This is a genomic window from Streptomyces sp. HSG2, assembly GCF_016598575.1.
Taxonomy (GTDB): domain Bacteria; phylum Actinomycetota; class Actinomycetes; order Streptomycetales; family Streptomycetaceae; genus Streptomyces.
Window position 1 is genome coordinate 4,897,112 of record NZ_CP066801.1, and the last position, 56,009, is coordinate 4,953,120.

General features: G+C 73.0%; 51 protein-coding genes (2 of these 51 running past the window's edge). 27 read left to right on the forward strand and 24 right to left on the reverse strand.

Annotated elements, in window-relative coordinates:
• Nucleotides 1-1,121, reverse strand: partial view of a pyruvate, phosphate dikinase gene (gene ppdK, locus JEK78_RS21355; RefSeq protein ID WP_200261792.1) — the 5' end (the start) only. It extends 1,633 nt beyond the left edge of the window; 1,121 of the gene's 2,754 nt are visible here — the first part of the coding sequence; it begins with the start codon at nt 1,119-1,121; its stop codon lies off the left edge, out of view.
• A 191-nt stretch (nt 1,122-1,312) separates the two neighbouring features.
• Here ppdK and JEK78_RS21360 point away from each other — a divergent pair, with 191 nt between their 5' ends.
• The 3 genes from JEK78_RS21360 (at nt 1,313) to JEK78_RS21370 (ending at nt 4,127) form a co-directional block, all read left to right on the forward strand.
• Nucleotides 1,313-2,119: a VOC family protein gene (locus tag JEK78_RS21360; protein ID WP_200261793.1), complete on the forward strand. Its 807-nt coding sequence runs from the start codon at nt 1,313-1,315 to the stop codon at nt 2,117-2,119.
• Nucleotides 2,120-2,510: 391 nt separating this feature from the next.
• Entirely contained in the window at nt 2,511-3,284 is a 774-nt protein-coding gene (locus tag JEK78_RS21365; protein ID WP_200261794.1) for a hypothetical protein, read from the forward strand.
• 291 nt (nt 3,285-3,575) lie between these two features.
• Nucleotides 3,576-4,127 (forward strand): sigma-70 family RNA polymerase sigma factor, encoded by a 552-nt coding sequence (locus JEK78_RS21370; RefSeq protein WP_242483439.1) that lies wholly within the window; start codon nt 3,576-3,578, stop codon nt 4,125-4,127.
• A gap of 89 nt (nt 4,128-4,216) precedes the next feature.
• Here JEK78_RS21370 and JEK78_RS21375 read toward each other — a convergent pair whose 3' ends face one another.
• From JEK78_RS21375 to JEK78_RS21405, 7 genes are all read right to left on the reverse strand, one after another.
• On the reverse strand, nt 4,217-4,921 hold the full coding sequence (locus JEK78_RS21375) for an alpha/beta family hydrolase (RefSeq protein WP_200261796.1): 705 nt from the start codon (nt 4,919-4,921) through the stop codon (nt 4,217-4,219).
• 118 nt (nt 4,922-5,039) lie between these two features.
• Nucleotides 5,040-5,993 carry a sporulation protein gene (locus JEK78_RS21380; protein ID WP_200261797.1) on the reverse strand — a complete coding sequence of 318 codons (954 nt, stop codon included), beginning with the start codon at nt 5,991-5,993 and terminating at the stop codon, nt 5,040-5,042.
• A gap of 202 nt (nt 5,994-6,195) precedes the next feature.
• Nucleotides 6,196-7,194: a methylmalonyl Co-A mutase-associated GTPase MeaB gene (gene meaB, locus JEK78_RS21385; protein WP_200261798.1), complete on the reverse strand. Its 999-nt coding sequence runs from the start codon at nt 7,192-7,194 to the stop codon at nt 6,196-6,198.
• Nucleotides 7,195-7,207: 13 nt separating this feature from the next.
• Nucleotides 7,208-9,385: a methylmalonyl-CoA mutase gene (scpA, locus tag JEK78_RS21390; protein WP_200261799.1), complete on the reverse strand. Its 2,178-nt coding sequence runs from the start codon at nt 9,383-9,385 to the stop codon at nt 7,208-7,210.
• Nucleotides 9,385-11,193: a methylmalonyl-CoA mutase family protein gene (locus tag JEK78_RS21395; protein WP_200261800.1), complete on the reverse strand. Its 1,809-nt coding sequence runs from the start codon at nt 11,191-11,193 to the stop codon at nt 9,385-9,387. Before JEK78_RS21395 ends, scpA begins: the two co-directional genes overlap by 1 nt.
• Before the next feature lie 158 nt (nt 11,194-11,351).
• Complete coding sequence (locus tag JEK78_RS21400) at nt 11,352-12,737, reverse strand: carbohydrate-binding protein (protein ID WP_200261801.1); 1,386 nt, start codon at nt 12,735-12,737, stop codon at nt 11,352-11,354.
• Nucleotides 12,738-12,899: 162 nt separating this feature from the next.
• Nucleotides 12,900-14,564, reverse strand: coding sequence for an alkaline phosphatase D family protein (locus JEK78_RS21405; protein WP_200261802.1), 1,665 nt, complete (start codon nt 14,562-14,564; stop codon nt 12,900-12,902).
• A 205-nt stretch (nt 14,565-14,769) separates the two neighbouring features.
• Between JEK78_RS21405 and JEK78_RS21410 the strand changes: the two genes are divergently transcribed.
• The 5 genes from JEK78_RS21410 to JEK78_RS21430 all read left to right on the forward strand — a co-directional run bounded on the left by JEK78_RS21410 (nt 14,770) and on the right by JEK78_RS21430 (nt 19,985).
• Nucleotides 14,770-15,747, forward strand: coding sequence for a threonine/serine dehydratase (locus JEK78_RS21410; protein ID WP_200261803.1), 978 nt, complete (start codon nt 14,770-14,772; stop codon nt 15,745-15,747).
• A 135-nt stretch (nt 15,748-15,882) separates the two neighbouring features.
• On the forward strand, nt 15,883-17,184 hold the full coding sequence (locus tag JEK78_RS21415) for an alpha/beta fold hydrolase (RefSeq protein WP_200261804.1): 1,302 nt from the start codon (nt 15,883-15,885) through the stop codon (nt 17,182-17,184).
• Nucleotides 17,185-17,429: 245 nt separating this feature from the next.
• A complete protein-coding gene (locus JEK78_RS21420) occupies nt 17,430-18,140 on the forward strand; it encodes a PIG-L deacetylase family protein (RefSeq protein WP_200264290.1) in 711 nt (236 codons plus the stop codon).
• A gap of 95 nt (nt 18,141-18,235) precedes the next feature.
• Nucleotides 18,236-19,165 (forward strand): pentapeptide repeat-containing protein, encoded by a 930-nt coding sequence (locus tag JEK78_RS21425; RefSeq protein ID WP_242483164.1) that lies wholly within the window; start codon nt 18,236-18,238, stop codon nt 19,163-19,165.
• Nucleotides 19,166-19,256: 91 nt separating this feature from the next.
• Nucleotides 19,257-19,985: a DUF2470 domain-containing protein gene (locus tag JEK78_RS21430; RefSeq protein ID WP_200261805.1), complete on the forward strand. Its 729-nt coding sequence runs from the start codon at nt 19,257-19,259 to the stop codon at nt 19,983-19,985.
• A 63-nt stretch (nt 19,986-20,048) separates the two neighbouring features.
• Here JEK78_RS21430 and JEK78_RS21435 read toward each other — a convergent pair whose 3' ends face one another.
• The 3 genes from JEK78_RS21435 to JEK78_RS21445 form a co-directional block, all read right to left on the reverse strand.
• Entirely contained in the window at nt 20,049-21,002 is a 954-nt protein-coding gene (locus JEK78_RS21435) for a hypothetical protein (protein WP_200261806.1), read from the reverse strand.
• An 89-nt stretch (nt 21,003-21,091) separates the two neighbouring features.
• Entirely contained in the window at nt 21,092-22,324 is a 1,233-nt protein-coding gene (locus tag JEK78_RS21440) for an aromatic acid exporter family protein (RefSeq protein ID WP_200261807.1), read from the reverse strand.
• A gap of 187 nt (nt 22,325-22,511) precedes the next feature.
• Entirely contained in the window at nt 22,512-23,549 is a 1,038-nt protein-coding gene (locus JEK78_RS21445; protein WP_200261808.1) for a PHP domain-containing protein, read from the reverse strand.
• Nucleotides 23,550-23,637: 88 nt separating this feature from the next.
• On the opposite strand from JEK78_RS21445, the gene JEK78_RS21450 reads away from it, so the two are divergent.
• A complete protein-coding gene (locus JEK78_RS21450) occupies nt 23,638-23,877 on the forward strand; it encodes a hypothetical protein (RefSeq protein ID WP_200261809.1) in 240 nt (79 codons plus the stop codon).
• Between the two features lie 78 nt (nt 23,878-23,955).
• Here the strand turns inward: JEK78_RS21450 and JEK78_RS21455 are convergent, their stop codons facing one another.
• The 3 genes from JEK78_RS21455 to JEK78_RS21465 all read right to left on the reverse strand — a co-directional run bounded on the left by JEK78_RS21455 (nt 23,956) and on the right by JEK78_RS21465 (nt 28,104).
• Nucleotides 23,956-24,897 (reverse strand): NADP-dependent oxidoreductase, encoded by a 942-nt coding sequence (locus JEK78_RS21455; RefSeq protein WP_200261810.1) that lies wholly within the window; start codon nt 24,895-24,897, stop codon nt 23,956-23,958.
• Nucleotides 24,898-25,260: 363 nt separating this feature from the next.
• Nucleotides 25,261-25,563 carry a DUF4235 domain-containing protein gene (locus JEK78_RS21460; protein WP_200261811.1) on the reverse strand — a complete coding sequence of 101 codons (303 nt, stop codon included), beginning with the start codon at nt 25,561-25,563 and terminating at the stop codon, nt 25,261-25,263.
• A gap of 183 nt (nt 25,564-25,746) precedes the next feature.
• Nucleotides 25,747-28,104 carry a SpoIIE family protein phosphatase gene (locus tag JEK78_RS21465; protein WP_200261812.1) on the reverse strand — a complete coding sequence of 786 codons (2,358 nt, stop codon included), beginning with the start codon at nt 28,102-28,104 and terminating at the stop codon, nt 25,747-25,749.
• A 426-nt stretch (nt 28,105-28,530) separates the two neighbouring features.
• On the opposite strand from JEK78_RS21465, the gene JEK78_RS21470 reads away from it, so the two are divergent.
• The 3 genes from JEK78_RS21470 to JEK78_RS21480 all read left to right on the forward strand — a co-directional run bounded on the left by JEK78_RS21470 (nt 28,531) and on the right by JEK78_RS21480 (nt 32,709).
• Nucleotides 28,531-30,105 (forward strand): RICIN domain-containing protein, encoded by a 1,575-nt coding sequence (locus tag JEK78_RS21470; RefSeq protein WP_200261813.1) that lies wholly within the window; start codon nt 28,531-28,533, stop codon nt 30,103-30,105.
• A 431-nt stretch (nt 30,106-30,536) separates the two neighbouring features.
• The gene (locus tag JEK78_RS21475) at nt 30,537-30,989 is read left to right on the forward strand and encodes a subtilase-type protease inhibitor (protein WP_200261814.1); all 453 of its coding nucleotides are present in this window, start codon (nt 30,537-30,539) and stop codon (nt 30,987-30,989) included.
• Nucleotides 30,990-31,398: 409 nt separating this feature from the next.
• On the forward strand, nt 31,399-32,709 hold the full coding sequence (locus JEK78_RS21480) for a S1 family peptidase (RefSeq protein WP_200261815.1): 1,311 nt from the start codon (nt 31,399-31,401) through the stop codon (nt 32,707-32,709).
• Nucleotides 32,710-33,357: 648 nt separating this feature from the next.
• Here the strand turns inward: JEK78_RS21480 and JEK78_RS21485 are convergent.
• The gene (locus tag JEK78_RS21485) at nt 33,358-33,723 is read right to left on the reverse strand and encodes a nuclear transport factor 2 family protein (RefSeq protein WP_200261816.1); all 366 of its coding nucleotides are present in this window, start codon (nt 33,721-33,723) and stop codon (nt 33,358-33,360) included.
• A gap of 194 nt (nt 33,724-33,917) precedes the next feature.
• Here JEK78_RS21485 and JEK78_RS21490 point away from each other — a divergent pair, with 194 nt between their 5' ends.
• From JEK78_RS21490 to JEK78_RS21505, 4 genes are all read left to right on the forward strand, one after another.
• The gene (locus JEK78_RS21490; RefSeq protein WP_200261817.1) at nt 33,918-34,202 is read left to right on the forward strand and encodes a hypothetical protein; all 285 of its coding nucleotides are present in this window, start codon (nt 33,918-33,920) and stop codon (nt 34,200-34,202) included.
• A 180-nt stretch (nt 34,203-34,382) separates the two neighbouring features.
• Complete coding sequence (locus JEK78_RS21495) at nt 34,383-35,471, forward strand: S-(hydroxymethyl)mycothiol dehydrogenase (protein WP_200261818.1); 1,089 nt, start codon at nt 34,383-34,385, stop codon at nt 35,469-35,471.
• Nucleotides 35,468-36,100: an MBL fold metallo-hydrolase gene (locus tag JEK78_RS21500; protein ID WP_200261819.1), complete on the forward strand. Its 633-nt coding sequence runs from the start codon at nt 35,468-35,470 to the stop codon at nt 36,098-36,100. Before JEK78_RS21495 ends, JEK78_RS21500 begins: the two co-directional genes overlap by 4 nt.
• Nucleotides 36,101-36,451: 351 nt before the next feature.
• Nucleotides 36,452-36,637, forward strand: a complete 186-nt coding sequence (locus JEK78_RS21505; RefSeq protein WP_200261820.1) for a hypothetical protein — start codon at nt 36,452-36,454, stop codon at nt 36,635-36,637.
• A gap of 30 nt (nt 36,638-36,667) precedes the next feature.
• Here JEK78_RS21505 and JEK78_RS21510 read toward each other — a convergent pair whose 3' ends face one another.
• Nucleotides 36,668-38,032 carry a S1 family peptidase gene (locus tag JEK78_RS21510; protein ID WP_200261821.1) on the reverse strand — a complete coding sequence of 455 codons (1,365 nt, stop codon included), beginning with the start codon at nt 38,030-38,032 and terminating at the stop codon, nt 36,668-36,670.
• Between the two features lie 198 nt (nt 38,033-38,230).
• On the opposite strand from JEK78_RS21510, the gene JEK78_RS21515 reads away from it, so the two are divergent.
• On the forward strand, nt 38,231-38,617 hold the full coding sequence (locus JEK78_RS21515; protein WP_200261822.1) for a PPOX class F420-dependent oxidoreductase: 387 nt from the start codon (nt 38,231-38,233) through the stop codon (nt 38,615-38,617).
• 79 nt (nt 38,618-38,696) lie between these two features.
• Here JEK78_RS21515 and JEK78_RS21520 read toward each other — a convergent pair whose 3' ends face one another.
• Both JEK78_RS21520 and JEK78_RS21525 read right to left on the reverse strand, forming a co-directional pair.
• Nucleotides 38,697-39,110, reverse strand: a complete 414-nt coding sequence (locus tag JEK78_RS21520) for a zinc ribbon domain-containing protein (protein WP_200264292.1) — start codon at nt 39,108-39,110, stop codon at nt 38,697-38,699.
• A 156-nt stretch (nt 39,111-39,266) separates the two neighbouring features.
• Complete coding sequence (locus JEK78_RS21525; RefSeq protein ID WP_200264293.1) at nt 39,267-39,932, reverse strand: TetR family transcriptional regulator; 666 nt, start codon at nt 39,930-39,932, stop codon at nt 39,267-39,269.
• Between the two features lie 252 nt (nt 39,933-40,184).
• Here JEK78_RS21525 and JEK78_RS21530 point away from each other — a divergent pair, with 252 nt between their 5' ends.
• The 3 genes from JEK78_RS21530 (at nt 40,185) to JEK78_RS21540 (ending at nt 44,872) form a co-directional block, all read left to right on the forward strand.
• On the forward strand, nt 40,185-40,925 hold the full coding sequence (locus tag JEK78_RS21530; RefSeq protein ID WP_200261823.1) for a beta-phosphoglucomutase family hydrolase: 741 nt from the start codon (nt 40,185-40,187) through the stop codon (nt 40,923-40,925).
• The gene (locus JEK78_RS21535; RefSeq protein ID WP_200261824.1) at nt 40,922-43,276 is read left to right on the forward strand and encodes a glycoside hydrolase family 65 protein; all 2,355 of its coding nucleotides are present in this window, start codon (nt 40,922-40,924) and stop codon (nt 43,274-43,276) included. The genes JEK78_RS21530 and JEK78_RS21535 overlap by 4 nt, the downstream gene beginning before the upstream one ends.
• Nucleotides 43,277-43,396: 120 nt before the next feature.
• Nucleotides 43,397-44,872, forward strand: coding sequence for a hypothetical protein (locus tag JEK78_RS21540; RefSeq protein ID WP_200261825.1), 1,476 nt, complete (start codon nt 43,397-43,399; stop codon nt 44,870-44,872).
• Between the two features lie 32 nt (nt 44,873-44,904).
• On the opposite strand, the gene JEK78_RS21545 is transcribed toward JEK78_RS21540, so the two are convergent.
• The gene (locus JEK78_RS21545) at nt 44,905-45,126 is read right to left on the reverse strand and encodes a hypothetical protein (protein ID WP_200261826.1); all 222 of its coding nucleotides are present in this window, start codon (nt 45,124-45,126) and stop codon (nt 44,905-44,907) included.
• Between the two features lie 351 nt (nt 45,127-45,477).
• Between JEK78_RS21545 and JEK78_RS21550 the strand changes: the two genes are divergently transcribed.
• On the forward strand, nt 45,478-47,763 hold the full coding sequence (locus tag JEK78_RS21550; RefSeq protein ID WP_200261827.1) for an MMPL family transporter: 2,286 nt from the start codon (nt 45,478-45,480) through the stop codon (nt 47,761-47,763).
• A 109-nt stretch (nt 47,764-47,872) separates the two neighbouring features.
• On the opposite strand, the gene JEK78_RS21555 is transcribed toward JEK78_RS21550, so the two are convergent.
• Nucleotides 47,873-48,796 (reverse strand): Gfo/Idh/MocA family oxidoreductase, encoded by a 924-nt coding sequence (locus tag JEK78_RS21555; protein WP_200261828.1) that lies wholly within the window; start codon nt 48,794-48,796, stop codon nt 47,873-47,875.
• A gap of 251 nt (nt 48,797-49,047) precedes the next feature.
• On the opposite strand from JEK78_RS21555, the gene JEK78_RS21560 reads away from it, so the two are divergent.
• Both JEK78_RS21560 and JEK78_RS21565 read left to right on the forward strand, forming a co-directional pair.
• Nucleotides 49,048-49,308 (forward strand): DUF5133 domain-containing protein, encoded by a 261-nt coding sequence (locus tag JEK78_RS21560; protein ID WP_200261829.1) that lies wholly within the window; start codon nt 49,048-49,050, stop codon nt 49,306-49,308.
• A gap of 218 nt (nt 49,309-49,526) precedes the next feature.
• A complete protein-coding gene (locus JEK78_RS21565; protein ID WP_200261830.1) occupies nt 49,527-49,727 on the forward strand; it encodes a hypothetical protein in 201 nt (66 codons plus the stop codon).
• 10 nt (nt 49,728-49,737) lie between these two features.
• Here the strand turns inward: JEK78_RS21565 and tgmB are convergent, their stop codons facing one another.
• From tgmB to JEK78_RS21580, 3 genes are all read right to left on the reverse strand, one after another.
• Complete coding sequence (tgmB, locus tag JEK78_RS21570; RefSeq protein ID WP_200261831.1) at nt 49,738-50,715, reverse strand: ATP-grasp ribosomal peptide maturase; 978 nt, start codon at nt 50,713-50,715, stop codon at nt 49,738-49,740.
• A gap of 16 nt (nt 50,716-50,731) precedes the next feature.
• Complete coding sequence (gene tgmA, locus JEK78_RS21575) at nt 50,732-50,923, reverse strand: putative ATP-grasp-modified RiPP (protein ID WP_200261832.1); 192 nt, start codon at nt 50,921-50,923, stop codon at nt 50,732-50,734.
• Between the two features lie 302 nt (nt 50,924-51,225).
• A complete protein-coding gene (locus tag JEK78_RS21580) occupies nt 51,226-52,296 on the reverse strand; it encodes a hypothetical protein (protein WP_200261833.1) in 1,071 nt (356 codons plus the stop codon).
• A 311-nt stretch (nt 52,297-52,607) separates the two neighbouring features.
• On the opposite strand from JEK78_RS21580, the gene JEK78_RS21585 reads away from it, so the two are divergent.
• Genes JEK78_RS21585 through JEK78_RS21600 form a run of 4 tightly spaced genes read left to right on the forward strand, consistent with a single transcriptional unit; the run spans nt 52,608 to nt 54,744 of the window.
• Nucleotides 52,608-52,997: a hypothetical protein gene (locus tag JEK78_RS21585; protein WP_200261834.1), complete on the forward strand. Its 390-nt coding sequence runs from the start codon at nt 52,608-52,610 to the stop codon at nt 52,995-52,997.
• A complete protein-coding gene (locus JEK78_RS21590) occupies nt 52,994-53,776 on the forward strand; it encodes a hypothetical protein (protein WP_200261835.1) in 783 nt (260 codons plus the stop codon). The genes JEK78_RS21585 and JEK78_RS21590 overlap by 4 nt, the downstream gene beginning before the upstream one ends.
• 38 nt (nt 53,777-53,814) lie before the next feature.
• On the forward strand, nt 53,815-54,339 hold the full coding sequence (locus JEK78_RS21595; protein ID WP_200261836.1) for a roadblock/LC7 domain-containing protein: 525 nt from the start codon (nt 53,815-53,817) through the stop codon (nt 54,337-54,339).
• Nucleotides 54,340-54,369: 30 nt separating this feature from the next.
• Nucleotides 54,370-54,744 carry a hypothetical protein gene (locus tag JEK78_RS21600; RefSeq protein WP_200261837.1) on the forward strand — a complete coding sequence of 125 codons (375 nt, stop codon included), beginning with the start codon at nt 54,370-54,372 and terminating at the stop codon, nt 54,742-54,744.
• A gap of 47 nt (nt 54,745-54,791) precedes the next feature.
• Here JEK78_RS21600 and JEK78_RS21605 read toward each other — a convergent pair whose 3' ends face one another.
• A protein-coding gene (locus JEK78_RS21605) for an FAD-dependent oxidoreductase (RefSeq protein ID WP_200261838.1) crosses the window boundary here: on the reverse strand, nt 54,792-56,009 show its 3' portion. The gene runs 147 nt beyond the window's last position; the window shows 1,218 of its 1,365 coding nt (coding positions 148-1,365); the start codon falls outside the window, past its right edge — the gene reads right to left on this strand; it ends in the stop codon at nt 54,792-54,794.

Sequence of the window (56,009 nt, forward strand, 5' to 3'; positions counted from 1 at the left end):
AGCCGAGCCAGCCCGGCGCCGCCGACGCGTCCCAGGACCTCGTCCTCGCCGACGACCCCCTCGTCGGCGAGGGACGTCGCGATGACGAAGGCCGCCTCGGCGGTGCGCTTGCCCACCCGGGTCTGCAGAATCCACAGCGTGCCGCGCTCGATGGTGAACTCGACGTCGCACAGGTCCCGGTAGTGCCGCTCCAGTGTCCGCAGATGTTCCCGCAGCCGTGCGTGGGAGGCCGGGTCCAGGCGTTCCAACTCGGCCAGCGGGACCGTGTTGCGGACTCCGGAGACGACGTCCTCCCCCTGCGAGTCGGGGAGGTAGTCGCCGTAGGCGCCCGCACGTCCGGTGGCCGGATCCCGGGTGAACGCCACGCCGCTCCCGGAGTCCCCTCCCAGGTTGCCGAAGACCATGCGCTGCACGGTGACGGCGGTGCCGAGGTCGTCCGGGATGTGTTCCCGCCGACGGTAGAGACGCGCCCGTTCGCCGTTCCACGACCCGAAGACGGCCAGGATCGACCGGCGTAGCTGCTCGGCGGGGGACTGGGGGAAGTCCTGCCCGGTCTCGTGCCGGACCAGTTCCTGGTACGCCGCGACGAGCCGGGCGAGGTCGACGGCGTCGAGACGCGTGTCGTCGGGGACGCCTCGCATGCTCATTAGCCGTCCGCGGACCCGCTCGAACGACGCCGGGTCCACACCCATGACCGTGCTGCCGAACATCTCCAGGAGGCGACGGTAGGAGTCCCAGGCGAAGCGCTCGTTGCCGGAGGCCTTCGCCAGGCCGAGGACCGCGTCGTCGTTCAGACCGACGTCCAGGACGGTCTCCATCATGCCGGGCATGGAGAACCGTGCCCCGGAGCGCACCGAGACCAGGAGCGGATCCTCACGCTGTCCCAGCCGCCGCCCCGCGCTCTCCTCCAGTGCCGCCAGGTGTGCGGAGACCTCCGCCGCCATCCCCTCGGGTTCGGTCCCGGAGGCGAGACAGGCGCGGCAGGCGTCGGTGGTCACGGTGAAGCCCGGCGGGACCGGCAGACCCAGCCGCGTCATCTCGGCCAGGTTCGCGCCCTTGCCCCCGAGCAGGTCCGCCCGTTCGCGGCCACCCTCGGCGAAGTCGTACACGTAGCGGACCACTGCGACACTCCTGGGTCGGGGGCGGTTCCGCCTCCCAGCATCCGCCCGCGCGGGCGGACGCGCGAGGCCCCGGTCACGGCCGGCGCCGACCCGCCGCGGAGGCGGGGCGTGCCCCGGACGGCTCGGCCGACGGGCGGGGCCGTAGGCGTTCCGGCAGGCTGGGCCGCACAGCCACCCGAGAAGGGACAGCCGTGATCACCACCGACTTCACCCCCGGCGCCGTCTGCTGGATCGACCTCGGCACCCCCGACGTACCGGCAGCCGCGTCGTTCTACCGTGCCGTGTTCGGGTGGGAGTTCGAGTCGATGGGGGAGGAGGATCGGCCGGAGGGCGGCATGTTCCGCAAGGACGGCAGACTCGTCGGCGGGCTCGGCACGCACTCCGAGGAGGGAGAGCGCCCGACCTGGATGCTCTACTACTCCGTCCGTGACGCCGACGCGACCACGCGCGACGTCGAACGCGCGGGGGGCACGGTGCGGGTCGCCCCCAGGGACCTGGGCGAGTGGGGCAGGATGGCACAGTACACCGACCCCTCGGGCGGCCGGTTCGCCGTGTGGCAGCCGGGCACCGGCGCCGGATTCGAGCTGGTCGACAAGCCGGGTTCGCTGGGCTGGACGGAGCTCTACACCCCGGACGTCGAGGCGTCGAAGGACTTCTATCGGGCCGTCTTCGACTGGCAGTACGGCGACATGCCGTTGCCCGGCGGACAGGGAAACTACATCCTCGTCACCCCCGCCGGCCTGTCGCGCGAACGCACGCAGGGCGGATTCATTCTGTTGCCGCCCCAGTACCTGACGCTGTCGGGCGGCCGACCCTACTGGCACCCGGTCTTCTCCCACGAGGACTGCGACGCCGCGGTCGCCGCGGTCGTCGCGAACGGAGGGACCGTGCAGATGGGCCCCCAGGAGGCGGGGGGCGTGGGACGGATGGCCGTGTGCCTCGACCCCTGGGGGGCCGACTTCGTCCTCCTCACGCCGGCCGGCCCCGCCTCGGGCTGAGTCCCGGGGCCGCCGGCCCGGCCTCGGCGGCCCCGTCGATCGGGGTGCCGGGGCCCCGGTACGGGTCCGCGACGCCGCCGGGCGGGCCACGGCCCGGGCATCGTCGTTGCCGTGCCGAGGGGCGTCGGTGCCCTTCGGGTGGTCCGTCTCGGTCGGGTCCCGGGCGAGACGGACCGAAAGTGGTCGGATCGCGACTCCCCGGGTTTCCCCGACGTGAATGTGGGCTGTATCACGTGTGGTGGGTTGAGTCGCCCCTCGGCACGACACCCGTACCCACCCGTGACCCGTGACCCGTGACCCGTGACCCGTGACCCGTGACCCGTGACCCGTGACCCGTGACCCGTGACCCGTGACCCGTCGGCCCCCGACACGATGCGAGGATGAGGCGGCCATGACTGCTGGGTGGTGTTCTCGCACGGTACGTGCCGCGGTGTTCGCGGCGGTCTGCGTGCTGCTCGCCGCCACCGGGCACGTCCTGATGTCGGGCACCTCCGTCCCGTGGTGGGCGATGGCCGGGGGCGCCGCGGCCACGGCCGGGGGTGCCTGGTGGCTCGCCCGACGTGAGCGGGGCACGCTCGCGGTCGGCTCCGCCGCACTGGGAGCGCAGGGGGCCCTGCACGCCCATTTCTCCCTCGCCCAAGTGGCGAGCGGTGCCGGAGAGGGCGGGGAGGGTTCGTTGTTCCGCCGGTGGCTGGAGCACGTCCTGTGCCTGCCGGCACCGGGTGCCCCGTCCGGGGGGGCCTCCACGGCAGAGGCGGCGGGCATGTCGGGCCACGACGCCGTCGCCTCCCATGCCGCCCACGCCGCGCACGCCGCGCACGCGATGGCCGCCGCGACGGACCACCTGCCAGGCACGGTCGCGACGGCGCATCTCGACCACGGGATGGGCGGCATGTCGCCGACCGGCATGCTCGCCGCTCACCTGCTCGCCGCGCTGCTGAGCGGCCTGTGGCTGGCTCGCGGCGAACGCGCCGCCTTCCGCATCCTGCGCGCGCTGGCCGGCTGGCTCTTCGCACCGCTGCGCCCCCTGCTGCGGTCGCCGGCGCCCCCTCTTCGTCCGCGTCCCCGCCCTGGCCGGAGCCGCCCCGCAGGCGCGCTGTGCCGGCTGCTCCTCGCACACGCGATCACTTCTCGGGGACCGCCCCGGGGGCCGGCTGTCGCCTGACGACAGACGGTTCCCCGAGCGCGTCGGCCGAAGAACGCCGAGCCCTCGGGCACCCGGTCGTGCCTCCACGTGCCCGGCCGGCACCCCACACCGGCACCCCCGTGCCCCGCGATGTCGCCCTGGGGCGTGCGTGCACGCACGCCCCGGCCCGGCGGGCGCCGGTCCCGTACACCCGAGAAGGACACACAGGTGATCACTGCTGTACCGCTGCCCGAACGCGCGCAGCCGAGGGAGCGTCGAGCGACCGAGCGACCCCGTTCCACGGAGCGTGGGCGTGCGAGAGAGGAATCGATCACGGCGCTCGCCCTGGCGGCCCGGGGGGGCGACGCCGAGGCGGTCGAGGCGTTCGTACGCGCCCTGCACCGGGACGTCCGCCACTACGTGACGTTCCTGGGGGCCGACCCCCAGAGCGCCGACGACCTGGCCCAGGACACCTTTCTGCGTGCCCTGGGCAGCCTGCATCGCTTCGAGGGGCGCTCCTCGGCCCGCACGTGGTTGCTGGCCATCGCGCGCCGCGCGGTGATCGACAGCATCCGACACGGTTCCTGCCGCCCTCGGCTGTCGGACGTCGAGGACTGGGAGGCCGCGGCGGAGCGTCGGCAGCCTCGCGGTCTGCCCGGGTTCGACGACGGTGTCGCGCTCGCCGAACTCCTCGACACCCTGCCCGCCGACCGCCGGGAGGCGTTCGTCCTCACCCAGTTGGTGGGTCTTCCCTATGCCGAGGCCGCGGCGGTCAGCGACTGCCCGGTCGGCACGGTCCGCTCACGTGTCGCGCGTGCCCGTGCCTCGCTCGCCCAGTGGCTGACCGAGGCGGACGGCGGGCCGGAGGCGAAGGCCGCCTGATCCGCGTGTGCGGCGGACCGCGCCATGGTCCGCCGCACACCCGCTCCGGGGAACGGCCGACCCGGGCGCGCGCACAGGTGCCGAAGGCCTCAATCCGGGCTCTCCTCCTCCGCGCGGCCCAGATCCGCGTGGCGTGGTGTCCTGCGGTCGGTGTGGCGACGGAACCACGCGACGGCCGCCTCCGCGACCCGCTCCAGCGCTCCCGGCTCGGTGAACAGGTGGCCGGCACCGGGGACGACCTCGATCCGATGCGGCGCGGACAACCGCTCCGCCGCCTGCCGGTTCAGCTCCAGAACGGCCTCGTCCCGCCCACCGACGACCAGCAGCACGGGCGCCCTTACCCCGGCGAGCGCGTCGCCCGCCAGGTCGGGCCGACCTCCCCTGGCGACCACCGCCGAGACCCGTGCCGCCCGGTCGGCGGCGGTGATCAGCGCCGCCGCGGCGCCCGTACTGGCCCCGAACAGGCCGAAGGGCAGTCGGGAGCAGTCCGGTCGGCGCGCCACCCAGTCCACCGCGTCGGTCAGCCGGGCGGCGAGGAATCCGATGTCGAACGAATGCCGCCCGGTGACCTGGTCCTCGCGGCTCTCGCCCGGCGTGAGCAGGTCCAGCAGAAGCGTCGCGAAGCCCGCGCACTGCAGTTCCGCGGCGACGGCGCGGTTGCGTGGGCTGAGCCGGGAGCTGCCGCTCCCGTGCGCGAACAGGACCGCGCCGCGTGCCTCGCCGGGGACGACGAGGTCCGCGGAGAGCCTGGCCTCCCCGATCGGGGAGGCCACGGGTACCGTGACGGAGACCATGCGCCTCATCTCCAGGTGAGCGTCGACCGCGCCGCCCGAGTACCCGGCGCCGGGGGCCACACGCCCCCCCCCCGGACCTCGGACCCCGGGGGGGCGGGGGGGCGGGGGGAAGGGGTCGTCAGTCCTCGCCCTCGTCCTCGCCTTCGAAGAAGTCCCCGATCTCGTCGACGACCTCCGCCGCGACCATGCCGCCGACGACACCCGCCGCGATTCCGGCGGCACCCGCGGCGACCATGGCTCCCGTGCCCGGACCGGAGTGGTGCGGCCCGTGGTGGGAGTCGTGGTGGGCCAGGCCGTGGGCGGAACCGCGTTCGGCGAGCAGCCGAACCCAGCCGTCGACCTCGGCGGTCCAGTCCCTGACGTCGTCCAGTCCGACGGTGAAGCTGGTCAGCGCGTCCCCGCCGGAGGAGAACAACCCGCCGCGACGGTCTCCTTCCAGCACCACCTCCATGGTGCCCTCCGGGGAGGCCAGGAAGGTCACTTCGAGCTGTTGGAGTCGGTCGGCGTACTGCGGGGCCGGAGTCAGCTCGATCTCCTGGTAGAACGGAAGTCGCTGGCCCGTCCCACCGATGTGCCCGTACTCGAGGTCCGCGGAGCGGAAGGCGAACCCGAGCTGTCCGAGTGCCTCCAACACCGCCTCCTGGGCGGGCAGCGCCGCCACGGCCAGCGGGTCGAGGTCGCCCTTGTCCCTGGCGCCGGCCACCGCGAGTTCCGTCCGCACGCCGAGCGCGATGCCCAGGGGCTGCCCGTACAACTCCGTGAGGGGGGTCTCCCAGGGCAGGGGCAGCGTGAACGGCACGGCGCGTTCCTCGCCCGCGGCGAGGCGGAAACCGCCGTCGACGTCGACACGTTCGAAGACGACGACGCCTTCGCTCTCCCCGTCCTCGTGCTCGGCCTCGACCCGGGCGACCAGCTCCAGAGTGATCCGCTCGATTTCGAAGTCGGCTTCTCCGCCCCGCAGATGAACCTGGCCGGAAAGAGCCTCGCCGGGGCGTACGGCGCCGGGGTCGAGGACCGTGTCCACCGTGGGCCCGCCCACCCCGAGCGCACCGAGCAGCCGTTTGAACACCATTGCTTTGTTCCCTCCGCGTGTACCGTGACTGAGTCCGCTGTGACCTGCGCAGACCATCTCCGCGGCCACGTAGGAAGGATAGGGTCACGGGGCGGTGAGCCGATCGGCGAACCGCACACTGGCCGGAATCGACACGCCGTTTCGCGCCCCCCGCTCGGCGGTGTCCACGTGCTCCGGCCGCGGGAGGTCTTCCGAGGGGGCGTCAGGGCCCCTGTCGGGTGGTCCCGTCGGAGAAGGCGTCCAGGATGCGTCGCGCGGCCGAGGTGGCCGTCATCTCCCCGTCGCGTACCCGGCGTTCCAGTTCCGGGGCGACGGCGCGTACGGCGGGGTCGGAGTGGAGCCGGTCCAGCAGCTCGTCCCGGACCATCGACCAGGTCCAGCCGACCTGCTGTCGTCGACGACGCTCGGCGAGCCGTCCGGTGGACTCCAAGAGCGACCGGTGGCGCTCCAGTCGCTCCCACACGGCGTCCAGGCCCGTGGACTCGCGAGCACTGCAACTGAGCACGGGCGGTGTCCAGAAGCTGTCCTGACCGTGCATCAGGCGAAGGGCACCGGCCAGTTCCCGGGCGGCGACGCGGGCGTCCCGCTCGTGGGGGCCGTCCGCCTTGTTGACCGCGATGACGTCGGCGAGTTCCAGGACCCCCTTCTTGATCCCCTGCAATTGGTCACCGGTTCGGGCGAGGCTGAGCAGCAGGAAGGAGTCGACCATGTCGGCCACCGCCGTCTCGGACTGGCCCACTCCGACCGTCTCCACCAGGATCACGTCGTATCCGGCGGCCTCCATGACGACGATCGACTCGCGCGTGGCCTTCGCGACCCCGCCGAGGGTGCCCGCGGACGGGGAGGGGCGGACGAAGGCCGCCGGGTCGACCGCCAGGCGTTCCATGCGGGTCTTGTCGCCGAGGATCGAGCCGCCCGTCCGGCCGGAGGAAGGGTCGACGGCCAGAACGGCGACGCGGTGCCCTCGGCCGGTGAGCAGGGTGCCGAAGGCGTCGATGAAGGTCGACTTCCCCACCCCGGGAACGCCGCTGACCCCGATCCGGCGGGCTCGGCCGCTGTGCGGGAGCAGCGCGGTGACCACCCGCTGGGCCAGTTCCCGATGCGCGGGGCGGGTGGACTCCACCAGGGTGATGGTCCGGGCGATGACGGCCCGGCGACCGTCGAGTACGCCCCTGACGTAGGTGTCCGCGTCGATCGTCATCCCGGCCCGGGCCTCACAGGTCGTCGTGGCCGAGGCCGGATGCCAGCCGTTTCACCAGGTCGTACGCGGCGTCCGGGATCACGGTGCCGGGTGGGAAGACGGCCGTCGCGCCCATGGCCCGAAGTGTCGGCACGTCCTGCGGCGGGATCACCCCTCCGACGACGATCATGATGTCCTCCCGTCCTTCCTCGGCGAGTCGCTCGCGCAGCGCCGGTACCAGGGTGAGGTGACCGGCGGCCAGCGAGGAGACCCCGACGATGTGCACGTCGGCCTCGACCGCCTGGCGGGCGACCTCGGCGGGCGTCTGGAAGAGCGGGCCGACGTCGACGTCGAAACCGAGGTCGGCGAAGGCCGTGGCGATGACCTTCTGGCCCCGGTCGTGGCCGTCCTGGCCCATCTTCGCCACCAGGATGCGCGGGCGACGGCCCTCGGCCTCGGCGAAGGAGTCCACCAGGGACCGAGTGCGGTCGACGGAAGGGGATCGGCCTGCCTCATCGCGGTACACACCCGAGATCGTACGAATCTGACCGGCGTGCCGCCCGTACACCTTCTCCAGCGCCTCCGAGATCTCGCCGACGGTCGCCCGGGCCCGGGCCGCGCGCACCGCCAGTTCCAACAGGTTGCCGTCCCCGCCGGCCGCCCGGGTCAGGTCGTCAAGGGCGGCCCGGCAGGACGCCTCGTCCCGCTCCGCGCGCAGCCGCCGCAGTTTCTCGATCTGCCGCGCGCGAACGGAGGAGTTGTCGACCTTCAGGACCTCGATCTGCTCGTCCGACGCCACCCGGTACTTGTTCACCCCGATCACCGGTTGCCGTCCGGAGTCGATCCGGGCCTGTGTACGCGCCGCCGCCTCCTCCACGCGCAGCTTGGGAATGCCCGCGTCGATGGCCTGGGCCATGCCGCCGGCCCGCTCCACCTCGTCGATGTGCTGCCAGGCCCGGCGGGCGAGGTCGTGGGTGAGCCGTTCGACGTAGGCGCTGCCTCCCCACGGGTCGATCACCCGAGTGGTCCCCGACTCCTGCTGGATCAGGAGCTGGGTGTTGCGGGCGACGCGCGCCGAGAAGTCGGTGGGCAACGCTAGGGCCTCGTCGAGCGCGTTGGTGTGCAGCGACTGGGTGTGGCCCTGAGTGGCCGCCATGGCCTCCACGCAGGTGCGGGTGACGTTGTTGAACACGTCCTGCGCGGTCAGCGACCAACCGGAGGTCTGCGAATGGGTGCGTAGGGAGAGCGACTTGGGGTTTCGGGGGTCGAAGTCCCGGACGAGCTTGGCCCAGAGCAGGCGGGCCGCGCGCAGTTTGGCGACCTCCATGAAGAAGTTCATGCCGATGGCCCAGAAGAACGACAGTCGCGGGGCGAACGCGTCCACCTCCAGACCCGCCTCCCGCCCGGCGCGGATGTACTCCACCCCGTCCGCGAGGGTGTACGCCAACTCCAGGTCGGCGGTGGCCCCGGCCTCCTGTATGTGGTAGCCGGAGATGGAGATGGAGTTGTAGCGCGGCATCCGCCGGGAGGTGTAGGAGAAGATGTCGGAGATGATCCGCATCGACGGCTTCGGCGGGTAGATGTAGGTGTTGCGGACCATGAACTCCTTGAGGATGTCGTTCTGGATGGTCCCCGCCAACTTCTCCGGTGGTACGCCCTGTTCCTCGGCGGCCACGATGTACAGCGCGAGCACGGGCAGGACCGCGCCGTTCATGGTCATCGACACGGTCATCCGGTCCAGGGGGATGCCGTCGAACAGCTGCCGCATGTCGTGGAGGGAGTCGATGGCGACCCCCGCCATGCCCACGTCCCCGGTCACCCGGGGGTGGTCGCTGTCGTAGCCGCGGTGCGTCGGCAGGTCGAAGGCGACAGACAGGCCCTTCTGGCCCGCGGCGAGGTTCCGCCGGTAGAACGCGTTGGACTCCTCCGCCGTGGAGAAGCCCGCGTACTGCCGGATGGTCCACGGTTGGTTGACGTACATCGTCGGGTAGGGGCCCCGCAGGAACGGGGCGATGCCCGGGTAGGTGTCGAGGAAGTCGAGACCCTCCAGATCCCGCCCCGTGTAGAGCGCCTTGACCGGGATGCCTTCGGGGGTCTCCCAGGTCGGTTCCTCGCCGTCGGCGGTCTTCCCGAGGGCGGCTCGCCGGTCCTCGGGATCGGCCTCGGTCGTCGGTGTTCCGAGCTCGACCTCGGAGAAGTCGGGGATGGACATCAGGACACTCCCATGCGATCGAGCGCGGCGGAGAGCACCGCGATGGCGTCGCAGCCCGCGAAGACGTACGTGTCGACCCCCGCGTACCGCGCGGGGGGGCCCGCCAGGTGGACGTGCCCGGCGCCCGCCTCCCGGAGCCGACTCGCGGCCGACTCGGCCTCCTCCGCGTACAGGGCGTCACTTGAGCAGAGACAGGCCTCGGTCGCGCCGCTCTCCTCGAAGGCGCCTTCGGTGACCGGCTCGATCCCGCCCGCCTGGAACAGGTTCGAGGCGAAGGCGACGCGGGCGGTGTGCGCGGCGGCGGGGCCCAGCGGGGCCAGGAAGACCCGCGGTCGGCTGCCGGTCGCGGCCAGGTGCGCGTCGGAACGGGCCCGCAACGCCTCGAACGCCTCGTCGCGGCGCACCCGGGGCAGCCCACCGGAGGGCGCGGGCGGCGAAGGTGGGCGGACCACCGGCTTCTCGTCGAGATACGGGAACTCGCTGACCCCGGTGACCGGTTCCCGGCGGCGCGCCAGCCTGTCGCTCCGGGCGGCCCAGGTGGCGGCCAGTCGCTCCCGGACGAATCCGGAGCCGAGCGCCGTCTCCTGACCGCCGGCCCGCTCGATCTCCTGGAAGAACGCCCAGGCGGCCCGGGCCAGCTCGTCGGTGAGCCGTTCGACGTACCAGGAGCCTCCCGCCGGATCGATCACCCGCGCCAGATGCGCTTCCTCGACCAGGACGACGGAGGTGTTCCGGGCGATCCGACGGGCGAACGCGTCCGGCAGGCCCAACGCGTGGTCGAAGGGCAGCACGGTGACCGAGTCCGCGCCACCGACTCCCGCGCCGAGCGTCGCCACGGTGGTGCGCAGCATGTTCACCCACGGGTCGCGACGCGTCATCATCACCGGTGACGTCACCACGTGTTGGAGCTGGGCGGCCGGTGTGTCCGCCCCGGAGGCCTCGGTGACGCGGGACCACAGCCGGCGGGCGGCGCGGAGCTTGGCCACCGTCAGGAACTGGTCGGCCGTGGCGGCGTAGCGGAACTCCAACTGGGAGGCGGCCCGTTCCACCGTCAGCCCGGCCTCGGTGAGCGACCTCAGGTAGGCGACCCCGGTCGCCAGGGAACACCCCAGCTCCTGGGCCGCCGAACCGCCCGCCTCGTGGTAGGGCAGCGCGTCCACCGTGAAGGACCGCATCCCGGGGTACCGGTCGTCGCACAACAGGGCCAGCTCGGTCAGCGGCGACGTCGGGCAGTTCTCCCCGGTGCGGGCCCGATGCCCCAGGGGGTCGGCGCCCAGGTTCCCACGTGCCGCCGCGGCGGGGACGCCGCGCTCCGCGTAGAGTCGCAGCAGCTCCCGCGCCGCCGGTGCGCTCTCCGCGCCGGCGTCCAGGGCGATCGGCGCCAGATCCAGCAGGACGCCTTCCAAGGAGCCGCCCAGCGCGTCCACCGGGACGCCGCCGTCGCCGGCGACCAGCCACACCGAGGTCACGCCGTGTTCCAGGTCGGTGACGACCGCTTCCGGGTCGGCGACGGCGTGCCGCTGGCGAACGTCCCACCCGCCCCGCGTGTTGCCCTGGGGCCTGGCACCTCGCACAAAGGGGGCGGAGCCGGGCAGACCCGGATCGGGCGCGGTGTCGCGCGACGTATAGAGAGGTCGGGCGCGCAGCCCGTCCTCCAGCGTGGTGGAGAGGGCGTCCTCCGCCTCGGAGTCGGAGACTTCCGTGCCCGACCTGCGCAGGACTCCGGCCACCAGGTGTCGCCACTGCTCATGGGTCGCGTCGGGGAAGTCGGCCGCCAGGGAGAACCCGTCGTCGGGCAGGACCGTCATGCCCGGATGTTAGGACAGATCGACGGGGAAGTAGCAGAGGCCGCCGCTGTGACCTTGTTCTCTCCCTCGGTGTGACGCGCGCCCCCCGTTCCCCGCCCGCGGGACGAGGGACCGGGAACGGGGGCCGGTGTCGGGGCCGGAATCCGGTCAGCGGCCGGTCAAAGCCGCTGCCACAGGGCCGGGGTGTCCTCCGGGGACCAGTCCGACTGGGCCTGGTGATCCTGCAGACACGTGTACCGGACGCCCGCCCGGGTGACGGTGGCGCCGGTCTCGTAGACCAGGCCGGCCGTCCACGCGTCGGCGACGGCGACCGGGAAGAGTGGCGCCGGGAAGAGTGGCGCGGCCTGGGAGGAGGTCGTCCTCAGGGTGAGCCCGTACCGGGAGAGCAGCGGGTTGATCGGCTGGAAGTAGGTCCGGCCGCCGACGCGGCAGTTGCCGGATCCACCCGAGGTGACGCCCTGTGCCTGCGCGCCGGAGACGTAGGGGCCGCCCGAGTCGCCGGGCTCGGCGCACACCGTCGTCCGGGTCAGCCCGTAGACCCTGCCCTGGGGATAGCGGACGGTGACGTTGTGTCGCTCGACGATGCCGCAGCGCCAGCCCGTGGTGGACCCCGACCGGCAGACCGCCGAACCGATCAGAGCCCGAACCGAACCGGCGACCCGCACTCGGCGCCCGCTCTGTGCCCGCACGTAGGGCGTGCCTCGCCAGGCACCGTTGACGGCGACCCAGGCCATGTCCCTGCCGGGGAAGGTCGACCCCTGGACGACTCCCTGGGCCGCCCGGTTGTATCCGGTGGTACGGGCGCCGGCCCCTCCGCAGTGGCCCGCGGTGGCGAAACCCTGTCGCCAACTTCGGGTCACGGAGAAGCCGACGGAGCAGCGGGCGACGTTGTCGATGTAATAGGGGTCGCCGCCCACGAGGTCCGCCAGCACCCGCGGACGCTCCTCGGAGACCTGGACGGCGACCTCCTCGGCCGCGACTCCCGCCGACTCCACGAACGCCTCGGCGGCCGACCGGGACGTGGCCTGCACGGCGACCCGGTTCGCGGGCACGTCCACGTACCAGAGGGGGGTGTCGATGGCCTCCGCCGAGTCCGCGGCGGCGTCGAGTCGGTCCCTCACCGCCTCCAACTCCGCGAGCGTGGTCGCCACGACCACCGCGGTCGCGCCCTCGGCCCGGATGGTCGGCACGTCGGCGGCGTCCGTGGTGGCCACGGTGAGGCTCGCGGATGTCGGGCCGCTCAGCCAGGCGCCCGCGAAGTGCGAGTCGAGCGCGGTGCGCAGCCGGCCGGCCCGAGTGCCGGCCTCGGCCTCGTTCAGCAAGCGGGTGGCCGCCTGGTTCGGGGTCAGCCCCAGGTCCCGGCCCATCGCGGTCAGCAACCCTGCGGGTGGACTGTCCGCGCCCAGGGTCTGTGAGGCCGTCGGTCGCGGCCCCGGCGCGGGCGGCGCCGCCGCCGAGGCGGCCGTGGGGAGTGTGGTCACGACGAGGGCGCCGACCGCCGCCAGGGCGGCACGGCGCCCGACCGCGGTGTGTCTGCCGGTCATGCGTGAGTCTCCTTCTGTTCGGGGGTGTTCGGCGAGGCATGGCCTCGCCCGCGCGGCCCGTCGGGTGGCGGGTCGCCGGATGCCGGCCGACGCCGGAGCGAGGGCGCCGATCGGCGGTGTGCTGGTCGCCGGGCAGGGGTGGAACCCCGGGGTCTGTGGATGTCAGGCCGGTTGGAGCCCCGGGGCCCCGACCTCGGAGACGAACGTCCCGGCCGACTCCGGGGGGGCTCCGGGGCGGGTCACGGCGGCGACGGCCCGAAAGTCGATCCGGGCCGCCGTGTGGTCCAGCTCGATTCGGGCGTAGCCACGCCGGCCGTCGTAGAAGCGCAGATGCGGGTTGGCGGCCAGCTGGGTGTGCCAGTTGCCCGGTCGACGGGTCCCGTCCCCACCGCTGGTGACCGAGGTGCAGACCACCTCCGTGCCGACGGTGCGAGAGCCGGGATCGTCGAAGTCGTCCTTGATGTCGAAGGCGTAGGAGACGTGCACGTCGCCCGAGAGGACCAGCCAGTTCTCCAGTCCGGCTGCCTCCGCGCCGCCCATCACCCGCTCTCGCGCCGCCCCGTAGCCGTCCCACGCGTCCATCGACACCCGCGCGTCCTCTCCCAGGTCGAACCGGCGTGCGGAGAAACAGACCTGTTGTGGCGTCACGTTCCACTTGGCGACGGAGTCCCGCCAGCCGTCGATCAACCAGCGCTCCTGCGCCGGGCCGAGGAGAGTACGGGCCGGGTGGTCCGACTCCGGCCCCGGTCGCGTCGGGCGGTCTCCGTAGGCCTGGTCGGACCGGTACTGGCGGGTGTCCAACACGTCGAGCTGGGCCAGCGTCCCCCAGTGCAGTCTCCGGTGCATGCGGGCGTCCGCGCCCTGCGGCAACTGATCGGCACGAAGCGGTTGGTGCTCCCAGTAGGCGCGGTAGGCGGCGGCCCGACGCGCCAGGAAGCGCTCCGCGGGCACGTCGTCGCGCGGGACCGCCCCCGCGTAGTTGTCGTCCGTTTCGTGGTCGTCCCAGGTCACCACGAAGGGGTGTGCGGCGTGCGCGGCCTTGAGATCCGGATCGCTCTTGTACAGCGCGTACCGCGTCCGATAGTCCGTGAGGGTCACCGTCTCCCGGGCGAACAGGTCGGGCAGCACGCGGTCCGTGTGACGACGCGCTCCCCCGAACCGGTCGACCGGGTGCTCGTAGAGGTAGTCGCCGAGGTGCAACACGAGGTCGACGTCGTCCCGCGCCAGGTGGTGGTGGACGGTGTACCAGCCGTCCCGGTAGGCCTGGCAGGCCACGGCGGCAAGGGTCAGCGAGGCGACCCCGGCCCCCGGCCACGGCGCGGTCCGGGTGCGGCCCGTGCCGCTGATCCAGTCCCCCGCCCGGAAGCGGTAGTGGTACTCGGTGGCGGGAAGCAGCCCGCGCACGTCGACATGGACGCTGTGGGCGTACTCCGGGTGGGCGTCCACCCGGCCCCTGCGCACCACGGCCGCGAATCGCTCGTCCAGGGACACCTCCCACTCGACCGCGATCCGCTCCGCGCCGAGGCCGCCGTCCGCCGCGTACGGCTCGGGAGCCAACCGCGTCCACAACAACACCGAGTCCGGCCGCGGGTCGCCGGAGGCGATGCCCAACGTGAACGGATCCTCGACGAAACGGACGCCGGAACGCTCCGGGGTGGCGGCGACGCCCAGGGCCGGCACGTCGGTGGCGAAGGCGAGCGTCGCGGCGGCGGCCGAGAGGGTGAGGAAGCGCCGGCGTCGAAGTCGCTCGGCGACGGTCCGCGGCGCGATGTCGTTCGGGGATGGGACGCGGCCCGCCGGCACGCCGGGTCGACCCGTGGGCGACATCTGCTGTCCTCTCCTGCAGAGCGACTGAGGCTGCATGCTAGGCAGACGAAATGCCCGATTCCGGGAGGCCGTGCGGTGCGGCCCGGCCGGACGTACGTCGATCGGCGTATGCTTCGCCAGCGTCCCGTGCCGCCGTCGGGCCGATCGATCCGGGGTCGCCCGGCGGCGCGACCGGCCGGGACGACGCCATCGGAAGGACCGCGACGTGCCGCCCACCGCAGCCCCCCTCTCCATCGACGCCGTCCGGCAGGCGGCGGCCCGCATCGAGGGGGTCGTGCACCGTACCCCGGTCCAGCGCTCCCGGACCCTCGACGCCCTCGCCGGCGCGGAGGTCCACCTCAAGTGCGAGAATCTCCAGCGGGCCGGGGCCTTCAAGCTCCGCGGCGCCTTCCACGCCGCCTCCCGCCTCGCCCCGGGGGAGTTGAACCGGGGTCTGGCGGCCTGTTCCTCCGGGAACCACGCCCAGGCGGTCGCCCTCGCCGCACGCGAGTTGGGCACGGCCGCCGTCGTCGTGATGCCGCAGGACGCCCCGCGCGCCAAGCGCGCCGCAGCGGCCGGGTACGGCGCCGAGGTCGTCACCTACGACCGCTACACCGGCGACCGGGTCGCGCTCACCGAGGCCATCGCCGCCGAGCGCGGCCTGACCGTGATCCCGCCCTACGATCATCCGCACGTGATGGCCGGGCAGGGCACCGTGGCGCTCGAACTGCTGGAGGAGACCGGCGAACTCGACGTCCTGCTCGCACCCGTCGGCGGAGGGGGCCTGATCGCGGGGTGCGCCACCGTCGCGAAGGCGCTGCACCCGCGCGTTCGGGTGGTCGGCGTCGAGCCGGAGGCCGGGGACGACACCAGACGCTCCCTGCTGGCCGGCCGTCGCGTCACCGTCCCCGTTCCGCGCACCATCGCCGACGGCCAGGCGTTGCCGACCCCGGGCGAACTGACCTTCGCGGTCAACCGCAGGCTCCTCGACGAGGTCGTGCTGGTCTCCGACGACGAGATCCGCGACACGATGAGGTTCGCCTTCGAGCGCCTCAAGATCGTACTGGAACCCAGTGGGGCCACCGCTCTCGCCGCGCTCCTCAACGGCCGGGCGGGGCCGTTGGCCGGTCGGGTGGGCGTGGTCCTCTCCGGGGGCAACGTGGACGCCGACCGCTTCGCGCGCCTGTGCGCCGCCGGCGACTGACCCCGAGCCGGGGCGCCCCGCCGGCCGCCCCGGTCACTCCGCACCACCGGCCGTGCGCCACGCCGGCGCCCGGCCCGAGACGCCCCGGTCCGGCCGGGGTTCGGTCCCATCCGTCCGCCCTCCGGGAGCCCACCGTTGAGTCCCAGCTATCGTCAGCCCGGCGTGGTCCTCACCGACCGCCGCTTCACCGTGCCGCTCGACCACGACGCCGCCGACGGGGAGACCATCGAGCTGTACGGGCGCGAGATCGTCGCCCGTGACGGGGCACGGCACGATCGACCCTGGTTGGTGTATCTGCAGGGCGGCCCCGGTTTCGGCGCCGACCGCCTCGTCGGAAGACCCCACTGGCTGGGCCGCGCCCTGCGGGACTTCCGTGTCCTCCTGCTGGACCAGCGAGGCACCGGCGCCTCCACGCCCGCCAACAGGCAGACGCTGCCCCTGCGGGGCGGCCCCGCCGAACAGGCCGACTACCTGGCCCACTTCCGTGCCGACTCCATCGTCCGGGACTGCGAGGTCATCCGCCCCCGGGTCACCGGCGGCGCGCCGTGGACGGTGCTCGGCCAGAGCTTCGGGGGCTTCTGCGCCGTCACCTACCTCGGCACGGCCCCCGAGGGGCTCGCGTCCGTTCTGATCACCGGCGGACTGCCGGCCCTCGACGCTCACGCCGACGACGTCTACCGGGCCGCCTACCCGCGCGTCGCTCGCAAGGTCGCGGCCCACTACCACCGCTACCCGCAGGACGTGGAGCGTGCCCGGCGCGTCGCCGAGCACCTCCTCACCAGCGAGGTGGTGCTCCCCAACGGCTATCTGCTGACCGTCGAGGCCTTCCAGTCCCTGGGTGTCCTGCTCGGCTCCTCGCACGGCGGCCACCGGCTGCACTACCTCCTGGAGGACGCCTTCGTCCCCACATCGCGAGGGCCGCGCCTGTCCGACGCCTTCCAGGAAGAGGTCCAGGGTCTCCTCTCGTACGCGGGTCATCCGCTCTACGCGGTGCTCCACGAGGCGTGCTACGCGGGCGACGCCCGGCCGACCGCCTGGTCGGCCGAGAGGGTCCGCGCGCGGTTCCCCGAGTTCGACGCCGCCAAGTCTCTGGCGGGGGACGGCCCCCTGCCCTTCACCGGAGAGTCCGTCCATCCGTGGATGTTCGTCTGCGACCCGGCGCTGCGCCCCCTTCGCGAGACGGCGGAACTGCTGGCGGCCCGCACCGACTGGCCACCCCTCTACGACGCCGCCCGACTCGCCGACAACGAGGTGCCGGTGGCGGCGGCGATCTACCACGACGACATGTACGTCGACACCGGGCACGCCCTGGCCACCGCTCGCGCCGTGCGCGGACTGCGCACCTGGGTCACCGACGAGTTCGAGCACGACGGCATCCGTGCCGGAGGGCCGCGCGTCCTGGACCGCCTGCTGGCACTGGCCCGCGACGAGGTGTGACGTCCCGGGTCCATCCGCCGGGCCCCGCTCCGTCGACGATCCGCCTCGGCGGGAGGAGCCCTGGCCCCGGCCCTCCGCCACGGGGGGAGGTCGGCGCCCGCGGCAGGTGGAGGGCGGTCCACGGCTTCGGCGAACCCGCCTGGGACGATCGACGGGAGCTTCGTTTTTTCTTCTCGGCCCGAGGGCCGGGACATCCACGAAGGAGTGACGCGTTGACGGATGACGACAGCGGGAGACTGCGGCCCATGCCGTCCGACTGGCACCGAGCGTTGGCGGTGGTGGCCCACCCCGACGACCTGGAGTACGGCTGCTCGGCGGCGGTCGCCGTCTGGGCCGACGAGGGGCGCGAGGTCTCGTACCTCATCGCCACTCGGGGAGAGGCGGGGATCGACACGCTGCCACCGGAGGAATGCGGTCCGCTGCGCGAACGGGAGCAGCGGGCGAGCGCGGCGGCGGTCGGGGTGGACGTGGTGGAGTTCCTCGACCACCGTGACGGCGTCGTCGAGTACGGTGCCGCGCTGCGCCGGGACATCGCCGCCGCCATCCGCCGCCACCGGCCGGAGTTGGTGATCACTCTCAACCACCGTGACACCTGGTCCGGCGTCGCCTGGAACACGCCCGACCACGTGGCGGTCGGGCGCGCCACCCTGGACGCGGCGGGGGACGCCGGCAACCGTTGGATCTTCCCGGAGCTCGCCGATCGCGGAGCGCTCCCCTGGGACGGGGTCCGCTGGGTGGCCGTCGCGGGCTCCGCCGCCCCCACCCACGCCGTGGACGTGACCGACGGCATGGAGCGCGCCGTGCGCTCCCTCCTCGAACACCGCACCTATATCGAGGCGCTGACCGACGAGGACCCGGAGAGCTACGTCAGGGCCTTCCTGGGCGACCGCGCCCGTAGCGCGGGGGAGCGGTTCGGAGGTGGTCCGGCCGTCGCCTTCGAGGTGTTCGAGAGGTGATGTCGGGGCGCGCGGGCCGCGGGTACCTCGTGGTGGGGCGGAGCCCTCTCCTCTTCGTGGCTCGACGACGGATGACGGCTCATATGATGAACGGCATGCCCGAATCCGAGCCCGCTACGGCGGAGAACCCGAACGGACGTTCCGGGGTGCGATCGACCCTGCGCGGGGACTGCGCGCGGTGCTTCGGTCTGTGCTGCGTCGCGTTGCCCTTCGCGGCGTCGGCGGATTTTGCCGTCGACAAGGCCGCGGGCACGCCCTGTCCGAACCTCACGGCCGAGAACCGCTGCGGCGTCCACGGGTCGCTGCGTCGGCGAGGGTTCACCGGATGCGCCGTGTACGACTGTTTCGGGGCGGGGCAACAGGTGTCGAACGAGACATTCGACGGGCGGGACTGGCGGGACGGCCCACCATCCCGTGCCCGGAGCGTGTTCGAGGTGTTCACGGTGGTCCGGCAGTTGCGGGAGATGCTCTGGTACCTGACGGAGGCGATGGATCTGCCGGCGGCCCGCCCTCTTCGCGCCGAACTCTCCCGAGTGCGGCGACAAACCGAGCGACTGACCGCGGGCACCCCCGGCGACCTGGTCGCTCTCGACGTGGCGGCGCACCGTGAGGGGGTCGGCGCGCTGCTCCGGCGCGCGAGTGAGCTGGTCCGGTCGGGCGGTCGCGGCCGGCGGCCCGGAGTGGTCGGCACCTCGTCGATCGGCGCCCGGCTCCGCGGCGCCGACTTCCACCGCGCCGACCTGCGCGGGGCCTGTCTCGTCGCGGCCGACCTGGCAGACGCCGACCTGCGTCGGGCCGACTTGCTCGGTGCCGATCTGCGGGGAGCGAGTCTCGCCGGAGCGGACCTGACGGGTGCCTTCTTCCTGACCCAGCCACAGCTCGAAGCCGCGCGCGGCGACTCCCGGACTCGTCTGCCGGCCACCGACTCGCTCGCCCGTCCCGCGCACTGGACGGACGACGCCCTCGCTCGTTCGCCGATCCCCCTCGGAGACCGGAGAGGCCGGCCCGATTCGGGGCGACGATGAGGCGTGTCGATCGCGGCCGCCGGAGTGGCGCGGTTGGCGCCCGCCCGGATCTTGGGTAACTTAGGCAAGGCTTACCTAATAGGAGGTCGGGATGGGTGACAGTCGGACCGGGGCGGTCGCGAACACGGCGGCGGAGCGCGCGCGCTCCCTGCTCGCCACGGCCTGGAGCTGCGCCGTGACGGCGGAGGGGCGCCGCCGGGAGGAGCTGACCGGGGCCCACACCGTCACCGAGGACGGGCGGCTGCTCCTCCTCGCCTCGCCCGACGGCTCGCCGACGGGGACGACAGGCGGCTCGCTCGGGAGAGACGTCCCTTGCGTGGTGGAGTTCGCCGATCCCGCGCCCGTCCCGATGCGCGATCGGATCCGTGCCCGGCTGTGGCTCTCCGGACGATTGTCCGCCGGAGAGGCGGGCGGACTCCTCCTGCGCCCCACCCGCGTCGTCCTGCGGCAGGGGTCCGACACGGAGCCCGTCGACCCGGACGCCTTCACGCGAGCGACCCCCGACCCACTGGCCACCGCCGAGGCCGGTCTCCTGACCCACCTCGCCGACTGCCACGGCGACGCCGTGGAACGGCTCACCCGGCTCGTCGACGCCCGACGCCTCCACGGGGCGATCCGGGTACGACCGCTGGCCGTGGACCGCCACGCGTTGACCCTCCGCCTCGAACGGCTCCGCTCCCACGAGGACGTCCGTCTCCTCTTCGATCGCCCCGCGGACGACGTGCCCCGGCTGGGCGAGCGGATGCGCGTCCTGCTCGCCCGCGCCGGCACGCCCTGCCCTCGTGCCCTCCACCGGCACCGCCCGGACGGTGAGGCGTAGCCCGACCCCCGTGCCCTCGTCCGCGAGGGTCCGGGACCCGCCTCCTCGGGAGTCGAGTCGCCCTCAGTGGTGACGGCGGCACCGTTCCCCCGAGCCTCGCCGGGCCGGGAACCGCCGGCCTCGGCCGTCTCCGAGAGGCCGATCCGGAGAGGTCGACAGACGGGCGGAAGGGTCCACCTCCCCCTCGTCCTCGAACGGGAGAGGAGCGAGTGGCGACGCCCGGTCCACCGGCGAGGGCGGAGGAGCCTCCCCGGTGATCCGCCGCCACTCCCCGGGAGGCACGAGGCGGACGAGAACCCGAGCCGCCGCCCGTTCCGCCCAGACGGCGGGCCCCCCGCGGTCGGGAGAGGCCCGCCGCCCCCAGGATCGTGACGTTCCCCGGACCGCTGCCGGACCGCGGTGAAGCCGTCCCACCCCCCCGACGGCGAGCGTTCCTCCCGCTCCCCTCCTCGTCGCCCTCGGGCGCGTCTCCGGCGCGGGGCCATCGCGACGACTCTCCCGGTGAGACCGCCGTCCGTCGTCCCGAGGCGGGTACGCCAGCAGCCGGATCGACGCCGACTGTCCCTCCTCCCCGTCCTCGTGACCGTCGTCGAGTCCGCCGGACACCGTCGTGAACGGGCGGACGGCACCGGCGGCGGAGTGGACGCCGTCGAGCCGCAGCCGGCCGGGGAGCACCAGGTAGTTCCGAGGGCGGGGCCGCAGCCGCTCGTTCCAGGCCCCGCCGGAGACCGCGCAGACCCCGCCGACCCCGACCTGAAGCGCCGCGGGCTCGGTGGAGCCCACGAAGCTCAACCACATCGCCTCGCCGAGGTGGACCGGAAGCATCACCCCGCCCCGTGTCCGCCAGGACTCCGGGACCGTGTCGGGGTAGTCCTCGACCCGGCGCACCGGGAAGGCTCCGAGCGCCGGAGGCCGGGCGCCGACCCGCGCCGCCCGAGGGGTGCGGACGAACCGCACCGACACCCCGCCCGCCATTCGCAGCCGGTCCCCGTCGATTCCGATCGTGCCGCCGGTCATCCCCGCCCCCGTGGTCCCGTTCCGTTCCGGTCGTCCGCGCCCGCCGTCCGCGCCAAGGCGTCGTCCGGCGTGCGAGATGGAGTACGCCGTCAGGTCGGTTCCCGGTTCCGGGTCCCGCGCCCCCACCGCCGCACACGGTCGTGCATACGGGTCACGCGCGGCATCCGTTCACGTCGCTCCCGCGTGTGCCGGTCCAATTCCTCCAGGAGCCGTCGCGAGCGGTGCTCGGTGTCCATCTCGTCGATGATGCGGTCGACCTCCGTCAGCACCGCGCCCTGGAGTTGCCATTGACGGGCGTCCTGTCGGATCTCGTCCAGCAGGAGTCCGGCGAGCCGGTCCCGCGTGGTCGAAGCCTGCCGGTGCAACGCCGCGAATCGCTCCTCGGCCGACGCCGCGTCCGCGCTGGTGCTGGTCGTCACCAGCATCGCGAAGCTGACCACCGCGTCGCCGATCTCGGCCAGCAGTCGCTCCACGGCCGCGCCGATCTCCGGGGTGAACAACGGCTCGGGTTCCCGGGCCTTCGCCATGTCCGCGACGGTGCGCGCCAGCACCCGCAACACCACCGTGCAGATTTCCAGGGTGTCCAGCCCCGTGCGCAACACGACCCGGTGCAACAGCCCCTCACGCACCCGAGGGTTGAGCCGCAGGCTGTCCTCCGCCTGCCGCAGCGCGGCGTCCACCTCGACGATGGCGTGGTCCAGCCGGCGAGCCTCCCGCAGTCGCGCGGCGGCCAGGTGGTGCGGCGTGCGGCCGACGGCCTCCTCTCCCACACGCAGTATCAACCGCCGCAGGCGCCTGGCCAGCCCCTCGATCGACTCGCCGGCCCGGTCCACCCAGACGGGAGGGGCGAGGAGGGTGTTGAAGGCGAGGCCCACCACGGCGCCGATCAAGGTCTCCACCACCCGGGCCCAAGCGGTGTCGCCGTGGGAGGTGACCCCCATGACCAGCATGGCGCTGATCGCCACCTCGGGCACGAACTCGTCCACCCGCACCAGGTGGCCCACACCGAGCGACGCCACGACGACCAGGGCCAGACTCCACCAGGTCAGACCGACGAGCTGGCTGAAGACGATGGCGATCAGCACACCGGCGACCACCGAGTTCACCCTCCGGATGCCGGTCGTCAGGGTCGCGTACAGCGTCACCTGGACGACCAGCAACGCGGTGAGCGGAGCCGTCAACGGGGCCGCTTCGGGGCTCAGCCGGAGCGCGATGACGTACGAGATCGTCGCCGCCGCCGCCGAGCGCAGTGTCTGCGCCACCACCGGATCACGGCGCGCCCGCGTGAGCGCCCGCGTCGCCCGCTCCCTCGATCGCGGCATCGTCGGGCTGTTCCCCTTCCGGGCGTGGCAGACGCTCTCGGAGAGGACCGTAGCGGGAAGGGAGGGGCGTACCCCGGCCGTCCGGGCCGGTGGGGTCGGTCGGGTCACTCCGTTCGGCGTGCGCTTTGGCGCCTGCCCGGATCGTCGCGCGTTCCTCGCGCGCCGGGACCGGGGGCGGGGGGGAGGGTCAGGCTCGGGTCGCCCCGGGCGGGAGCCGGCCGTCGCGGGTCCACGCCAGGAGGTCGGTCGCCGACCAGGTGGTGACCACCCGGGCGGCAGGGACCTCGCACTCCGCGGCCCGCGCGCAGCCGTGGGACTGCCAGTCGAGCTGCCCGGGGGCGTGCGCGTCGGTGTCGATGGCGAAGAGCGTGCCCGCGGCGAGTGCCCGCCGGAGCAGCCGCCGGGGCGGATCGAGCCGTTCGGGCCTGCTGTTGATCTCCACCGCCGTGCCGGAGGCGGCGCAGGCGGCGAAGACCTCGTCGGCGTCGAATTCGGACTCGGGGCGTCGTTTCCCCGCCACCAGGCGCCCTGTGCAGTGCCCCAGGACGTCGGCGTGCGGGTCGCTCACCGCGGCCACCATGCGGCGGGTCATCGGTTCGGCGGGCATGCGGAGCGCGGAGTGGACGGACACGACCACGACGTCCAGTCGGGCCAGCAGGTCGGGGTCCTGGTCGAGGGAGCCGTCCCGGAGGATGTCGCACTCGATGCCGGTCAGCAGACGGAACGGTGCCCAGCGGGCGTTGAGTTCCGCCACCACGTCCAGTTGCTCGCGCAGGCGCTCGGCCGACAGGCCACGGGCCACCGTCAGTCGTGGCGAGTGGTCGGTGAGTACGGCCCACGCGTGGCCGAGGCCGGCGGCCGTCCGGCCCATCTCCTCGATCGGACTGCCGCCGTCCGACCAGTCGGAGTGCGTATGGCAGTCGCCCTGGAGGCGCCTCCTCAGCTCGCGTGCCGCCCCGTCGAGCGGCTCGCCCGTGTCCTCCTCCAGGGCGCGGAGGTATTCGGGTGTCCGTCCGGTCAACGCCTCGCGGACCACCCCGGCCGTCTTCGGACCGACGCCCGACAGGGATTCCAGAGTCCCGGCCTCCGCCCTGCGGCGGACCTCCCGAGCGGGCAGCGAGGACACCACCCGGGCCGCGGTGCGAAAGGCCCGGGCCCGGTACACCGGGGCCAGGGAGCGCTCCAGCAGGAAGGCGATCCGGTCCAGGGCCGTGACGGGGTCCATGGGCTGCCCCTTCTCGCGTGGGACGGACGCGCGGGAGGCGGCCACCCCCGGGCCCCGCTCCCGACCGACGCGTTCTACCCTCTATTGCATGACCGAAAGCGCGAGTCCGCACATCGCCAGTCCACGCATCCTGGTGCTCGGCGTCCAGCCCGGCACCCCGCCGTTCCGGATCGTGGAGATCGACGGCCAGGTCGTCGGCGAGGCCAAGACCGTCACCGACGTACTGGAGGCGGCGGCGGCGTTCGGGATCACCGTTCACGACCTGGACGACCCCGACGTGGTCCGCTGGGTGGGGGGAGACAAGTTCACCTGGACGCCGCACGCCTAGGGCGTGTCGAGCGGGGTGCTCCGAAGCGCCCCGCCCCGCGCGGTCCCGGGGGGATTCCGGAACCGCGCGGGCGCGGCCTCAGTCCACGGCCAAGACGAGTTTGCCCGTGGTGCGTCCGCGCTCGCCGACCGCGTGCGCCTCCGCGGCCTCGCCCAGCGGGAAGGTCCCGGCGATCTCGGCCCGCAGCCGACCGTCCTCCACGAGCCGGGCGACCTTCAGCATCCCGCCGCGGTCCGCGTCCACCAGCATCCGGACCGCCCGGACGCCCAGCCGCTCGGCCTCCCGGGGGAAGTCCTCGGGACCGACGGGCAGGATCGACACCACCGTTCCGCCCGGGCGCACCACGCCCAGGGACCGCACGGAGGTCTCCGCCCCGATCGTGTCCAGGACGACGTCGACGTCCCGCACCGCCTCCGTGAAGTCCGTCTCCCGGTAGTCCAGCGGCTCGTCCACCCCGATGGAGCGCAGGAAGTCGTGCTTGGCCCCGCTCGCTGTGGCGATCACGTGTGCGCCGAGGACCTTGGCGATCTGTACGGCCACGTGACCCACGCCCCCCGCGCCGGCGTGGATCAGCACGCGCTGCCCGGGGCGGACGTCGGCCACCTCCACCAACGCCTGCCAGGCTGTCAGCGAGACGAGGGGCAGGGCGCCCGCCTGGACGTGGTCCACGCCGGCGGGCTTGTGGGTGAACGCGCGCGCGGGACCGGTCACGTACTCGGCGTGGGAACCGTGCCCGAAGGGGTAGGGCAGCATGCCGAAGACCTCGTCCCCGGGCCGGAAACCCGCCACGCCGATGCCGACCTCCGCGACCTCTCCGGAAACGTCCCAGCCCAGCACGAAGGGCGGCCGGCCGAGGAAGCCGCCGTTGGCCCGGTGCTTCCAGTCGGTGGGGTTCATCCCCGCCGCCCGGACCCGCACCAGCACCTCGTTCGGGCGAGGGGAGGGGCGCTCCACGCGTACCTCCTTGAGGACCTCCGGGCCGCCCAGGGCGTCCTGGCGGATGGCGCGCATCGTGTTCATCGGGTCTCTCCTCGGGAGTTCTCGCTCGGCGTCGCCGGCGCGTCCGGTGGTCACCGGCCGGGTGCCTCCGTTCCGCCTCGCCGGAGTGCGGGCGCCCTCGTCCCCCGGCTTCTCCGGCGGTCGGGTCCGGACCGGTGTGGTGGATCGGGAGGGACGGGGAGGACCCCTCCCCGGAACGTTTCCCGGGCGTCGGCCGCCGTGGTGGTGGCCGGGTGCGGATGCGCGGTGATCACCGCACGCGACGACACGAGGATCATGCCACGCCTCCCGCCCGAGGGCGGGAGGGGGGAGGGCCGGGCGGCGCTCCACGCGTCGTGTGGGGCGCGGCCGGAACTCGTCCCATCCCTCGGGTGACGGTGCGCGTCAGGCCGGTCGGCGATCGGTCTTCACCGGCCAGGAACCCGTCGAGCGCTGGATCGCCTTGGCTCCTCCCCGGTTCACGGCGCTCTTGACCGAGGCGAAGATGGCGCCCTGGACCGCGGCGGCCACCAGAACCTCCCCCCAGCCCCGGTCGGGGTCCAGCGCGTCCGGTGCGTCGTCCTCGTGGCGAATGAGCCGCCAGGTCCTCCGGAAGAGGAATCCCGCCAACGCGCCCCCCGCCCAACCCAGGGCGAAGCCGAGCGGCTGGTAGACCGCCGGCAGTTTCTTCCGCGTCGTCTTGCCCACGGTGTCTCCTTCGATCCTCGCCGCGGGGCTCGACCGCGGCGGCGGGGTCTCCCCGAGGCCGTACGGTGTGGATCCCACCACGGGCCGGCGGCGAGCGCGACCCCAGACGGTGCGATCCGGTCCGAGCGAAACCCTCGCCGTCCGGGGAGGAGACGGGGCACCCGTGCCCCGTCCCGGCCGGGATCAGTCTTCGCCGAGCAGTGCCAGTTCGGCCCAGATGGTCTTGCCCTCGGCGGTGTGCCGGCTGCCCCAGCGTCGGGTGAGCTGGGCGACCAGCAGCAGTCCCCGTCCGCCCTCGTCCCAGGTCCTCGCTCGGCGCAGATGCGGGGCGGTGTGGCTGCTGTCGGACACTTCGCAGATCAGCGTGGCGGCGTCGTGGATGAGCCTCAGACGAATCGGGGCCGAGCCGTACCGGATGGCGTTGGTGACCAGTTCGCTCGCCACGAGTTCGGCGGGGAAGGCGGCCTCCCGCAGACCCCAGCCGTCGAGCTGGTCCAAGACCTGCTTGCGCACCGGGGCGACCATGGCCGCGTCGGCCGGGATGTCCCAGGTCGCGACCTGTTCACACGGCAACACCCGGGTTCGCGCGAGAAGCAGGGCCACGTCGCGCGCGTCACCGTCCGGCCTCGGCAGGGAGCGCAGCACCCGGTCGCAGGTCTCTTCCAGGGAGGCCGCCGGGGCGGCCAGCGCCTCGCTCAGCAGCGCGCCGCCGGATTCCGCGTCGTGATCGGAGCCGCCGACCAGCCCGTCCGTGTAGAGCGCCAGCAGGCTGCCCTCCGGCAGCGACAGCTCGACCGACTCGAAGGGCAGGCCGCCGATCCCCAGGGGCGGACCCGAGGGCAGGTCGACGAGCCGCGCCCGTCCGTCCGGCTCGACCAACACGGGAGCGGGATGTCCGGCGCGGGCGAGGGCGCAGCGGCGGGAGATCGGGTCGTACACCGCGTACAGGCAGGTGGCGCCGGTCTCGCCCGCCCGTTCACCGGGCTCGGATGCGAGCCGGACGACCAGGTCGTCCAAATGGGCCAGCAGCTCCTCCGGAGCGAGGTCCAGGTCGGCGAGGGTGCGGACCGCGGTGCGCAGCCGCCCCATGGCCGCCGACGCCGGGATGCCGTGGCCGGCCACGTCGCCGACCACCATGGCGACCCGCGTCCCCGACAGCGGGATCACGTCGAACCAGTCGCCGCCCACGCCCGAGCTGGCGGCGGGCAGATAGCGGGAGGCCGTCTCGACGGCACCCGTCGTGGGAAGTGCCCGGGGCAGCAGGCTGCGCTGCAACGTCAGGGTCGTCTCGCGCTCGCGGGAGTAGCGACGGGCGTTGTCGATGGACACCGCCGCCCGAGCGGCGATCTCCTCCGCCAGCAGCACGTCGTCCGCGGTGAAGGGCTCCGGGTGGCCGAACCGGGTGAACACCGCCACGCCGAGCGTGGTGCCGCGGGCCCGCAGTGGCACCGAGAGGATCGCGTGCGGTCCCACGGGGTCCCGCCCGCCCGCCCCGGGCGAGGTCTCGGCCCGAGTGCCCCCGACGAGGGGCGGAACCGCCACCGCGTGGCCCGTCGTCAGCGACTCCGCCTGCGGCGAACCGGCCGGGTAGTCGTCCGTGCGTCCGGACCCGGCGATCCGCGGGGTGTCCTCCTCGGCGGACGCCCGGGCCACGCGTCGCAGCCGAATAGGCGTCCCCGGTGGACGCCGGCCGTCCGCCGAGTCCCTCCGGTCGAGGAGGTCGACGGTGACCAGGTCGGCCAGTCCCGGGACGCACACCGTGGCCAGCTCCTGGGCGGTGCGCGTGACGTCCAGGGTGCTGCCGATGCGGATGCCCGCCTCGCTGACCAGTTGGAGCCGCTCTCGGGCGCGGTGCTGCTCGGTGAAGTCGTGGACGCTCACACAGACACCGCGCACCCGCCCCTCGCCGTCGGCGAGCGGGGCCAGCCGGGCCGACCAGGCGTGCGCCCCGCGGCTCTCTCCGGCCGCCTTCATGAAGGCGCGCATGTCGTGACCGCGACCGGTGTCCAGGACCCGCCGCAGGTGCTCCTCGAGCTCCGTGTGCTGCGGTCGGCTCCCGATGTCGGTCGGCCGCAGCCCTCGCAGTCGACGGGCGGGCACGTCCAGCAGCCGGGCCATGGCGTCGTTCGCGCCGCGAAGGCGCAGCCCGGTGTCGAAGACCATCGTGGCGCAGGGCGACTGCCGCAGCGCCGCCCGGATCAGGGGGTCCTCGGCCACTCCCTCGGCGCTGTCGCCGTTCCGGGGGACCACCACCACCCAGGCACCGTCCCGCCCGGCGGGCCGATGGGCCATCGCCCAGACGGACACGCTGTGACCGTCGCGGTGGCGCAGCGTGAGCGAGCCGCTCCACCGGCGCGCGTCACGGTCGGGGAAAGGCGGACCGCCCACCACGAGCAGGTCGGCCAGGGGTCTGCCCAGGACCGCCCCCGGGGGGTAGCCCAGCAGTCCTCGCGCGGCCTCGTTCCACTCCCGCAGCCTGCCCGTCGCGTCCACGACCGCACGCGCGGGGGCGGAATCGTCGAACGGGTTCACCGGACTCATCGTCGCCACTCCATCGCGCACACTCACCGTGAACAGGTGTGTCACTTGAGCCCCAGCGTAGTGCGTCCGGTCGTCGATGCGGAGCCGAACCCCGCCCCCGGGCGCATGACCCCCGCCCGAGCCCTCCGTGCGTGTCCGGCGAACGTTCGCTTGCGCCAGTGAAGAGGGATTCGCGTTCTCGGCCCGTCGGTCGAGAGAGGAGCGAGTTGTCGGTGCGCCTTGTTGACCATGAGGGTTTGTGCGAGAGTGAAGCACCCGCCCGAGGGTATCGGCCGCTGTGGCACACGCCTTGATGATCCGGGACCGACGCATCGGCGACGTATTCGGCCCTTCGCGCGGCGTCCCCGAGAGGAATCCGCCCGCCCCGGGATCTTTTCGGGGGCACAGAATCGTGTGCACCGCGCGTGTGGGAAAGGAACCCTCTCAGTGCCCACCCCCGACCCTTCCCGACCGCTTCGACCGGCAGCCGGTGGAGACCGGGAATCCGACGAGTCCCTGGCCGCCGGCACCAGGGATCGTCCCGAGACCGACGCCGCGGCCTCCGTCGCCTTGTTGACCGCCCGGCACTGGCAGGCCGCGCACGACTACGCGGCGCTGTGTCTCGCCTCGTCGTCCCAGGTGGCCGCCATGGTGACCGCCGCCGCCCTCCATCGGGTCCTGGATCGTGTGGCCCATGGCGAATCGGCGGTGGCGCTCCGCCCCCGACTCCTGGTGTCGGTGCGTGACACGGTCCGGGAGTGGGCGGCGGACGGACGTGTCGTCGGCACCCTGCCGGATCTCCGCAAGCCCTCGGGCGGAAGGGGGATGCGCGCGACGAAGTCGCCGATCCCGGAGAACAGAGCCCTGGCCGCCCACGCCTTCGCCGCGCTCCCCGCCCAATCCCGTTGCCTGTTGTGGCATGTCGAGGTGGAGTCCGAACACATATCCGTGCCCGCGACTCTGTTGGGGATGGACGACGGCACGGCCTCGGCCACTCTGACGCAGGCGCGCGAGAAGTTCCGCGACGCCTGTGCGTACGCACACGAGCAACTGGCACCCGGTCAGGACTGCCGGTTCTACAACCGTCTTCTGGACGCCCCGATCCGACGCGGCGGAAAACTGCTCCCCGATGTCGAGGAACACCTGGCGGTGTGCCGCCATTGCCGGCACACCGCCGATCAACTGGCCTTGTCCGAGAAGGCCTTGGGATCTCTGTTGGCCGAGGCGGTGTTGGGCTGGGGCGCCCGCCGGTATCTCGAATCCCGACCGGGCCGCGTCGCGGTCGGTGCCCGGGGGCAGGGTGGAGCCCGTCACCGTCGTGGACCCGCCGGACTGTGGGCCCGCCTCCCGCTTCCGGCCCGCCGCGGCGCGCGTTCGGCCCGTTCGGCGCTCCGCGCGGTCGGGGCCGTCTCGGCCGGTGCCTTGGTCACCATGCTGGTGGTGAACGTCTGGTCGTACGACGGCGGCCGGGCCGATCCCGCCGTCTCCACCGGAGTTTCCGACGGCGGCGGCGAGTCCGCCGAGGCGGGCGCCGCCGGATTCACGTCCGCCCCGCCCGGGGTCCCGGGTCAGAGCAGGCTGCGCAACGCGGGCGCGGGACTCTGTCTCGACGTCGACGGAGAGCCCGGGCCCGGGACGGGTGTGCGGTTGGCCGGCTGTTCGGACGCCATGACCCAGCAGTGGACCTACGAGGAGGACGGGAGTGTGCGCAGCGTGGCCGATCCCGGTCTGTGCCTCGACTCCCGCGCGGACGCCGGCGTCGTCCTGTTGGGCACATGCGCCCGGGAGGGCACCGCGCGAGCGGAGGACGTCCGCTACGCCGCCACGGCGCGGGGGGAGTTGCTGCCGCTCTGGCGGCGGCAGCTCGCGCTCGCCGCCACCGCCGAGGACGCCGACGCCGACATCGTCGTCAAGGTCCGCGACGGTTCGGAGGCCCAGATGTGGCAGGCCGAGACGACGCTCGCCCCCTCCGCGACCCCCGAACCCGAGGCCGGGAGTTCGGCCCCGCCGTCGGCCGGCTGACCCCGCGCACCGCCGGAAGGGCGGGCCGTGCCCGGTCGCGCGCCGGCCCGCCCGGCAGGCGGATCGTCTCGGGCCGGGACACCGCCGTGCCTCCGGGGTGTCCCGGAGAACCCCGAGGCGCCGGTGTTCCCCTCGGCCCGCCCCGCCTCGTTTCGAAGATGCTCGGGGCGGGTGCGCGGAGGTTTCAGGCCGATTACGAAACGCGGGAATCGCGCCATTCAGCCACCGGAGTCGGTCAAGAACCGCCAGGTTACCGCGTCGAAACGTTCTCAATCCGTAACTTCACGCCACTGATTCAATACGCAAGGTTACCTAAACCCGAGGGGTCGACGTGTGTTTCACCGTCGGACTCGGCAGACTCGCGCTCGCCGCTCCGGCACCCACCGGGTCGGGCCGGCACAGCCGTCGCATCGAGCGGAAGGAAGCACACCATGCGGAACACCGCACGCTGGGCGATCGCTCTGGGCTTCGCGGTCACCACCGCTCTGGGCCCCCTCGCGGTCAACGCGGGCGCGGACACCGCCGCCCCCGAGGTCGGACCCGCCGCCCCGGCCTCGCTCTACACCCCCTCGGCCCTGGTGCTCACCGTGGCGCACGGCGACAGCGCGGCGTCCGCCACGCCGCTGCGCGCCGTCACCCTCGTGTGCTCGCCCACCCCGTCGGGCAGCCACCCCGCCCCGGAGGCCGCGTGTGCCGAGCTCCGCCGAGTCGAAGGAGACGTGCACGCCCTGACGTCGGAGGAGGGCGCCGTCTGCGCCCCCGACCACGCCCCCGTCGTCGTCACCGTGGAGGGCGTCTGGGAGGGGCGACGCCTCACCGACGAACGGACATTCACCAATACCTGCGTGAAGGACGCCTCCAGCGAGAGCGTCTTCACGTTCTGAGGACCGGGATCGTATACGTTCCCGCGGTTTGACAGGTGGCTCGTGACTGGGGAGTGCGAGTCCCGCCGCGGCGTAGGCGATCCCGTGACGGGGACGGCGGGCGGAGTGGGGCCGCCCGCCGTTCCCCTGATTCCCGCGGCCCGTGTCGGTCCACCGCGACCGACACGGGCCCGGTCGCGTGCCGACGCGTGCGACCGCCACCCCCCACCGCTCGCTCTACCGAGGCGACTCGCCCGCGCCGAGTGCCCCCGCCGGACCCAGTCGGAACGGATCGCCGGCCTCCGCAAGTCGCGAACGCAAGAGCCGTGAGTTGAACGGCTTTTCGGATTCGTGCGTACCAACAGCCATCCAGGCGCGCCGATTCGCCGCCGACCGGTGGCACGGAACCGAACCCAGGAGGGCCAGAAGCGTGAGTCACAAGCGAATGCCGAAGCGCAAGGCGGCGATGGCGGCGGGCGGTGTCGTCGCGCTCGGAGCCGCGGCGATCCTGCTGCCCCAGGCGAACGCGTCGCAGGACGAGGACGCGACCGGCGCGGACGCCGCGCCCCGGACGCTGAAGGCCGCCGACGCCTCGGACCTGGCCTCCCGGCTCTCCGGGTTGCTCGGCGACGCGTTCGCGGGCGCGTACTACGACGCCGACGAGCAGCGACTCGTCGTCAACGTGATAGCCGGAGACAACAACGTCGTCATCCAGGCGAAGAAGGCGGGGGCCGCGGTCCGCGAGGTCGACAACAGCATCGACGAACTGCGGGAGGGTGCCCGGACGCTCAGGAGCGAGGCGACGATCCCCGGCACGTCCTGGGCCATCGACCCGCGCACCAACAAGATCCTCGTGACCGCCGACTCGACTGTCACCGGCGAGAAGTGGGACACCCTGGAGTCGACCGTGGAGAAGCTCGGCTCGGACAAGGCCGTCCTCAAGAAGTCGGCCGGCACCTTCGAGACCTTCGTCTCCGGCGGCGACGCGATCTTCGGTGGTGGTTCCCGATGCTCCCTCGGGTTCAACGTGACGGCGGGCGACGGCACACCCGCCTTCCTCACCGCCGGGCACTGTGTCGTGGGGGCCGAACGCTGGTCCGACGAGACGGGCGCGCCGATCGGGACAGTGGACCAGGCGCTGTTCCCCGGGCAGGGGGACTTCGCGCTCGTCACGTACGACGACCCGGCGGTCGACGCGCCGAGCGAGGTGAACGTCGGCAGCCAGGTCGTTCCGATCGGACAGGCCGCGGAGGCTACGGTCGGGCAGGAGGTGTTCCGGATGGGCAGCACCACCGGGCTGTCCGACGGGCAGGTGTTGGGTCTGGACGCGACGGTGAACTACGCCGAAGGCACGGTCACCGGCCTGATACAGACGGACGTCTGCGCCGAGCGCGGCGACAGCGGTGGCTCCCTGTTCACCCGTGACGGCCTGGCGATCGGACTGACCTCGGGGGGCAGTGGCGACTGCACGGCGGGCGGCCAGACCTTCTTCCAGCCGGTGACCACGGCCCTGGCGGCGGTGGGTGCCACCCTCGGAGCGGGCGACCAGCCGGCCGAGGACGGCTCCGGTGCCGAGGGCGCGGCGGCGGACGACGGCGTCGAGGCCGAGGACGGCGCGGGCGCCGAGGCCGCTCGCGAGGGCGAGGACAAGCAGCCCGACGAGACGCGCGACGGTCAGAAGCACATCCGTTTCGGCGTCGAGAACGGCGAGGCGGGGACGGACCCGAAGCGGGCCGACTGATCCGAGAGCCGCCGAGGGACGGGGCACCGCTCCTCGACGGAGCCGGCGGCCCGGGGTCTCGTCCCCCGGGCCTTCCGCTCGTTCGGGCGGGCGGGCCCGTTCGCGGACGGGCGATCGGCGACCGGGTCTGTCCCTTCGTGCCCCCGCTCCCTCGGGCGACGGGGCACCCCGCGAGCCCGGCGCCGCCGGCGTCGACGTCACCCGGCCGGCCGCGTGGAGGCCCGAGCGGGGCGGTTTGGGCTTCGCGTCGACGGGCACCCGTGGGCGGTCACAGCCCGGCCGGCCTTGGTCACCCCCCGAGGTCGCGCACGGCGGCTGTCGGTGTCCAGGAAGGGACGGGAAACCGTGATCACGCGAAGCGGTACGGATCCTGATCGACAGCGTGAGGTCCGGCGTTCGAGGGCCGACCGGTCCGAGGCGCGCACGTCGGGTCCGCGTACATGCGTACCGGCGGTCGGGGACGATCCGAGCACGCTCCCGCGGACGAGCAACCCGGAGTCCCACATCATCCGCGGCGAGGACTGACCGTCGTCGAGGCGCGGTCGGCCGGAGGTTCGGGACCGGGGACGACGTGTCCGTTCCGTCGGTTTCCCCGTGTCGCGACCGACGCTCGCGCCGCCGACCCGCCTTCCGGAGCCACTGGGGTCCTCAGTCGTCCCAGGCCTGGATCATGGTCTGCTCGACGATCTTGCCGTCACGGAGCGAGACCATCGACTCGGCGAGCACGCGGACGCCGTCCGGGTACCGACACGATTCGGCGAAGGCGGCGCGATCGCCCTCGACCACACATTGATCGAGGGAGTGGGTCAGGTCGCGCTCGTAGATCTCGCCGATCATCTCGGCGATCTGCTCGCGTCCGCGCAACACCATGGGGTTGCTCGGCTGGGTACTGCGGTCCACGATGCGCAGCTCGGCGTCGTCCGCGTACAACGACACGAGTGTCGCCGCGGACCGGTTCTCCACGGCCTGGCGCAGCGTGTCACTGTCGAAACGGGTGGTTTCGGTCGTGCTCATGGCGGGCTCCTTTCCCATGGACGCGGCCCGCCGCGAACCTCCCCCGCGGCCGCACGGACCGGGCCGAGCGTGAGGGCTTCTCCTTCGAGCCTCCCGCGCGACACGTGCTCGGGCAAGCGAACGGGAGTCCACCTGTCGGGTGAGCGCGTCGTCGAGCCCGTGTCCGGTGGGCCCGCGGCGCCGTTCCCCAGGGCATGATCTCCACACGACGCATCACCGCCGCCGTCGGCCTCGCCGTCGGCCTGACCGGTCTGGCCGCGCCCCTCGCCGGCGCGGCCGAGTCCGGAGCCCTGGAGGGCGGACTCAGCCCGACGAAGACCCTCGACTCGCTCGCCGCCGGCGCCGTGCCGGCGGAGCACCGGTCCGAGGTGCTGCCACCCTCGGCGCAACTCAGCCGACTCGACGACGTGAACCAACTGCGGCAGGTCACCGGACTCGTCTCCCCTGTCTTCGGCGCAGTTCCGGCGATCCAGACCTGACGGAGCGCGCCGCGGAGGCGGCCACGCCCCATCGCCGCCTCCGCGCCTCCGCGTATCGACGGGGTCCCCCGGCACCGCGATCCGCCCACCGGGGACGGCCGGCGCGGCGACATCACGCGTCGACGGCCGTGAAGACGTAGGGTCGGAGCACAACAGACCTGGTGGAGATGGGGGTTGGCGATGACTCAGGAAGTGCGCGGCGTGATCGCGCCGGGCCGGGACGAGCCGGTTCGCGTCGAGACGATCCTCGTCCCGGACGCGGGGCCGGGCGAGGCCGTCGTACGCGTACAGGCGTGCGGGGTGTGCCATACCGACCTGCACTACAAGCAGGGCGCGATCGGCGAGGAGTTCCCGTATCTCCTCGGGCACGAGGCGGCGGGCGTGGTGGAGTCGGTGGGGGAGGGCGTCACGGACGTCGCTCCCGGCGACTTCGTGGTCCTGAACTGGCGGGCGGTGTGCGGCACGTGCCGGGCCTGTCGGCGCGGACGGCCCTGGTACTGCTTCGACACCCGCAACGCACGGCGGCGCATGACCCTCGCCGGTGACGGTCGGGAGTTGTCCCCGGCCTTGGGGATCGGAGCCTTCGCCGAGAAGACCCTGGTCGCCGCCGGTCAGTGCACCAAGGTCGACCCCCGTGTCTCCCCCGAGGTCGCCGGGCTGCTGGGCTGTGGCGTGATGGCGGGAATCGGCGCCGCGATCAACACCGGCGAGGTGGGCCGGGGCGATTCCGTGGCCGTCATCGGCTGCGGAGGGGTGGGGGACGCCGCGATCGCGGGAGCGCGCCTCGCGGGTGCCGCGCGCGTCATCGCCGTCGACATCGACGATCGCAAGCTGGAGACGGCCCGCGCGATGGGCGCGACGCACACCGTGAACTCCGGGATCACCGAACCGGTCGCCGCGATCCGGGACTTGACCGGCGGATTCGGAGCCGACGTGGTGATCGACGCGGTGGGTCTGCCGGAGACCTACCGGCAGGCGTTCTACGCGCGGGACCTGGCGGGCACGGTCGTGCTCGTCGGTGTACCGACCCCCGAGGCCACGCTGGAACTGCCGCTGCTCGACGTCTTCGGTCGGGGCGGCCGACTGGCCTCCTCCTGGTACGGGGACTGCCTTCCCTCGCGTGACTTCCCGATCCTCGTCGACCTGCATCTCCAGGGGCGTCTGGACCTCTCCGGTTTCGTCACCGAGACCATCGACCTGGACGAGGTGGAGAAGGCGTTCGCCCGTATGCGCGCGGGGGACGTCCTGCGGTCGGTGGTGGTCCTGTGAGCGCCCCGCGGATCGAACGGCTCGTCACTTCCGGCCGGTTCCGACTGGACGGCGGCAGCTGGGAGGTCGACAACAACGTCTGGCTGGTCGGCGATGACGACGAGGTCGTCGTCATCGACGCCGCGCACGACGCGGACGCCGTCGTCGAGGCGATCGGCGGCCGTCGGCTCGTCGCCGTCATCTGCACGCATGCGCACAACGACCACGTCGACGCGGCCCCGGCGCTCGCGGAGCGCACCGGAGCGGTCGTCTGGCTGCACCCCGACGACCTCCCTCTGTGGCGTCAGACCCATCCGGACCGTGATCCGGACGCCTGGCTCTCCGACGGACAGGTGATCGAGGCGGCCGGGGCCGATCTGACGGTTCTGCACACGCCCGGGCACGCCCCCGGTGCGGTGTGTCTGCACGAGCCCGGCCTGGCCACCGTCTTCACCGGCGACACCCTCTTCCGTGGCGGTCCCGGTGCCACGGGCCGATCCTTCTCCCACTTTCCGACGATCATCGAGTCGATCCGCGACCGGCTTCTCACCCTCCCGCCGGATACGCGGGTCCTGACCGGGCACGGCGAGTCGACCACCATCGGCGCGGAGGCCCCCCACCTCCCCGAGTGGATCGATCGCGGTCACTGACGCCGCACGCGGGCGAGGCGTGCGCGCTCCCCCCTCCGCCCCTCCGCGACACAGGATCGGACATCGTCGACGGGCTCCTCCCACATCCGCGCCCAGACCGAACGGTAGGCTCCCCGGGCCACGAGCTCGGATCGCGAGGAGGTTTCGTGGTCGGTGCGGCTGCCGCACCCCCCCAGGTGACCGCGCGCCTTCGCGCCGCTCGCCCTGCCCCGGGCGCGTCCCGAGTGGGGCGGGAGAGCCTCTTCGGCTCCGAACTCCCGCGTGTCGCCCGCCAGATGCAGTGACCAGAGACACGTCGCATATGTCCGCTTGGTCGGGTTTCCTTTATCTCGCCCTCACCCGTACCGCCGTATGCTTCACTGCATGTCCATCACGGTTGAACCCTCCTCCGAGCGATCGGCGGCCGAGGTCAACGAGGAGATCCGGGCCCTGTGGCTCCGATCCGGCGGGACACTGAGCGTCGAGCAGCGGGAGGAGTACCGGCGGCTCGTCCTGGAGTGGGCCGCCGCCGTCCCGCGGTCCGGCCGGGCCGCCTGACGAAGGAGGCGCCGGGGCCTCGTTCCCCACTCAGCTCCACGACGCCGAGTACCGGCGCCGATAGTCGCTGCGGTCGTGCTCCGCCCTGATCCAGCGGGTGGCCACCAGCACTGCGAGGCTTCCGGCGGCCAGCAGCAGCCCCGGGGTCAGGTTGGCCCGATCGACCAGCAGCCCGGCCAGCCGTGCCGGCAGGGACGCCCCCTCCCCGCCGGCCGACGGCGTGCCGGGGCCGCTGTCCACCGCCGCGCCCCCGCCCGCGGACTCGATGATTCCGTTGTCCGGCGCGGATCCGTCCCCCGAGGCAACGAGAAGGCGCACGCCCAGCGCCTCCATGGCCTCGCCGACGGGCTGGAAGTACGTGGTGCCGCCTCGCGAGCAGTCCCCGTTGCCGCCGGAGGTCACCCCGAGGGCGACCCCATCGGAGAACATCGGCCCGCCGCTGTCGCCGGGTTCCGCGCACACGTCCGTCTCGATCAGGCCGGTGACGGTGCCCTCCGGGTAGTTCACCGTCGCGTCCAGCGCGACCACCCGCCCGTCACGCAGCCCGGTCGTGCTGCCGCTGCGGAAGACTCGCTGGCCCACGGCAGGCACGCCCGCCCCGGTGATCCGCACGCCCTTGTCCTCGCCGACCGAGACTATCTCCGCGCCGGTGCCCGCCTCGCCACCCGCGTACTCCACCAGGGAGTAGTCGTCTCCGGGGAAGCTGCGGGACACCGTCTCGCCGACCTCCCCGCCCCCGCCGCCCTCGGCGAACCACACGGACCCGGTGGGGCCGCAGTGGCCCGCGGTGAGGATGAGGTCCCGCTCCCCATCCGTCACGTTGAACCCGGCCGAGCAGCGGCCGGCCGTGGACAGGATCGCCTCGGCGCCGTTCAACCGCGTGGTGAACCGGCCCTCGATCCGTTCCATGCGCACTCGGGCGCCCATGCCCTCGGCGATCTCGGCAAGGCGAGACCAGTCGGTCTCCGAGACGGTGCTGTCACCCCGAAGCACCACCTCGTTCGACCGGTAGTCGATCACCCAGGCCGTGCCGGGCACGCTGGGCGCCTCGCTCAACCCGGTCGCGGCGGTGGACAGCTCGCTCATGCTGTGCCGGACCATCGCCGCCTCGGCCCCCGCCTCCCGGACCCTGGACGCCGCCTCCTCGTCGGTGACCGCGACGACCGGATCGCCCTCGTCGTCGATCCAGTGGCCCGCCGTGCGATCCGCCCCGAGGCGGGCCACCAGATCGGCTCCCTCGGCCCCTCGTGCCCCCGCGAGGAGCCGGGCCTCGTCGTCGGGTCCGACGGGCTCGCTCGCCGTCGCCCCGGCGACCATGACCGTCCCGAGGAGCAGTCCACCGGCGGCCATCGCTCGCGCCCCCCGCCGGATCATGCGCCGTCGTGCGTGCCTCATCGCCTGCTCTCCCGTAGCCGGACGCGCCGCGACTGTGTCGCGGGAGGATCCCGCATCGGGGATCCCGACTCTTCATACGGCCGCCGTGCCGACGGCGTTCAGTGGGGACACGGTCGGTCGAGGCGGATTCCGGCGGGGGGGCGGGCCGGTCCCGCCGGGCGGGGCCGGTCGGTGATCACTCCGCCCTACACTCGGTGCATGGACGATGTCTCGTGGGCCCGACTCGGTGCGGGGAAGTACCTGCTGTTGACCACCTACCGGAAGAACGGCACACCGGTCGCGACCCCGGTCTGGGTCGTGACCGACGGGGACGCCCTGGGCGTGTGGACGGTCGCCGATTCCTGGAAGGTCAAGCGGATCCGAAACCGCGCCGATGTCTCGGTCGGTCCCTGCGACCTCCGCGGCAACCCCACCGGCGAGTCCGTCCCCGGGATCGCCGAGATCTGTGACGCCGAGGGTGGCGCCCGGGTGAGACGGCTGGTGGCCCGCAAGTACGGTGTGGTGGGTCGGCTCACCCTGATCGGGAGCCGGCTGCGGCGCGGCCGGGAGGGCACCGTGGGACTGCGGATCACCCCGGCGGGGTGATCCGGACGGGTGGCGAATCACCGGCCCCGGCGGCGGCTCCCGCGAGGTCGGACGGGCCGGCCCGCGATGCGAGTCGCCGTCAACTCCAGGCCCGGTAGGGCTCGTCGAGCAGTTGGAACACCGGCTCGCCTCGAACCGGGTCCTGGGCCGTGGACAGGCGTACCCGGTCGCCGCTGTGGATTCCGACGGGCGGACCCATGACGCGGCCCCGGACGACGAACCCCTCCGCCATCTCCACCAGGGAGACGTTTCGGGCCGCCGGGGTGTTCCGATGGACGACCGTGGAGTGTCGGACGGTTCCGTTGCCCTCGCTCCGCTCCACCCGGAGTTCGCTGCCCTGACAGACGGGACACAGCAGGCGGTGGTACATGGCGGTGCCGCACCAGACGCATCGCTGGAAGACGAGGGTCTCGGCGTCTCGGGCTCCGGGGGAGAGGAGGCCCGTCGCGGTACCCGCGGCCCGCTGCGCGGTACTTCTTGGGTGGTGGTACACGCTGGTCAACTCCTCGCGCTCGGTCGGAATCGGGGAGAACGGCCGCCCGGGCGGGCGCGTGCCCGGTGCGACGCGCCACCGCACGAGCGTATGGCACCGAGTGTCAGCCGTAAAGGCACTCCGTACCCTCGGATCGGTCCGGGGCCGGCCGATCGCTCAGGAGCGGGCGAGGAGTTCCTCCAGCCGCCGTACCACCCGCCACAGCGGGACATCCCGTCTCGCCACGACCACCACGACGTCCTCGGCCGGGCCCGCGGGAGCCGCCCGCGCCGTGCCGAAGGCGGATCGGACGCACTCCAACGCGTGGTCGACGGCCAGGCGCGCGTCCCCCCCTCCTCCCGAACGCAACCACGACCGCAGCGCGTTGTTGTGGGCGGCGACCACCGAGGCCGCGACGACGTCGGCTCGCAGGGTCCCGTCCGGCCGCCCGGCGAAGCGCTCCCTGAGGTAGGCGGCCATCGCACGTTCGTAGCGCCACACCACCGACAGCTCGTAGGCGCGCAACCCGGGAACCTCCCTGGTCAGGCGGTAGCGCTGAACCGAGAAGACCGGGTTGTCGGCGTACATCCGCAGGACCAGCCGGGCCGCGTCGCACACCCGGTCCACCGGGTCGGCGGTCCGATCCGAGGTGGCCAGGAAGCGCGTCATGTCGGCCAGGCAACGCTCGTGGTCCGGGAAGACCACGTCTTCCTTGGAGGGGAAGTAGCGGAAGAACGAGCGCCGGCCGACCCCGGCCAGCGTGACGATGTCGTCGACGGTGGTCCGTTCGTAGCCGCGCTCGACGAACAGGCGGAACGCCGCCGTCACCAAGGCCTCGCGCATCGGCGGGCGCGCGGCGGAGGACGGCGCTCCCCCGCCCCGACGGGGAACCGCACCGGAACTCATACGGGCGAACGTAGCAGGCCGGCCGGAACGACGGCACGCGGTGCAGTCTCCGAGGGAACGTGGTGTCTGCGACGCGGGTGCTCCGATTCCTTCCGCCCGGGCCCCCGTGTCACCCGATCGGCCGTGCGGGTCCGGGCGGGCGGGCTCAACCACCCGGAGGGAGGTACGACGGCGGGGAACTGTGGGCACATGACCACGCAGCTAGGGCTTCCCGCAGGCATCCACGCCTGCCTCTTCGACCTCGACGGGGTGATCACCCGCACGGCGGTGGTGCACGCCGCCGCGTGGAAGGAGACGTTCGACGCGTTCCTCCGGCAACGGGACGGCGCGGAGTTCCGTCCGTTCACCGACGGCGACTACGACACCTACGTCGACGGTCGCCCCCGGGCCGACGGCGTGCGCGCGTTCCTCGCCTCCCGTGACATCGAGCTGCCCGAGGGCACCCCGGACGACCCTCCCGACGCCGCCACCGTCCAGGGGATCGGCAACCGGAAGAACGCCCTGCTCCTGAGTCGGATCCGCTCCGACGGGGTGGAGGTCTACCCGGGCTCGGTGCGCTATGTCGAGGCGGTCCGCGCCCTGGGTCTGCGCACCGCCATCGTGTCCTCCAGCGCCAACACCGCGGACGTGCTGCGTTCGGTCGACGCCGAGCGTCTGTTCGACGTCCGGATCGACGGCGTGGTGGCTCGGGAACGGCGACTTCCGGGCAAGCCACGCCCCGACACCTTCCTCGCCGCCGCCCACGACCTCGGCGTGGACCCTGAGAGGGCCGCCGTCTTCGAGGACGCGCTCGCCGGGATGGACGCCGGTCGCTCGGGTCGCTTCGGATACGTCGTCGGTGTCGACCGCGTCGGTCAGACCGACGCCCTCTACGCCCACGGCGCCGACGTGGTCGTCGCCGACCTCGCCGACCTGGGAGACCACCGATGATCACCAACCTGACCTACGCCGTGGAGCCCTGGTCCGTCCGCGAGACCTCACTCAACCTCGACCTGTTGGCCCAGAGCGAATCGGTGTTCGCCCTGTCCAACGGTCACATCGGCTGGCGCGGAAATCTCGACGAGGGAGAGCCGCACGGTCTTCCCGGCACCTACCTCAACGGCGTCCACGAACTTCACCCGCTGCCCTACGCCGAGGCCGGATACGGCTACCCGGAGTCGGGCCAGACGGTCATCAACGTCACCAACGGCAAGCTGTTGCGGTTGCTCGTCGACGACGAGCCGTTCGACCTGCGCTACGGGCGGTTGAGCAGGCACGAGCGGAACCTGGATCTGCGCGCGGGCGTGCTGGAGCGGCTGGTCGAGTGGACCTCGCCGGCCGGTTCGACCGTACGGGTGCGGTCCACCCGGCTGGTCTCGCTCACCCAGCGGGCCATCGCCGCCGTCTCCTACGAGGTGGAGCCGCTGGACAGCCGGGTCCGCGTCGTCATCCAGTCCGAGCTGGTCGCCAACGAGAGCCTGCCCGAACCCGACGGCGACCCGCGGACCGCCAAGGCCCTGGTGGCACCGCTGGCCGCCGAGGAGTCGCACGCGGCCGGAAGCCATCTGAGGTTGGTCCACCGAACCCGGCACAGCGGGCTCCGGGTCGCCGTCGCCGCCGACCACGTCGTCGAGGGTCCGGACGACATCCTCACCGCGGCGGAGAGCGACGAGGACGTGGCCCGGCTCACCGTCACCGCCGTCCTGGAGCCGGGCCGGTCGCTCAGGGTGCGCAAGACCGTCGCCCACGGCTGGTCCGCCACGCGCTCCCGGCCGGCGATGGGCGACCAGGTGGAGGCGGCGCTGGCCGCCGCGCGGCACAGCGGGTGGGACGGCCTCCTCGCCGACCAGCGCACCTATCTCGACGAGTTCTGGGGCCGGGCCGATGTCGAGGTGGAAGGAGACGAGGAGATCCAGCAGGCCGTGCGTTTCGCCCTGTTCCACGTGTTGCAGGCGGGTGCCCGGGCCGAGCAACGGGCGATCCCGGCCAAGGGACTGACCGGCTCCGGCTACGACGGCCACGCCTTCTGGGACACCGAGATGTTCGTGCTGCCGGTGCTGACCTTCACCGAGCCCCGGGCGGTCGCCGAGGCGTTGCGTTGGCGCCAGGTCACCCTGCCGGCGGCACGCGACCGGGCCACCCAACTCGGCTTGCGCGGCGCGGCGTTCCCCTGGCGCACCATCGACGGCTCGGAGGGATCGGCGTACTGGCCGGCCGGGACCGCCGCCTTCCACGTCGGCGCCGACATCGCCCACGCCGTCGTCCGGTACGTGGCGGCCACCGGGGACCGGGACTTCGAACGCGACACGGGCCTGGAGTTGCTGGTGGAGACCGCCCGGCTGTGGCGTTCGCTCGGGCACCACGATCCCCACGGCACCTTCCACATCGACGGGGTCACCGGACCCGACGAGTACAGCGCCGTGGTGGACGACAACCTCTACACCAACCTCATGGCGAGGGCCAACCTTCTCGCCGCCGCGGACGCGTGCGAACGCCATCCCGACGAGGCCGCCCGGCTCGGCGTCGACGAGGAGGAGAGCGCCGGCTGGCGCGACGCGGCCGAGGCCGTGTGCATCCCCTACAACGAGGAACTGGGAGTCTACGAGCAGCACTGGGGTTTCACCCGCCACCAGCGGTGGGACTTCGCGGCCACCGGGGAGGACCGTTATCCGCTGCTGTTGCACTTCCCGTACTTCGATCTCTACCGCAAGCAGGTGATCAAGCAGTCCGACCTCGTCCTGGCGATCTACACCTGCGGCAGTTGGTTCGACGCGCACTGCGACGACGACGACATCGCCCGCAACTTCGCCTACTACGAGGCGCTGACCGTCCGCGACTCCTCGCTCTCGGCGTGCTGCCAGGCCGTCGTCGCGGCGCAGACCGGGCATCTGCGACTGGCCTACGACTACACGGCCGAAGCCGCGCTGATGGACCTGGCGGACCTGGAGCACAACACCCGGGACGGGCTGCACATCGCCTCCCTGGCCGGCACCTGGATGGCCCTGGTGGCCGGTTTCGGCGGCACCCGGAGGGAGGGCGGTTCGCTGCGCTTCTCCCCGCGCCTGCCGGAGAAGTTCAGCAGACTGGCCTTCCGGCTGCGCTTCCGCGACCGCTGCGTCCGCGTGGAGATCGCCCCCGAGGAGGCGACGTACACCCTGCTCACGGGGGACGCGTTGACGATCCGTCATCACGGTCGACCGGTGGACCTCCTGCCCGACGTCCCCGTGCCCCTGCCCGTCCCCCCGGCGCCCGTGCGTCCCGCTCCGGAACAGCCCCCGCGTAGGGGCCCCGCCGTCCGCTGACCGGCCGTCATCCGAGTTCCGGTCCACCCGGTCGCCGGCGCCCGCGGTGCGGGGTGCCCCCGCCCGTGGTGTCCTTCCTCACGGACTGGTTCGCGGACATTCCCGACAGAGAGGTGGACGATGGTCCACGGTGCGAGCATCCTCAGCGACGGTCGGCGCGACCGCGCCTCGGTCGCCGGGAGCCCGGACGGCGGCGGCACCCGGCTCCTCGCCGTGCCGGCCGCGTTGTTCACCCTTGCCCAACTGCTCCTGGTGGGCCCCGGCATGGGGCTCGGCTGGGACGAGACGGTGTACGTCAGCCAGGTCACCACGCACACCCCGGCCGCGTTCTTCAGCGCGCCCCGTTCCCGCGGGGTCTCCCTCCTCGTCGCCCCGATCGCGTCCTGGTCGTCCTCCACCGAACTCTTGAGGGTGTGGCTCGCCGTCTTGTCCGGGCTCGGGCTCTACGCGGCGCTGCGCTCCTGGCGCGGCCTGTTCCCGGTGCGGGTGACGGCCACCGCCGGCGCGCTGTTCGCCACGTTGTGGGTGACCCTCTTCTACGGGCCGCAGGCCATGCCCAACTACTGGGTCGCGGTGGGCGCCCTGGTCTGCGTGGGGTGCTTCCTCCGCGCGGGGGCACGAGGTTCCGCCGGCGTGCTGTGGGGGGTGGCCGGGGGAGCCCTCCTGATGGCCCTCATGCGCCCCACCGACGCGGTCTGGGTCACCATCCCGCTGCTCGTCGTCGCCCTGGGCCGGCGCCGACTCCGGGTGTCGACCGCGCTCCTCGGCGGGCTCGCGGTCGGCGGATCGGCATGGGTGATCGAGGCGTACGCCTGGTACGGCGGACTGGGGGCGAGGCTCTCCCGGGCCTCGGAGATCCAAGGCGGGCTCGGCTGGCACTTCGCGGTCGACGACCAGCTTCGCAGCCTCGGAGGGCGGGCGCTCTGCCGCCCGTGCGACGTACCCATGCCGCCGCTGTTCGTCACCCTGTGGTGGTACGTCCTCCCGGTGCTGGCGGTGATCGGTCTGATCGTGGCCGTCCGGGCGGGTCGGACGGCACGGACCCTCACGCCCCTGGCGTGCGCCGTGACATCGGCGGTCCCGTACCTGTTCCTGATCGGCTACGCCGCGCCCCGCTTCCTGCAACCCGCGTACGCGCTGCTCGCCCTCCCCGTCGCGGACGCCCTCTGGCACCTGGTCAAGAAGCCCGGCGGTCGGTGGCGGCCGGTCCCCACCGCGCTGGTCGCTCTCGCCCTCGCGGCTCACCTGTCGGTCCAGTTCGCCGTCCTGCTGCACACCGTGGGGCGCACCACCGACGACCGTCGTGACTGGGCGGGGACGGCCGGCGAGCTGCACCGCCTGGGCGTCCGCCCGCCCTGCCTGCTCACCGGACACCAGGCCATTCCCATCGGCTACTACACCGGATGCTCCTCGGGCGCCACGGCCGGCAACAACGAGAACACCACGGTGACGGAGATCGTCCGCACGGCGCGCCGGGTTCCGGTCGCCGACCTCGGCGTCCCGGGGCGAACGCCGCCGGGCTTCGCCCGCGACTGGACCGTTCACCGGGTGAACGACCTGGTGGTCCGCGTCGCCCCGCCGCCGGCCGACCGCTGAGGGTGGAGCGGGGGCGGGGGCGGGGGCCGGGGTCAGGGAAGCAGCTTCTCCAGCGCGGCGGGGCCCTCCTCGGCCAGCTTGCGCCGGGCCCACTCCAGGTCGCGTTCGGTGAGGTCCCTGCCCGCGGCCAGCACCAGGTCCTCCGGCGTCACCTCGGTGCCGGTGCGGGTGTGAAGCAGGTCGTCCGGGGTGGCGCGGTCGTCGCCGACCCGCACCTCGGAGGGTCGGGAAGCCTCGAATCGTGGCATCGGCATGGTCGGGGGCTCCTCCCGTCCGGCAGCGGACGATGTCGCTGCCGCCGGCGTCGGCGGCGAACGCCCTGACACTTCAGCCTATCGCCGCCTCGGGCGACCTTCACCCCCTCGACCGTCACGCCGCCCCCGACCGGAAGTCCGCGGTGCCCTTTCTCGCCACCCTCCGGAACGGCCGGCCGAGCACCCCGCCCCTCGTTCCCCGCCCCGCCGTCCGAGCGTCACGCCATCTCGGGTCGGCCGCGGCGGGGAGGTGACGGGTTGGGCCGACCGGACCGCACGGGGGTGCGCGCCCGTGCCCGCCGTCGTCCAATGAGGGCGATCGACCCAGTCGCCGGGCGGAAGGGCACGAGCATGGCGAAGAGCCGCACAGGGGCCGGCGCGGGAGAGGACACCCGCGGGATGCTGCGGCGACTAGGCGAGTGGTGCGCCCGGCGCGGAGTGGTCGTCGTGGTCGCCTGGTTGGCGGCACTGGCCGCCCTCCTGGTCTGCGAACGCTCCTTCGGCGGCACCTACTCCGACAACTTCACCATCTCCTCGACCCAGGCCGCGAAGGGTCTGGGCGTCCTGCGGGAGCACGCCCCCTCGGCCGGCGGCTACGCCAGCCAGGTCGTGGTCCACGACGACTCCTCGCTGACCTCCCTCGGGACACAGTTCGACACGGTCGTGGCCGACCTGGAGAAGCTGCCCCACGTCCTGTCGGCGCAGAACCCCCTCACCGCGGCGAGCTCGTCCACCGAGCCCGACGTGGGGCCGCTGTCCTCCGACGGCCGCACCGCCTACATCACCGTCCGCTTCGACGTCCAGCCGACCACCTTGGGCGACGACTACCTCGACGGAGTCGACGACGCGGTGAGCCCGCTGCGGTCGGCGGGTGCCGAGGTCGAGTACGGCGGCCAGCTCGGCAACCTGGCCCGCCCCTCGGCGAACGACAGGCTGAGCGAGGCGATCGGCTTCGGCGTCGCCGTGATCGTGCTGCTCGTCGGGTTCGGCAGCGTGATCGCCGCCGTGATCCCCCTGCTGACCGCGCTGCTCGCGGTGGTCGGCGGACTGGCCTGTCTCGCCCTGATCGCCGCGGCGACCACCTTCGCCACCGTCTCGCCCACCCTCGCCACCATGATCGGATTGGGCGTGGGCATCGACTACGCCCTGTTCCTGATCACCCGCCATCGACAGGGGTTGATCGACGGCGCCGACCCGGTGCGCGCCGCCGGGCACGCGACCGCCACCAGCGGCCGGGCGGTGCTGGTCTCGGGGTGCACGGTCATCGTGGCGCTCTGCGGGCTCTACGCCTCCGGCGTCTCCTTCATCGGCAAGCTGGGGGTGGCCGCCGCCGTCACCGTCGTCTCCGCCGTTCTCGGGGCGTTGACACTGGTTCCGGCGCTGCTGGGGCTGATCGGCCGTCGGATCGACCGCTACCACGTGCGGCGCCCCGTCGCGGAGAGCGACGCCGTGCCCGGCGCGGAACCGCACGGTACCTGGCACCGCTACGCGCAGCGAGTGGAGCGGCGGCCCTGGCACTTCCTGGCGGCCGGCCTCCTCACGATCGCGGTCCTGGCGATCCCCGCGTTCTCCATGCAGCTGGGACACATCGACAACGGCGCGGACCCCACGTCCTTCACCGACCGCCGCGCCTACGACCTGATGACCGATGCCTTCGGACCGGGCTCGAACGGACCTCTCACCGTGGTCGTGGACCAATCGGACGTGGACCAGTCGGACCGGGCCGACCTCGCCTCGCGGACCGAGACGGCCCTGGCCGGGGTGTCCGGCACGTCGGCAGTCACCCCGCTCAGCCCGACCCAGGACGGCGACGTGCTCGTCGGCACCGTCTACCCCGAGGAACGGCCGCAGAGCGCGGCGACCACCTCGCTCGTCAACGACCTCGTCGACTCCACCCTGCCCGGGGCCACCTCGGGTACCGAGGCACGGAGCTACGTCACCGGCACGACGGCCGCGCAGGTCGACTTCCGCGACATCGTCGCCGAGCGGCTCCCCCTGATCATCGCCGTCGTGGTGGCGCTGGCCTTCTTGATCATTCTCGCGGTCTTCCGGGGGCTGCTCGTCGCCGTGAAGGCGGCCGTGCTCAACGTGCTGTCCATCGGAGCGTCCTACGGCGTCGTCGTCGCCGTCTTCCAGTGGGGCTGGGGTGGCCCCGAACTCGGCGTCAACGGCACCGTGCCCATCGAGAGCTACGTGCCGATGATGATGTTCGCGATCATCTTCGGCCTCAGCATGGACTACGAGATCTTCCTGCTCTCCCGGGTGCACGAGGCGTGGCTGCGCACCCACGACGCCAAGGGGGCCGTGGCCCACGCCCTGGAGATCACCGCCAGAGTGATCACCTGTGCCGCGCTGATCATGGTGAGCGTCTTCGCCGCGTTCATCATCACCGACAACATCGTGGTCAAGATGCTCGGCCTGGGGCTCGCGGTGAGCGTCCTCATCGACGCCACCGTTGTGCGCCTGCTGCTGGTACCCGCCGTGATGACCCTGCTGGGTCGACACGCCTGGTGGACGCCGCGTTGGCTCGACCGGGCGCTGCCGCGCATCGACGCGGAGGGCGAGAAGGAGCGGGCCGCGGGAGTGGTGCCCAGGGGCGGGACCGACCCGCCGGGAGGGCCGGGGTCCGCGTCGTGACCCCGGCCCGTCCCGCCGCCGCGGCCGGCCGGGACTGGCCGCCCCCGTCGGCCGGTCCGTCTCGGCCCGCGCGCCGTCACACGGGGCTCGTCCCCGCCGGTCCGAGTCCCTAACGCTCCGCGTCCGAGGAGGCCGGCGGGGTGTCCGCCCCGTCGTCGGCTCCCAGCCGTGCCTCGGCCTCGGCCAGGATCTCCGTCACCCGCAGTCCGAACGCCGCGTCGCAGGCGTGCGGCGGGCCGCCGTCGGCGGCGGCGAGCAGGGCGTCGACGGCCTCCGTCAGCGCCGGCACCGCGCCATCGGAGCTCTCGGGGAGCCGCGACGTCCCCCCGCCGCCCCGGAGCTCCACGGAGACACCGGTCGCCTCGCGCGGCGCGGTGAGGCTGAGCGTCATCACGGCGGAGGCCCCTCCGACGTGGTCGAGCACCACGTGCACGGTGTCACCGGGGCCCTTCGCGGTCGCCGTCACCCGTCGCACGTCGCCGAGGACCGGCAGCAGGACCGACAGGGCGTGGGGGCCGACGTCCCACAGAGCCCCCCGTTCCCGCCGCCACGGCGACGCGCCGAACGGATTGTCGCCGGTGAACACCGACCCCAGCCATTCGGCGCGCCCCGTGAACCAGTCCGAGCGCTCGGCGCGGGCGGCGATCCACTCCCGGGTCTCGGGCTGGAAGCGGGTGGTGAAGAAGACGACCGAGGCGACGCCCGCTTCGCGCACCGCCTCCACCACCGCTCGCCCTCGAGCGACCGTCGAGGCCAGCGGTTTGTCCAGGAGAAGGTGGCATCCGGCACGGGCCGCCCGGACCGCGAGGTCGGCCTGCACGTCGGGGGGGAGCGCGACGGCGACGGCGTCGACTGCGGAGAGCAACTCCTCCACGTCGGTGTAGTGGCGGGTGCCATGGCGCTCCGCCAGCTCCCTCGCGGCCTCCGGGCGACGTCCCCAGACCCCGACGAAGTCCAGCCCCTCGTGTCGGCTCATGGCGGGGGCGTGTGCCGCCTCCGCCCAGGGCCCGGTTCCCAGCAGTCCTATGCGCATGCCTGGCTCCTCTTGGGTTGTGCACCGGGGCCGAGCGTGTCACACGGGTCCGTCCGGAACGGCCCGGGGCCCATCCGGAGGTGCCGCGACGCCCGAGGGCGTCGAGAGCTACACGTTCATTTCATGTCAAATTCTGATGCGTAAACGTCAATGTGTGTTTGTTTCCGGCCAATTCGACTCATCTCGTCGTCTGTTGCGCATGTTTCCCCCGAGTAGGGGAACACGGAGCCAAAAAGAGAGAGGGGCGCTTCGTGCTGGTACCCGACCCGAAGATCGTCAGGGAGTTGCTGACGCGCTATGCCTCGCTGCGCATCGCCCAGGCGGAACGGGAGAGCGCCGCGCTCGCCCGAGAACTGGCCGACGTCGGCTACACCCTGTGCGTGACGACGGGCGAGACCACTGTCCGTGACGCGTTGGGTGCCGCGGACGCCATCCTGATGGCCGCCGGACGGCCGGGCGCCGCCGGCGCGTCGGACAGGGAGGGCGAGGCCGGGCTCTCGATGGCCGTCTGAACCGATGAAGGGCGCCCCCGCACGGCCACGCCGTGCGGGGGCGCCCTCTCCCGTGCCGCGCTCCGGCGCGGGAGAGGGCATTCCTCGTGCCCCACTCGTCCCGATCCGCCGACCGTCCTCACCTGTGTGAGAACGCGCCCCGCGGCGGGTGGCTCCCCCTAGACTGCTCAGTCGCGCCTGACACGCAGGTGTCGACGACACGAAAGGCACGTTGACGGGTGTTCCAGGATTCCCCCATCTACGACCGACTCGTCGCCGAGCGCGGCGACATCCCCGGACAGGTGCGCCGGGAGGCGGAACGCGTGAGCAGGGAACTGCAGACGGCCCTGCGTCCGTCGGCGCGCTCCGGCGGCGGACCTCCGTCGTCCTCCCCCGGCAGGCCGGGTCCCACGACGCTCGCCGGGCCCCGGGCGCACTGAGGGGGGCGACTCACGCCGCCCGTGTCCGCCCGGGCGCCGGACGGTCGCCGGGCTCGGCCCCGGCGAGCCAATCGGCGATGGCTCGGGAGATGGGCTGGCCGGTCTCCACCTCGACGAAGCCGAACTGCCCGGACTGGTTGCACTCCAGGAACCACCAGGTTCCGTCGTCCTCCTCGGCGAAGTCGAAGGCTCCGTAGGACAGTCGCGCGCCGCGGAGGTAGTCCCGGACGAGCCCGGCGACACGAGGAGGCACATCGACCGGGCGCCACGGCTCCGTCGAAGGGGCGAACCGCACGTCGACCTCATCCGGGTCGCCGGTCGCGGTGACCGCCTTGCGGGCCGCGAAGAGCTCCTCTCCGACGGCGGTCAGGCGGACGTCCGCGCACTTGGACACCCGCCGTTGCAGCAGGGTGGGGCCGAAGGCGACGGCGGAGAAGTCGGTGTCGGGCCGCACGCGGCTGGTCGGGACCGCCATGGGCGGATCCGAGGGATGGGCTCCGGACACGGGCTTGACCACCAGGTCCGGGTATCGCTGGGCGAACTCGCGGGCGGCCCTGGGAAAGGTCGTGATCAGTGTGGCGGGCACCGGCAGGCCCAACCGCTGTGCCAGGCGCAGTTGCCACGGCTTGTGCCGTGCCCGAAGGGCGCTGTCGGGATGGTTCATCCACCGTGCCTCCGAACCGCGCAGCATCCCGTAGAGGGCCTGCTCGGACTCCTCCGTCAGCCATGCGGACGCCTCGGCCGCCCGCGCGGCGGCCCGACCCGGTCGACGCACCCAGATCGACCGGAGTCCGGCTATGCTCACCAACCTGCCTCCCGAGGACAGGTGACCGCGGAACGTGCCGTGGACGTACTCCCCGGACAGGGCCACCGCGTTCGGGACGTCCGCCGGGTCCACTCGCATCACCGGCACCCCCGACCGGTTGAGGTGGAAGACGACCATGTCGGCGGTGACGTCCTCTTCGCAGGTCAGGATCAGCACGGTCATGTCGAACGGTCCGTGTTCAGTCGTCGAAGTGGGTCTTCGACCCCGCGGTCGAGGTCGTGGTCGCCAGGGCTCGCAACAACGCGTGGTCCCGTGCGGCCACTCGGCCGTCGACGAGTACGTTCAACTGCGTACCGGGGTCGTAGACGTACGGAGTTGCCGCTTCCAACTCCGCCGCCGGACGTGCGTAGTCGAGCGCGAACGGTTGCATCGTCTCTCCCTCTCGGTGCTCGCCGATCAAGCGATGGACCCACTGCGCCCTCGCCTGGTCCGCCGACCGGCGTCGGCTTCCAGAGACATATACGAGTCGAACGGGTGGATGGTTTCCCTACTCCGCGTAGTACTACGCGGAGTAATCGTGTCGTCCTCGCGGCCTCCGCGCGGCGGGGAGCGAGGCCCGCTTCCCGTTCCCGGCCGGTCGGGCCGCGCGGGACGAAGTGCGACGGCGTCATCGTCGTCGAACCGCCGGCCGGGCACCAGACCCGTCGCCGCGTGCCGGTCGTCCGGGCCCGGTCAGTCCCGGGACACCTCCGCCGACCTTCCACGCCGGTCCAGGGCGCGCACCAGGCTCCGCAACGCGGGTGTGGCCCGTTGCGGCGGGCGCTCCGCGGCCTCGCGGTAGGCGGCCAGGGCTTCGTTGGCCCGCTCGGCGGCCTCCCGATACAGGTCCCGCGAGCGGGTCATGGCCTCCAGAGCCTCCGCGTACAGGGCCACCGTCCGCCGCTCGCGGGCCAGTTCCTCCTCCGGGGTGAACAGCCCCCACTCCTCGCGCAGCGCGTCGAGTTCCCCCGCCGCCCCGTCCGGCAGCGGGCGGGCCGCCGCCGCGAAACGGACGACCGTCGCGATCAGCTCGGAGGGTTCCGTGCCGTCGAGGAAGACGGAGCGGACGGCGGGCGTCGCCGGATCCGCGGCGGACGGCGGCACCGGTCCCGGCAGCACCACCGCGCCTCCCCGGGGGACCTGCACCCCCAGCGACCTCAGCGCCCAGTTCACGGTGCGCAGTTGCCGAGGTGCGGCCCGGTGCTCGACCACGCCGTGGCGGAGACTCGGCGGAAGCCACTCGGACAGGGGCACCCGCCCTCGGTGGTCGGGGGTCATCGCCTCGTGCACCACGACGTGGATCTGCCAGGAGTGGCGGGCGGCGTCCCGCAACAGCCGCCGGAGCGAACGATCGTCCTCGGGAAGGGCGTTGATCCCCCGGAGGCGCAGCCCCGTGGCCGCGTCCCGGTCCCAGGGGATCTCCGGGTCGTCGGGCCAGAACATCCCGGCGGGAGACGGCCAGGAGAGGTCCCAGTGCGCCTCGGCCTCGGCGAGGAGGGTCCACTGCCGGCCCCCGGCCGTGCTCGGCGCGAGGGACAGCCGAGACCGCACCGGGACGCCGGCGGAGACCCGCCAGCGCGCCTCGAAGACCAATCCGCCCTCCTCGCCCTCCGGCGTCTCCCGGAAGGCGTCCACCGAGCCGTCGTCCCTGTGCAGGCGGAGGGTGCGACGCAGCGACTCCTCCGCGCCCGAACCGACGTAGCGGCCGTGGGCCGGCCACACCGTGGGCGGGATCGTCGGGCGGTCCGTGGAATGTGTCGGCATCGGTCCATCTGGAGGCCGGGGGCGGTCGGGCACGGACCAGTATGGCCGCCGGGGCCCGAGGATCGAGCCCCGGAGCCCCGCCGGTCGTCCGTGTCCACCCGCGGAGGCATTGTTTCCGGCCGAAGCGCGCGGGCGCCCCGACGCACGGCCGCGCGCGTCGGGACACGTCGGCGGGTGAAGATCCGACTCAGTATGCCGTATCGAAGGCACGTTCCTCTGGAAAATGCCGAACCACTCAACCGCTCTCGGTACGTTCCGTAATCTCGGCGTCACGTTCGCGGCACAAGGGTGCCAGGGGGAGGGGATCCGGCGTGCCCGGAATCGACGAGAGTCTGCTTGAGGCGATGCGCGTGCCCGGTGCCAGGGGGGTGTCGCTGGTCGACTGGATCAGTGGCCTGGCCCTGGGCACCGTGGGCGAGGCGCCCGGCGGCGACGCGGAGGCCACCGCCGCGGAGGCGGCCGAACTGGCCCGGCACGCCGCCGAGAGCGGCACCCTGGCGCCGGAAGGCGCCACCGGCAAGGAGATACCCGTCGAGGACCTCATCGTGACGACGGGCGATTCGTACCATCTCCTGCGCTTCGTCGGCACCCCCTTCGACAGCACGGTCCTGCTGCACCTCTGGCTCGACCGACGGGACGGCAACCTGGCCATGGCGCGCATCCGGCTGGCGGAGACCGCGGAGAGACTGGTGCTGTCATGACGGTGACGTGGGCCGACCACGAGACGACCGCCGCCTCGCTCGCGGCGCTCGCGGCCGACGGGGCCACGGGGGCGCTCTCCGGAGAGCGCGGGGTCTTCTACCTCGCCGGCGGGCGTGTCGTGCACGTGGAGTCCGCGCAGACGCCCGGGCTGCGGGCGTTGCTCACCCACAGCGGGGCCGTCGCCGCCGACGGCTGGTGGGAGGCGGTGGGTCGGGAGGGGGCCCGCCGGCGCGTCGGTCGCCGGCTCGTGGACAGCGGACGACTCGCCGCCGGCGCCCTGGAGGTCTGTCACCTCGGCGCGCTGTTCGACGCCGCCTACTTCGCGCTCGCCCTCGATACCCGGGCCCACCGCTTCCGACCCGGCGCCGCGCACTGGTTGGGCACCGTCCGCTCGGTGGGGGTCGACACGGTGCTCCGCGAGTCGCGGCGGCGTCGCACCCTGCTGGACCGCATCTGGCCCGACCCGGCCGTCGACGTGGCACCTCTGGCCCGGACCCCTGGGACGGCCGCCGCGGAGCTGCCCGCCCGCCGCGGCAGGATCCTCGCGCAGGTCGACGGGGTTCGCACCGCCACGGACATCGCGACCGCCCTCGCCTGCCGCACTTACCACACCCTGGTGGAACTGCGTCGCCTGGCCGCCCTCGGTCTGGTGACCACCACCGTGCGCGAGCCCCTCTCGCCCCCCGAGGGCGCCGGTCCGGATCCGTGCGGCACCGCGTGGGAGGACCCGGACGCCGCCCTGCTGCGCCGACTCCGGGACGCCTTGGAGGCCCTGTGATCCGCGCGCGTCGACAGCGTGCCGAAAGGAGACTGCTCATGGACGTCGACAAGGATGTCGTGGACGAGCTGCGGCGGCTGCGCAACCGCGTGCCCCAGGTCACCGGATCGCTCGCGGCCAGCGTCGACGGACTCGTCCTCGCCCACGACGTCCCCGGTGCCGAACCCGAGGGACTCGCCGCCCTCACCGCCGCCGCGCTCGGGGTCGCCCAGCGCACCGCCGACGCCACCGGACGCGGCGACTTCCGGGAGTTGCTGCTCCGGGGGGTCCACGGCTACGTGGCCACCTACGCGGCCGGCCCCGCCGCCGTGCTCACCCTCCTCGCGGAGGGGCGCGTCAACGTCGGCCGGCTGCATCTGGAGGGGCGGCGCAGCGGAGCCCGGATCGGCGAGCTGGTGGCGGCCCGTTCGGGCGAGTACCGAACAGCCGAAAGCGCCCTTCCCGGCCCCGCGCTCGTCGCCCCGGACGTGAACCGCCCCATAGGCACCCTGCCGGTGCGCACCCCACCCCGCCCCACCCGACAGCCTCGCCCCCCGGCCGAAGGTCACCCCCGGCCGGTCTGATCCATCGATTCATCTAGGAAGGAAGCCCCCATGGCCAATCTGGAGACCTCCCTCAAGGAATGCCTCAGCTCCATCGACGGAGCGTCGGCCGCGGCCCTGGTCGACTACACCAGCGGCATGGCCCTCGGCACGCTCGGCGGCAGCAAGGACTTCAACCTGGAGATCGCCGCCGCCGGCAACACCGATGTCGTCCGCGCCAAGCTCCGCACCATGGAACACCTCGGGCTGAAGGAGGAGATCGAGGACATCCTGATCACTCTCGCCAGTCAGTACCACCTCATCCGACTCATGAAGGGACGGGGCGGCAACGGCCTGTTCCTGTATCTGGTGCTCGATTCGAGCCGGGCCAATCTGGCGATGGCGCGGCACCAGTTGCGACGGATCGAGGCCGACCTGGAGGTCTGAGCGAGGGTGGTGCCGGTGGCCGGCGGCCACCGGCACCACCCGTGGGATCAGGCGCCGCTCTCCCGCAGCATGTCCTCCCGCTCGACGATCTTGACGCGTTGGCGTCCCTGGGCCTCGCCGGCGGCCCTCTCGGCGGCGTCCAGGCGGTACCAACCGTCCCAGCTCGTGTGTCGGACACCGCGCTCGGCCAGGAAGGCGTCGACCGCCTCCGGGGCCGGCGAGTTCGGTTCCCGCAACCTGCCCTGGGCGTGGTCGTCGAGCAGCGAGGCCACCGTCTCGTTGGCGTCCCCCTTGGTGTGGCCGATCAACCCGACCGGGCCTCGCCGGATCCAACCGGTGACGTAGGTGGAGCGCAGGTGCTCGCCCGATTCGCGGACGACCCTGCCTCCTCGGTCCGGCACGGTGCCGGTCTCCAGATCCCAGGGCAGCTTGGGCAGACGGTCGGAGAGGTACCCGACGGCGCGGTAGACCGCCGTGACGTCCCAGTCCCTGAACCGGCCGGTGCCCTTGACGTTGCCGGTGCCGTCCAGCTCCGTACGCTCGGTACGCAGCCCGACCACCCTGCCGTCCTCGCCGAGCAGTTCCGTCGGGGACTCGAAGAAGTGCAGGTACAGCTTGTGCGGGCGGTCCCCGACATCGCGGATGGCCCAGTTCTCCAGGGTCTTGGCCACCATGTCGGTCTGCTTGTTGCCCCGACGGGTCGCGATGGACCCCTCGTCGTAGTCGATGTCCTCGGGGTCGACGATCACCTCGATGTTGGGGGAGTGGTCCAGCTCCCGCAGTTCCATCGGGCTGAACTTCGCCTGGGCCGGACCGCGTCGCCCGAAGACGTGGATCTCCTTGGCCCGGTTCGCCGCGAGGCCGTCGTGCACGTTCGGCGGGATCTCCGTCGGCAGCAGTTCGTCCGCCGTCTTGGCCAGGACGCGCGCGACGTCGAGGGCGACGTTGCCCACACCGAGAACCGCCACTCTCTCCGCGTCGAGCGGCCAGGTGCGGGGCACGTCGGGGTGCCCGTCGTACCAGGAGACGAAGTCGGCGGCGCCGTAGGACCCCTCCAGGTCCATCCCCGGGAGGGACAGGGCCCGGTCGGCGGTCGCGCCGGTGGCGAAGATCACACCGTCGTAGAACGAGTGAAGGTCGTCCAGGGTGATGTCGGACGGATAGTCGACGTTGCCGAAGAGTCGGATCTGGGGCTTGTCCAACACTTGGTGCAGGGCGGTGATGATGCCCTTGATCCGCGGGTGGTCGGGGGCGACGCCGTAGCG

What these genes read in the sequence shown, in the direction of transcription:
- JEK78_RS21365 (WP_200261794.1), top strand. Translation starts at nt 2,511, where the DNA reads ATGACTGCTGGGTGGTGTTCTCGCACGGTACGTGCCGCGGTGTTCGCG.
- JEK78_RS21375 (WP_200261796.1), bottom strand. Translation starts at nt 4,921, where the DNA reads ATGGTCTCCGTCACGGTACCCGTGGCCTCCCCGATCGGGGAGGCCAGG.
- JEK78_RS21380 (WP_200261797.1), bottom strand. Translation starts at nt 5,993, where the DNA reads ATGGTGTTCAAACGGCTGCTCGGTGCGCTCGGGGTGGGCGGGCCCACG.
- meaB (WP_200261798.1), bottom strand. Translation starts at nt 7,194, where the DNA reads ATGACGATCGACGCGGACACCTACGTCAGGGGCGTACTCGACGGTCGC.
- scpA (WP_200261799.1), bottom strand. Translation starts at nt 9,385, where the DNA reads ATGTCCATCCCCGACTTCTCCGAGGTCGAGCTCGGAACACCGACGACC.
- JEK78_RS21395 (WP_200261800.1), bottom strand. Translation starts at nt 11,193, where the DNA reads ATGACGGTCCTGCCCGACGACGGGTTCTCCCTGGCGGCCGACTTCCCC.
- JEK78_RS21400 (WP_200261801.1), bottom strand. Translation starts at nt 12,737, where the DNA reads ATGACCGGCAGACACACCGCGGTCGGGCGCCGTGCCGCCCTGGCGGCG.
- JEK78_RS21405 (WP_200261802.1), bottom strand. Translation starts at nt 14,564, where the DNA reads ATGTCGCCCACGGGTCGACCCGGCGTGCCGGCGGGCCGCGTCCCATCC.
- JEK78_RS21420 (WP_200264290.1), top strand. Translation starts at nt 17,430, where the DNA reads ATGCCGTCCGACTGGCACCGAGCGTTGGCGGTGGTGGCCCACCCCGAC.
- JEK78_RS21425 (WP_242483164.1), top strand. Translation starts at nt 18,236, where the DNA reads ATGCCCGAATCCGAGCCCGCTACGGCGGAGAACCCGAACGGACGTTCC.
- JEK78_RS21430 (WP_200261805.1), top strand. Translation starts at nt 19,257, where the DNA reads ATGGGTGACAGTCGGACCGGGGCGGTCGCGAACACGGCGGCGGAGCGC.
- JEK78_RS21435 (WP_200261806.1), bottom strand. Translation starts at nt 21,002, where the DNA reads ATGACCGGCGGCACGATCGGAATCGACGGGGACCGGCTGCGAATGGCG.
- JEK78_RS21440 (WP_200261807.1), bottom strand. Translation starts at nt 22,324, where the DNA reads ATGCCGCGATCGAGGGAGCGGGCGACGCGGGCGCTCACGCGGGCGCGC.
- JEK78_RS21445 (WP_200261808.1), bottom strand. Translation starts at nt 23,549, where the DNA reads ATGGACCCCGTCACGGCCCTGGACCGGATCGCCTTCCTGCTGGAGCGC.
- JEK78_RS21450 (WP_200261809.1), top strand. Translation starts at nt 23,638, where the DNA reads ATGACCGAAAGCGCGAGTCCGCACATCGCCAGTCCACGCATCCTGGTG.
- JEK78_RS21455 (WP_200261810.1), bottom strand. Translation starts at nt 24,897, where the DNA reads ATGAACACGATGCGCGCCATCCGCCAGGACGCCCTGGGCGGCCCGGAG.
- JEK78_RS21465 (WP_200261812.1), bottom strand. Translation starts at nt 28,104, where the DNA reads ATGAGTCCGGTGAACCCGTTCGACGATTCCGCCCCCGCGCGTGCGGTC.
- JEK78_RS21475 (WP_200261814.1), top strand. Translation starts at nt 30,537, where the DNA reads ATGCGGAACACCGCACGCTGGGCGATCGCTCTGGGCTTCGCGGTCACC.
- JEK78_RS21485 (WP_200261816.1), bottom strand. Translation starts at nt 33,723, where the DNA reads ATGAGCACGACCGAAACCACCCGTTTCGACAGTGACACGCTGCGCCAG.
- JEK78_RS21490 (WP_200261817.1), top strand. Translation starts at nt 33,918, where the DNA reads ATGATCTCCACACGACGCATCACCGCCGCCGTCGGCCTCGCCGTCGGC.
- JEK78_RS21495 (WP_200261818.1), top strand. Translation starts at nt 34,383, where the DNA reads ATGACTCAGGAAGTGCGCGGCGTGATCGCGCCGGGCCGGGACGAGCCG.
- JEK78_RS21505 (WP_200261820.1), top strand. Translation starts at nt 36,452, where the DNA reads ATGCTTCACTGCATGTCCATCACGGTTGAACCCTCCTCCGAGCGATCG.
- JEK78_RS21510 (WP_200261821.1), bottom strand. Translation starts at nt 38,032, where the DNA reads ATGAGGCACGCACGACGGCGCATGATCCGGCGGGGGGCGCGAGCGATG.
- JEK78_RS21515 (WP_200261822.1), top strand. Translation starts at nt 38,231, where the DNA reads ATGGACGATGTCTCGTGGGCCCGACTCGGTGCGGGGAAGTACCTGCTG.
- JEK78_RS21525 (WP_200264293.1), bottom strand. Translation starts at nt 39,932, where the DNA reads ATGCGCGAGGCCTTGGTGACGGCGGCGTTCCGCCTGTTCGTCGAGCGC.
- JEK78_RS21530 (WP_200261823.1), top strand. Translation starts at nt 40,185, where the DNA reads ATGACCACGCAGCTAGGGCTTCCCGCAGGCATCCACGCCTGCCTCTTC.
- JEK78_RS21535 (WP_200261824.1), top strand. Translation starts at nt 40,922, where the DNA reads ATGATCACCAACCTGACCTACGCCGTGGAGCCCTGGTCCGTCCGCGAG.
- JEK78_RS21540 (WP_200261825.1), top strand. Translation starts at nt 43,397, where the DNA reads ATGGTCCACGGTGCGAGCATCCTCAGCGACGGTCGGCGCGACCGCGCC.
- JEK78_RS21545 (WP_200261826.1), bottom strand. Translation starts at nt 45,126, where the DNA reads ATGCCGATGCCACGATTCGAGGCTTCCCGACCCTCCGAGGTGCGGGTC.
- JEK78_RS21550 (WP_200261827.1), top strand. Translation starts at nt 45,478, where the DNA reads ATGGCGAAGAGCCGCACAGGGGCCGGCGCGGGAGAGGACACCCGCGGG.
- JEK78_RS21555 (WP_200261828.1), bottom strand. Translation starts at nt 48,796, where the DNA reads ATGCGCATAGGACTGCTGGGAACCGGGCCCTGGGCGGAGGCGGCACAC.
- tgmB (WP_200261831.1), bottom strand. Translation starts at nt 50,715, where the DNA reads ATGACCGTGCTGATCCTGACCTGCGAAGAGGACGTCACCGCCGACATG.
- tgmA (WP_200261832.1), bottom strand. Translation starts at nt 50,923, where the DNA reads ATGCAACCGTTCGCGCTCGACTACGCACGTCCGGCGGCGGAGTTGGAA.
- JEK78_RS21580 (WP_200261833.1), bottom strand. Translation starts at nt 52,296, where the DNA reads ATGCCGACACATTCCACGGACCGCCCGACGATCCCGCCCACGGTGTGG.
- JEK78_RS21590 (WP_200261835.1), top strand. Translation starts at nt 52,994, where the DNA reads ATGACGGTGACGTGGGCCGACCACGAGACGACCGCCGCCTCGCTCGCG.
- JEK78_RS21595 (WP_200261836.1), top strand. Translation starts at nt 53,815, where the DNA reads ATGGACGTCGACAAGGATGTCGTGGACGAGCTGCGGCGGCTGCGCAAC.
- JEK78_RS21600 (WP_200261837.1), top strand. Translation starts at nt 54,370, where the DNA reads ATGGCCAATCTGGAGACCTCCCTCAAGGAATGCCTCAGCTCCATCGAC.